Source organism: Micromonospora sp. NPDC023814 (assembly GCF_040639595.1).
Classification (GTDB): Bacteria; Actinomycetota; Actinomycetes; order Mycobacteriales; family Micromonosporaceae; genus Micromonospora.
Window position 1 is genome coordinate 1 of sequence record NZ_JBFAAF010000022.1, and the last position, 56153, is coordinate 56153.

Below are 56153 nucleotides of genomic sequence, written 5' to 3' on the forward strand. Positions count from 1 at the left end.
AGCTCCACGATCGACGGCGTTCCGCACACCCAACCATGATCCAACCCGAACGCCCCAGGTCAAGCCGACCCGCCGACGAGCACCTGACCAGTCACCGCCCGACAAGCCCGCACCGAGCCGTGATCACAATCCCTGGCTGGAGCACTAGCTTGATTTTTAACCCGTGCGGCGTGGCCTCGGGTTATTCGAGTTCTTCGTTTTCTTCGTGCCGCCTTTCGTCTTTGTGCTGGTGACGATGTGGACGTCGTGGCGGGCTGCCGGGTGGTGGTTGGGCAGTCCGGGTGGTCGGCCGGGTCCTGGCCGGGAGGGTTTCGGTGCGCAGGCGGGATTGCCGGGAGCCTGTCGCACAGCTTTCGATCTTCGGCTGTCAAGAGTTCTTGCTGTCTATCGCCTACAGTGGATGATCATGTCGTGCCGTGGGATACAACTTCATCTCCTGCAGCCCGGACGACTCGGCGCCGATTAGGCATGACGTGCGTGGGTGGCTGCCGCCGCAGCATCTGTGCTGGCAGGTCCTGAAGGTCGTCGGTGAGCTCGACCTGTCCGGGTTCCTGCGGGGCTATCGTGCTGATGGCCAAGGCGCGGCGGCGTATCCGCCGCAGGTGTTGCTGGGCTTGGTGCTGTACTGCTACTGCAAAGGCGTGCGCTCGACGCGCAAGATCGAGGCCGCTTGCCTCGACGATGTGGGCTGCCGGATCGCCTCTACCGGTGACGGCCGGAGGTTCTTTCCCTGTCGGATACAGCCTTACCTGGAGATGGCGGATGTCGACTGAGCCCTGGGCTTTCGGGCCGGTGGGAGACCTCGCGTGGCGACACTTCCCGGAGGCCCGGGAGCAGATCGCGGACCTGGTCTGCACCGAGCTGCAACGCGCGATCGACGCCGACCGGATGCCGCAACCGGTAGACCAGTTCGAATAGCCGAGGAGTGAGCTTGATCTTTAACCTTTCTGTTGCTTGTGAGCGGTGATGCTCAGGGCGCGTTTGGCGGTCTTCCCCACGTCGTGGTGGGGTGCGGGCCGGCGGTTGCGGGAGCCTGGCGGTCGTCCTGCGCCGGGTTTGCCGGGTTTTGGGATACTGGCTGGCAGGGCGCCGGCTTTGCTGCGCAGGTGCCGAAACCCTCGCCGGACGCGGGCGGGCGTGAGTCGCTCGGGCGATGTTGGGCGTTCCCAGGGCTGGCGCAGGTCGGCGACGGCGCCTCGGACGAGACGCAGCTGGGTGTAGGCGGCCAACACGAGCCAGGTCCAGCGACATTCCAGAAAAGGACGACCAGAAAGCCAACCGGGCCCGCAAAGGGTCACGCGGTGGCCGCCCGCCCACGTTCCGCCCGCACTGCTACCGGCAGCGCAACACCATCGAACGGCTGATGAACCGGCGCAAGCAGTTCCGCGCCGTGGCCACCAGGTACGACAAGCTCGCCTGCCGCTACCGGACCACCGTGCAGATCGCCGACATCCTCATCTGGCTACGGGCGAAACCGGACCACCCCAAGCCATGATCCAGGAGACACGGCTAGAGCCGCCCACATCGATTATCGGATTACCGGTAATGACATTCCGCTAACTGGTGTGGACAAGGCCGGCAAACCGGACGCACATCATAATGACTGTTCTTGGGTAACAACAAAATGCGATATCGTTGTGACGTGTCCAAAGTGTGCAGCCGATGCGAGAAGACGCGACCGCTCGACAGCTTCATGAAGGCCGGACGCGAGCTGCTCTCGTGCGCCCCGTGCCGCGAGTACGCCCGCGCCAACAACCACAGGAACCGCAGGGCCAATCCGGACAAGGTCCGAGCCGACAACCTCTGGTCCTTCTACCGGATCAGGCCGCAGGAGTACGACGCGCGGCGCGAGGCCCAGGACTACCGGTGCGCCATCTGCGGCAAACACGAGAGCGAACTGAGGGTCAGGTCCCGAGGCCGGCCACGACTTGACGGGACGCCGAACTCCGAGCCGTTCCGCCTCGTCGTGGACCATTGCCACAACTCCCGGCGGGTGCGCGGCCTGCTCTGCGCCGAGTGCAACGCTGGCCTCGGCGCGTTCCAGGACTCGCCCGAGGCGCTCATGGCGGCTGCCCGCTACCTCCTCGCACGGGACGCGCAGCTCATGCCGGAATCGAGCCCTGCGATGGAAGCGTGATCTGGCGGGACGGTACGCGCTGGGTGACGGCGGCCGAGATCGCCGTCGCCCCCGGCCCGACATCACCCCCGGCCGCATCCGCGGCTGGGCCCGCGCATCGACAAGGGGTAGCACCGGACCGCCGACTCGGCGCGAGGACCGTCAGACGCGGGTGCACGCAGACCGCCGTACAGCCATTGCAGTGCGCAGCCCGCCCATGACTGGAAACCCAGCCGACCGCCAGTCCGCGGCGGGGTTCAGGTTACGAGCAGGCGAAGGCCGAGCTCTGCCGCGTCGAGAGCGACGAGGTCGCGGTTGCGTTCGGCCCACCGGCCCGAGACAAGGTCCGCACGGAGGCTGCGCACTGCCCGCTGCTCGGCCTCCGGGCCGACTCTGGCCCATACCGACACACCGCGGCGTACTTGATCGTCCAGGTATGCCTCGGGCCGGCGCCAGTAGGCCTCGAAGAGGCCGTCGGCGCAGTCCCACGGAATGAGCACCGGCTCCATGCGGGCTCCGATCGCGCGGGCCTGCTCGGTCAGCGAGGGTCGGCCGGCGAGAAGGTCTGCGACCTCGGGCAGGTAGTCGCGGGTGAGCCAGAACCGGCGGCGCCATCCGGTGTCACTGGCGTCGTGCGTGAACACCACCACGCGGCGGGCCACGCGCCGCATCTCGCGCAGCCCGGCGATCGGGTCCGGCCAGTGGTGCACGGTGGAAACAGCCATCGCGGCGTCGAAGGACTGGTCCTCGAACGGGAGGCTCTCCGCGGCGGCAGCCACGCACGGCGCTGCGTCTGCGGGGCGCTGCGCCCGCATGAGCGCCGACGGTTCCACTGCGGTGACGTCGCGGTCGCGGGGCTCGTAGGAGCCGGTGCCGGCCCCGACATTCAGTACCGTCCGTGCGTCGCCGAGCGCGGCCCAGATCCTTGCGGCGATCCGCGGCTCGGTGCGCCGCGTCACGGTGTAAGTGGCTCCGATGGTGTCGTACAACTGCCCGCTGGACATGTCGCTGCCTCCCTGGCTGTCACCATCCCACGCCGCGTGTGGGATGGCCTCGCTGCCCTGGATCGAGATCGATGGACGCCACGCCGAATCGCGTCTCACGGAAATGGCGCAAGCGACATCTCGGGTGACATTTCCATGAGAAGGCGACATGTGCAACGGGAACCTACACCTGAAATCTGAGCTGCCGATGGATGACTTGGCGGACGATCTGGCGGATTGCGGCCGGCCGGCGCGGCTCGGACTGTCGGTGCGGAGACTGGCGTCAGGAATGACCTTGCGCGAGTTGGGCGTGCGTTGCCGACCACCCGGTGCGCCCCTCCGTATCCTTGCCCAGGATCGGCACGACAGTCTCGACAGGGTGGTGCGATGGCGGGGCCGAGCCGACGTGACCTGGGTCGGGTGTTCAACGAGGTGCCGGAGCTCTACGACCGGGTCCGGCCGGGATACCCCGACGAGCTGTTCGCGGACCTCGTCGCCGTCACGGGCACGGACGAATGGTCGTCGGTGCTTGAGGTGGGTTGCGGTACCGGTCAGGCAACGCGTTCGCTGGCAGCGCTCGGATGCTCGGTGACCGCCATCGAGCCGGGCGCGGGAATGGCGGCACTCGCTCGCCAACGGGTCGCCACCTTCTCCAACGTGAGAGTCGAGACGTCGACGTTCGAGGAGTGGGCCGATCGCGGTCGACGTTTCGACGTCCTCGTGGCTGCCTCGGCGTGGCACTGGGTCGATCCGTCGATCGGCTGGCGGCGAGCGCACGACGTGCTCTGTCCCGGGGGCTGGATGGCGCTGCTCGGCCACGTCGTCGTCCGCCGGCCTGGGGAGCCGGAGGTGTACGCCGAGACCGCCGATCTGCACGAGCAGATCTCCCCCGGGAACCCCGACTGGGGCCATCCGCCGTTGGAGGACGACGTGCGCACCACCGACGAGGGCTGGGGACTGGTCGACGATTCCGGCGGCCTGTTCGGCCCGACGATCGTGCGCTGGTACCCGACCGTTCAGTGGTTCGACGGGGACGGCTTCGCCGATCTCCTTCGCTCGACGTCGCCGTACCGCAGGCTCGATCGCGACGTCCGTGAGCCTCTGCTCGACGCCATCGCCGAGCGCGTCCGCACGCGGATGGGCGACCGAGCTGCACGCCGTTACCTGAGCGTCCTGCGTGTCGGACGGCGCGTCGAGTGAGCCCGGCGTAGTGGGTGTTGACCGGCACGGCGTTGTCGTCGGCGTCGGCCCGGCGGGCGCCCTGCCGCGGTCAGGGTCGCTTCGGGTGGGCGCGTCCGAGGGCTCCGGCTCTGCCCCACCGTCCGGGGATGTGGAGCAGTTCGATCCGGCCCATGCTCGGGGGCACGGCCGGTCTGGTCACGAGGTGCTCGCCGCGTGGCTCCATGCCGAGCATGGTTCGCAGCAGGAGCAGGGGGGTGCCGGTGGACCATGCCTGTGGGCTGCACGCCGTGGGGTACAGCACGGGATATCTGGTCAGCGTCCGCTCGTAGCCGCCGAACGCCTCGGGCAGTCGTCCGTCGAAGTGTTCCGCGGCGTCGATGATTCCCTCGGCGATGTGCCCGGCCTCCTGGTGGAATCCGTAGCGGCGTAGCCCCCAGGCGATGAAGGAGTTGTCGAACGGCCAGACGGTGCCGACGTGGTAGCCGATCGGGTTGTAACGTCCCTCGCCGGTGGCGAGGGTGCGTACGCCCCAGCCGGAGAACAGGCGGGGTCCGAGCAGGTGTTCGGCGATCTTCGGTGCTCGGGATTCGTCGACGATGCCGCTCCACAGGAGGTGGCCGATGTTGGAGGAGAGGGCGTCGACCTGGCGGCCGTCGCCGTCGAGGGCGAGGGCGTAGTACTCGCCGTCGGAGACCCAGAAGTCGCGGTTGAAGCGTTGCTTGAGTTCGGCTGCCTGTTGTTCGAGGCGGTCGGCGTACGCGGGGTCGTGCCAGAACTCGCGGGCCAGCCGCGCGCCGCGGATCTTGGCGTCGTAGGCGTAGCCCTGCAGTTCACACGTCGCCCGGGGCAGGCTGGGCAGCCGGCCGTCCCGGAACGAGATCGAGTCCCAGGAGTCCTTCCAGCACTGGTTCTCCAGCCCGTTGCGCTCGTTGCGGCGCTGGTACCAGACGTAGCCGTCGCCCATGATGTCGCCGTACTCGTCGATCCAGTTCAGGGCGGCCCTCGCGGAACGCTCGAGATGCCGAACCGTGGCGGAGTCGCCGGTCCACCGCTCGTACTCGTCGAGCAGGATGACGTAGAGAGGTGTCGCGTCGGCGCTACCGAAGTAGGGCGCATGCGGCTGCTCCTCGAACGCGGTCGTCTCCCCGTACCGCATCTCGTGGAGAATCTTCCCCGGCTCCTCCTCCCGGAAGTCGTGCAGGGCAACACCCTGCCTCAGGGCAAGCATGTGTAGCGTCGTGGCGGCGAGGTCGGGCGCGAACGGCAGCGCCTGGATGCTGGTGAGGATGCTGTCCCGGCCGAAGATCGCCATGAACCACGGCAGGCCGGCGGCGGGGATGGCATGTGCGCCGGCGGCCAGCGGCGCGAAACGCAGCGCGGAGAGGTCAGCCAGGCTGCGCCGGTAGGTCATCGCCAACGTGGGGGAGTCGCAGGTGAGGCGGGGTGCCTCCGCGAGCCAGTCGGCCAGGTCCTGTCGTATCTCCGCTCGGGCCCGACCGGGTCTGCCCTCCAGGCTCTCCCGGAGGTCGCGCCCGCCCAGGCCCAGCGCCTGCACGTGCAGGTTGGTGATCCACTGACCGTGCGGTCCGAGCCGAACGTGGTACGTCAGCCCCTGCTCGTCGACTCGGGCCGGCACAGTGGACGAGACCAGGGTTTCCCGGCAGAACTCCTCCCGCTGGTAGCCGAGGCGTAGGCACCCGGCATCGATCCGCGTGTAGTACGTCCCGGACTTGTTCCGCACGTCCTTGATCTCGAAAAGGTCGGCGAAGTCGCTCTCGACGTCGATCCGGATCCGTAGGTCGACGGGCTTGGGTTCATGGTTGATCACCGTCAGCCGTTCGGTGAAGCTTCCACCGATGGAGCGGTCGCGAACGGCCGAAACACCGACGTCGACGAGCGGATTGGGCAGGGCCGGGACGACGACCATTCGGCTCTCGAAGAATTCGACCTCCTCGACGGTGAGCGCGTTGACGCGCTCGTCGTTGATGGACAGGATCCATTTCGACAGGAATCGCGTGTCGAACGAGAAGAAACCGGTCGGGATGGTGGGGGTCGCGTCGATGTCGCCCGTCTCCTCGCTGACCACGAACGTGTTGCCGTCCAGCAGCCGGACGAGGCCGTCGCTCATGCCACACGTCTCCGCTCACGGCCGAGATCCCGGGGGTGACGGGCTCCGGGCGGCGCCGGTAGGAGCCGGCCGAAGAGGCGGAACAGCCGGACGTCACCCTCCGTTCTGATCTCGTTGCGCAACCACGCAGGGTACATCTGTGACTGGCCACCGATGATCCGGTCGAAGGTCGCCCGGCTGCCGTGGAAGACACAGTCGGCCTTGCCCTCGTCCCGAGAAACGCGGACATCGCCCCGTTCGATTGCCACGAACCAGCGGTCGACGCCCTGCTCGTGCGTGAGATCGAACCGCATGGTCGCGGTGGCCTCCTCGACGAGGGTTTCGTGGCCGCGACGGGCGAGCGCCTGGAAGAAGCTCGTGGTGGGGTTCGACACGTCCGCCTCCCTCGAATGGGTGCCGAGCCAGGATGAGCCGCGTACCCACCCTGACCGGCAGCGAGGCATGGCCGCATCACCCGGATCGGGTGATTTCTCCGCGCCACTCGCGGCCGCAGCCCAGGTTGCATCCGATCCGGGTGAGCCAGGCGACGTCGCGCCCGGGTTCCAGGAGCGGTGGGCCGCCGCGGGAAGCGGTCAGGCGCGCGCGCCCCCGAAGCCCAGCAGGACGGCGAGGCCCAGGGCGCTTCGCGGGGCGTACGGCACCCGCCACAGGCCGCCGTGCGCCGCGGCGTACGCCTCGTCCTGCCACGGGTGCGGCAGCGGCGGCCCGCCGGTGCGCAGGGCGTGCACCAGCAGCGCGGCCATCAGCGTGTTGCTGGTGGCCGGCTCGAACACCTCGATGCCGAACCGGTGCGCGCCCGCGTACGCGGCAGCCAGCGCCCGGTTGCGCAGCACCGAGCGGGTGCGGGTGGGCGGCGCCACCGCGAACGACACGGTGGACCCGGCGTCGCGGGCCACCGTTGCCCGCCACCGTTGCAGCCGCTTCGCCAGCGCGTAGTTGGGCCCCTGCTGGGGGACCAGACTGTCGTTGACGCCGGGGTCGACGCCCGGCGGGTAGTTGCGATGCAGGAGCCTGCCCCCGGAGGCGACCCGCAGCGACCGGCGGACGATCCCGCGCGCCGCGTAGCCCCGTTCGGCGTGGCGTACCGCGTCGCCGGGGACGGCGAAGACGTCGGTGGGGGTGGCCAGGAAGGCGAGCGCCACGTCGTCGCGGCGGTCCTGCAGCCGCAGCGTGAGCGCGTCGACGGCCGTGGCGACCCGGACGTTGGTCGCGCCGTCGGCGTAGACGTAGTTGCCGAGCACGAGCCGGCCGTCGATGCCGAGCAGCCAGTCGGCCACCTGCGGGAGGTTGTGCAGCAGGTCGGCGCCGGCGCGGGCGGCCAGCGCCTCGTCGTCGGGGCCGGTGCCGGCGGGCACGGGCAGGTGGAGCCGGCCGCCGCCGCGGCGCGTCGTGTGCAGCAGTCGCCGCCAGATCTCCGGCCGCGGCAGGTCGACGGCGACCACGTCGCCGCCCCAGCGCAGCACGGACGGCAGCGGGCCCATCTCGGCGCCCGCGCCGAGCACCACGATGCGCTGGTCGCGCAGGTCGAGCCAGGCGGGGTTCGCCATGACGGCGCGTACGGCCTCGGCACAGGACGGCTCGACGACGCCGGCGGTGACCCAGGCGTCGAGCCGGCGGCGCAGGTCGTCGCCGCGCAGCCGCTGGCCCCGGTACGGCAGGGACAGCTCGCGCTCGACCTCACCGGTGCCGGCGACCGTCGCGGTGTGCAGCGGTGCGACGTCGGTGGCGGTGGTGAACACCTCGCCGAGGCCGATCTCGGTGCCGTCGGCGCGGACCACGGTCATCCGGCGGTGCAGCGCGGCGAGCCCGTCCCGGGCGATGGTGACCGCGGCGTCGCGGGAGAGCAGTCCGGCCTCGACGAGCCGCCGGAAGTGCCCGAGGTATCCGTGCCGCCAGTTCGTCTCGTGTTCGGCCGAACGCGCGCCGACCGGGTCGACGGCACGCAGCGCGTCGGCGACGACGGCCCGCCCGAGCGCGGAGGTGCTGCGCCCCGCGTCGGTCTTGGGGAACACCACCCCGGTCGGACCCTCCACGGCCACCATCCTTCCGCCCGGCCCGTCGGGGCCCGTCCTCGGTCGTCGGGTGCCACTCTGCCGTACCCGGTTGCGTGGCGCAGGGCGGGCCCGACGCGGGCGTACGAGCCGTGAGTCGCCAGAGCGGGCCCCCGGTCGCCGATCAGCCGCGGTGGCGTACCTCGGTGTCCCAGATCGCGGCCCACGGACGCCGCAGGCCGCGGCAGACCCAGATCGGCCCGCCGTTCTCGTCGTTGTCGACCTCGACCCGCTGGTCCACCCGGCCGGCGAGGGTAACCTCGGCGAACCAACTGCGCAGCCGGTCCGGCCGTGCGAACCCGACCGCGAGCACCACGTCCGCGGTTTCCGGGGGGCGGCCGAAGGCGGCCATGCTGTTGTGGCCGGAGTAGGCGGGCGGCAGGCCGCGCGCCGGGCCGTAGCGGGCCACGGCACCGGCCTCGCCGTAGTTGGCGGTGAGGATGACGGCCCGCTGTCGCTGCTCGGCGGGCAGGCCACGGTGGACGGTGGCGAGCGAGTCGGCGAACGCGGGCCAGCCGATGGTCTCGCCGGCGTCGTAGTTGGCGGCGACGACGAAGCCGGGCAGTCGGTCGGCGGGCAGGACCGGCAGCAGCAGCACCGCGCTGCTGCCGGCGGTCAGCACGGCGCCCCCGGTCAGCAGGGCCCGGCGCGGCAGCACGCGACCTCGGGCGGCCCAGCCGGCGGTGACGACCGCCCCGGCGGCGGTGAGCACCAGCAGCAGCGGGGCGTCGTAGTAGCCCTTGCCGCCGGCGAGCAGCACGATGGCGACCACCACCAGCCAGGCCCACCCGACGGCCCGATAAGCCCGCCAGGCCGGCCGGCGCAGCAGCGTCACCAGCCCGGCGACCCAGATCGGCACCGTGAGGGGGCTGATGATGACGACCTGGAGGACGAGCGCGTCGAGCCGGCCACTGTAGGAGCTGTCGCCGCCGGCGATCGAGGCGGCCACCGACAGCTGCGGGAAGTCGTGTGCCGCCTGCCACGTCACGGTCGGCGCGGCGAGCAGCAGGAAGACGGCGGCGGCAGCGAGCACCCACCGGTCGCGCAGGAGCGGCCGCGGCCCGGCGATCAGGAGCCCGGCCAGCAGGCCCACGGCGAGCAGGGCCGGCAGCAGCTTGTTGAGCATGCCGACGCCGAGCGCGAGCCCGACGCCAAGAGCCCAACGGCTGTCGCCGGTGCGCAGCAGCCGCACCGTGCCCAGCGCGGCGGCCAACCAGACCAGCAGGTCGACGCTGGTGGTGCTGAGCAGGTGACCGCCGGCGAGGACGATGCCGGCGGTCGCGGCGAGAAACGCGGCGTAGGTCTGCGCGCCTCGCCCGGCGCCGAACTCACGGGCGATCGCGGCGACCAGCAGGACCGCCGCGCCGCCGATCACCGCCGACGGGGTGCGCAGCGCCACCAGGCTGCCCGGGGCGATCGTGTCCATCAGCCGGGCCAGCGCCGGGACCAGGGGGCCCTGGTCGACGTAGCCCCAGTCGAGATGCCGGCCGCAGAGCAGGAAGTACAGCTCGTCGCGGTGGTAGCCGTAGCGGCCGGAGAGCAGCAGGAGCACTGCCGTCGTGGCCGCCGCGACCGCCCAGGGGCCGGTGGCCCGAGGCCCACGTGGGGTGGGACGGCCGTCCGCGGGCGTCGCGCGGCGGGGTGCCCGGGCGGCGACGTCAGCGACGGGATCGACCATCCGCACATCATGGCCCCGCAGGGCCGGCCCGCGCTGCCCCGTCGGCGTGGATCCTGCGGGCGTCCGCGCCGGCCTCCCGGGCGGGTCAGGTCCGCGTCGGGACGCGCAGTCGGCCGTCGACCATCTCGGCGACCTCGTCGACGCGGTCGAGGTGCCCCCGGTCGTGGGTGACCAGGACGGTGGCGGTGCCGCGCTGCCGGGTGAGTTCGGTGAGCAGATCGATGATCGCCGCGCCGCGCTCGTGGTCGAGCGCGCTGGTGGGCTCGTCGACGAGCAGCACCGCCGGGTCGTTCATCAGGGCGCGGGCGATGTTGACCCGCTGGCGTTGCCCGCCGGAGAGCTGGTGCGGGCGGCGGTCGGCCTGCCCGGTCAGCCCTACCGCGGCCAGCAACCGGGCGGCGCGGTCGCGCCCGGCGCGGCGGGAGCCGCCGCTGAGGTGGGCGATCACCTGCAACTGTTCGGCGGCGGTCAGCGAGGCGATGAGGTTGGGCTGCTGGAAGACGATTCCGACCTTCGCGCGTCGCAGGGCGGTGGTCTGCCGCCGGCTGAGGCCGGTGGCGTCGGTGCCGGCGATGACGACCCGGCCCGAGTCGGGGGTGATCAGGGTGGCGGCCACCGCCAGCAGGCTGGACTTGCCGGATCCGGACGGGCCGATGACGGCGGTGGTGGTGCCGGCCGGCACGCTCAGGCTGACCCGGTCGAGCGCGGTCAGCCGGGTGTCCCCGTCGGGGTAGGTCAGCGTGACGTCGGACAGGTCGAGGCTCATCGGGCACTCCCCAGGGCGGTCAGCGGGTCGACGGAGGTGATGCGGCGGACGGAGAGGGCGGCGCCGGCCGCGCCGAGCGCGATCGTCACGGCGGCCGGCAGCAGGACGGATCCGGCGGTGAGCGCGAACGGCACGGCGCCGGCCGCCGCGGCGCCGATCGCGACGGCGAGCCCGGTGCCGACGGCCGTGCCGGCGAGCAACAGCGCCAGGGCCTGCCCGAGGGCGTCGCGCAGCAGGTGGCCGGTGGTGGCGCCGAGCGCCTTCAGCACGGCGATGTCGGGGCCGCGCTGGATGGTCCACACGGTGAAGAACGCGCCGATGACCAGGGCGGAGATCGCGAACAGCATGCCGCGCATGAGCTGGAGCGAGCCGTTCTCGGCGGTGTGCGAGCCGATCGCGGACAGCGCTGCCGTACGGGTCACGGTGCGGGTGTCCAGCTGTCGGTCGGCGTCGGCCAGGTTGGCGTCGGGGGCGGTGGTCAGCGCGATGACGGTGGCGGAGTCGGCGGCGGCGCCGGGGGCCAGGTGCTGCCAGTCGGCCAGGTCGGTCCAGATGACCGGGGTGTGGCTGTGGGAGGCGTCGCCGGCCACCGCGGCGACGGTCAGTCGCCGACCGCCGACGACCACGTCCTGGCCCGGCCGGGCGTCCAGGGCCTCGGCCGCACCCTGGGACAGCACGGCCTGCCCGGCGGCGACGGTGCCGGGGGCCAGGTGCGAGTCGGACGTGACGCCGAACGCGGACAGCGCGGCGGTGCGGTCGCCGGCGCTGACCCTGGTGGTCGTGATGCCGAGTGGGGCGGCGCTGCGCACCCCCGGGACGGCCCGCCAGCGCAGCCACTGCTCCCGGGTGACGGTCGACTCGGTGAAGGAGAGCTTCTGCCCGTCGGCCGGAGCGGAGAACACCAGGTGGTCGGCGGGCAGGTCGGTGATGGCCGAGGTGCTGTCCCGGCCCAGCCCGGCGGTCAGGCCGGACAGCAGGACGACCAGCAGCGTCATCAGCGTCACGACCGTTCCCATCAGGGCGAACCGGCCCTTGGCGAACCGCAGATCTCTCCACGCGACGAACACGAGGGCAGCAACCTTCCGTTGGTGGGCGGGGCCGCGGCGGCGGCCCGGCACCAACCCTCGCCCGGTCCACGCGGGTCGGCATCGCGCCGCGGATCGGGCCCGTGGCGTCGAAGTACGCACGTCAGGATCAACCCTTTGGTTGATGGCGTCGGCCGTGCACGCCCTAGCCTGGAGTCATCGTGAACCCGGAATCGCTCACCCGGCCGCTGCGCGTGCTGCGCGTCTGCCTGCACCTGCTGGTCGGGGGTCTGCTCGTGCTGGTCGCCGGACGTGCCCTGGCGGGGCAGGCGCCGGACCGCTCCGCCGTGCTCGCGGCGTCGGCGGCGCTGGCCGTCGGCTACGCCGTCGGTGCCGCGTTGCCGCCGGTCCGCCGGTCCCGTCGCGCGGCGGCGGCGTGGCTGGCGGCGCTGACCGTCGGGTGGCTGGTGCTGCTCGGCCTGACCCCGGACGGGGTGTGGCTCGCGTTCCCCCTGTTCCTGCTGCACCTGCACCTGCTGCCGGTCCGGTGGGGGCTCGTCGCGGTGGCGGCGACGACGGTGGCGGCGGTGGGTGGCGTGGTCGCCCACCAGGGGGGCGTCACGCCGGGCGTGGTGCTCGGGCCGGTCCTCGGCGCCGCCGTCTCCGTCGGCACGGTGCTGGGCTACCAGGCGTTGTACCGGGAGAGCGAACACCGCCGGCGGTTGATCGAGCAGCTGACCGCCACTCGCAGCGAACTGGCCGCCGCCGAGCACGCCGCCGGCGTCCTGGCCGAACGCGAACGCCTGGCCCGCGAGATCCACGACACCCTCGCGCAGGGGCTGTCCAGCATCCAACTGCTGCTGCGCGCCGCCCAGCGGGCCCTGCCGGAGCGGCTCGACGTCGCCGGCGACCACGTCGAGCAGGCCCGCCGGACGGCGCAGGACAACCTGGTGGAGGCCCGACGGTTCGTGCGTGCCCTGGCGCCGCCCGGTCTCGACGGCGGCTCGCTGCCGGCGGCGCTGCGGCGGCTGTGCGCCACGACCGCCGCCCGGTCGGGGCTGGCGGTGGACTGTGACCTCGACGGGACGGCGGTGCGTCTGCCGACCCCGCACGAGGTGGCGCTGCTGCGCATCGCCCAGTCCGCGTTGGCCAACGCCGTGCGCCACGCCGGGGCCACCCGCGTCGAGGTGACGCTGCGGTACCAGGAGGACGGCGTCGTCCTGGCCGTGGTCGACGACGGCAGCGGCTTCGACCCCGGCGCCGTCGCCGGTCGCGGGGACGGCGGGTTCGGGCTGGCGGCGATGCGGGCGCGGGCCGAGGAGCTGGGTGGCACGCTGACCGTGGAGTCGACGCCCGGCCGGGGCACCGCGCTGACCGTCGCCTTCGCCCGCCCGTACGCCGGGGCACCGGCGGGCGCATGAGCGATCCGATCCGGCTGCTGCTGGCCGACGACCACCCGGTCGTCCGGGCCGGCCTGCGCGCCGTCCTCGCCACCGAACCCGACCTCGAGGTGGTCGCCGAGGCCGCCACCGCCGAGCAGGCCGTCGCGCTCGCCGAACGGGACCGGGTGGACGTGGTGCTGATGGACCTGCAGTTCGGTGCGGGCATGCACGGCGCCGAGGCCACCGCCGCCATCACCGCGCGCGCGGGCGGCCCGGTCGTGCTGGTGCTGACCACGTACGACACGGACGCCGACATCCTCGCCGCGGTCGAGGCCGGCGCGTCGGGGTACCTGCTCAAGGACGCCCCGCCCGAGGAACTCGCCGCGGCGGTGCGCGCCGCCGCGGCCGGCAGGTCGGCTCTCGCCCCGGCGGTCGCCCACCGGCTGATGGACCGGATGCGCGCCCCGGGCACCGCGCTGAGCCGACGCGAGACCGAGGTCCTCCAGCTCGTCGCCGACGGGCTGTCCAACCAGCAGATCAGCCGGCGGCTGCACGTCAGCCACGCCACCGTCAAGACGCACCTGGTCCACGTCTACGGCAAGCTCGGGGTCGACTCCCGCACCGCCGCCGTCGCCGCCGCCCGGGCCCGCGGGTTGATCCGCCGCTGACCGGCGGGCGACGTCGGGGGCTGACAGGAGTCGCCGCGCGCCGCGAGGATGACCGGGTGAGAAACGAGCCGATCGGGCTGGCGAGCGCGCTCGCCAGCTTCACCGAGCTGTGGAGCCCGCGCGTCGTCACCCGGGTCAACGACTACGACGTGCGGATCGCGAAGGTCGCCGGCGAGCACGTCTGGCACGCGCACGACGACACCGACGAGTTCTTCCTGGTGCTGCAGGGCGAGCTGCGCATCGCCCTGCGCGACGGCGACGGTGGCGCCGAGCGGGAGGTGGTGCTGCCCCGGGGCGCGGTGCACGTGGTGCCGCGCGGGGTGGAGCACCGCCCGTCGTCGCCGGGTGGCGCGTCGATCCTGATGTTCGAGCCGTCGGGCACCTCCAGCGTCGGGGACCGGCACGACCCGGTCCCCGACCACGTGGACGCCACGACGGGTCACCCGCTGTGACCGTTCACCGCGCGGCGGTCGCGAGGGCGCCGTCGCGCGGCGCCGTGGTGAGTCGTCGTACGCCGGGCACGACGGCGGTGCCGGCGCAGGCGACGAGGACCAGCACGCCCGCAGTGAGCAGCGGCATGCCCTCGCCCCAGGCCCGCGCCGCGATCGGCGCGAGGGCGTAACCCAGCGGCATCGCGCCGAGGGAGACCAGCCAGTCGTACGAGGTGACGCGGGCGAGGACGTGGGGCGGGAACTGCCCCTGCACGACGGTCTCCCACACGGGGTTGAGGTAGCCGAGGGCGGTCAGCGCGACGCCGTAGGCGACGACGACCAGCGGGGCGGGGGCGGCGACGGCGAGCAGGGCCAGCGGCGCGGCGTAGCTGGCGAGGCCGAGGTTGGCCACCAGCACCGGGCGGCGGGGGCGGATCCGGGCGGCGAGCAGCGAGCCGACGAGCATGCCCACCGCGCCGGCCTGGAGCATCAGCACCCAGACGCCCTCGCCGCCGAGGCGTCCCACGGCGACCGCCGGGCCGAGGGTCGTCAGGACGGCGGCGGCGCCGTTCCAGACGCCGTGGCCGAGCAGGCTGGTCCAGAACCAGTCGCGGCTGCGGACCTCCCGCCAGCCGTGGGTCAGGTCGGCGAGGACGCTTCGTTTCGGCATCGGGACGTGGCGGACCCGGACGACCGCGAGCAGCAGCGCGCTGAGCGCGAACGTCGCGGCGTCGAGGACGAACGCCCAGCCGGGGCCGGCGGCCCAGATCAGCGCGCCCGCGAGGGCGGGCCCGGCGAGGCGGCTGGCGTTGGCGGTGACGCCCATCAGCGCGTTGGCCTGTTGCCGTTGCGTCGCGTCGACGGTGCCGGCGACCAGGGGCGAGGCGGTGGGCAGGGCGAACGCGCCGGCGGCGCCGCCGACGGCGGCGGCCACCGCGATCACCCCGAGCGACGCCTGGCCGAGGAGTTCGAGGCCGACGACGAGTTGCGCGAGGCAGCGTACGAGGTCGGCGAGGATCGCGACGCGGCGGGCGTCGAGCCGGTCGGCGAGCACGCCGCCGAGGGGCAGCAGGAGCAGGCGGGGCACCATCGCGCAGGCCAGCACGAGGGCGAGGGCACCGGTCGAGCCGGTCGCGCGGAGCACGGCCAGGGCCAGGGCGGCGGGCACGACGGCGTCGCCGACGGCGGAGACGGTGCGGCCGAGGAAGAGCAGCCGGAACGGGCGTACGCGGAGGGGATGAGTCACCGGACCAAGGTACTTCGACGCCGAACCTTTCGACAACGAATATTTTGGTGGCGACATAGGGTGGGCTCATGACCGACCGCGACCGCGTCGACCGCCACGTCGAGCGCTGGCTGCCGATCCTGCCGACCCTCGACCCCGACGTCGAAGGCGCGGTGACGCGGATGCAGTTCCTCACCCGGCACCTGCGCGAGGTCAAGGAGCGGACCCTCGTCGACCTGGACCTGCAGGGCCACGAGTACGACACCCTGCACGCCCTGGCCGGCCGAGGGGGCCGGGCCGCGCCGTCGGACCTGGCCCGTGACATGGCGATGGCTCCCGCCTCCGTCACCGCCCGCGTCGACACGCTGGTCCGGCGCGGCTTCGTGCACCGGATCCCGTCCACCACCGACCGGCGGCGGGTCGACGTGGAGTTGACCGAGGCGGGCCGGGCCGCCTGGCGGGGGGCCATGGACGTCGGCGGCGCCGAGGAGCACCGGCTGCTGGCCGCCCTCGCCCCGGACGAGCGACGACTGCTGTCCGACCTGCTGCGCCGGGTCGTGCTGCGCGCCGAGGCCCCGGGCGACTGACCGCCGGGCGGAAATGCCGTGGCGGCGGGCGTATACCGGCTGGCAGGGTGACCGGCATGACAGCGCAGGCTCTGGCGGGAGCGCTCGCCGACGACGTACGACGGCGGGTCTTCGCGGCGATCGTGCTGGGCGGCGCCGACGCCCCGGCGGTGGCCGAACGCACCGGGCTGCCCGCCCGGCAGGTGGTCACCGCGGTCCGGCGGCTCGTCGACGCGGGCCTGGTGGCTGACGGCGACGGTGAGCTGCGGGTGGACGCCGACCGGCTGCGGGAGGCCGCCCGCACGCCGGCGGAGCCCCGGCCGGCAGGGGAGCCCGCGGACCGGGTGCTGCGCACGTTCCTGCGCGACGGCGTCCTGGTCGGGTTGCCGGCGCAGCGGGGCCGGCGGCGGGTGCTGCTGGCGCACGTCGCGACGTCCTTCGAGCCGGGGGTGCGCTATCCGGAGCGGGCGGTGGACGAGGTGCTGCGCCGGTGGTGCGAGGGCGGGGGTTCCGACCACGTGACGCTGCGGCGGTACCTGGTCGACGAGCAGTTGCTGGCTCGGGAGCAGGGCGTCTACTGGCGCATCGGCGGCTGATCGTCCGCGCCGCGAACCGTCCGTCCCCGGACCAGCCTTGTTAGCCTCGGCACATGACCTCGTGTGCGCCGGGCGGCACACCCGACCTCATGTTCATGCTCTCCTGGGCCGGTCACGCGTTGATGGCGGAGCATGCCGCGGGCCTGGCCGAACTCGGCATCTCGCCCCGGGCGCACTGCGTGCTGCTCAAGGCCCGGGCGGGTGGGCTGACGCAGCGCCAGCTCGGCGAGTTGTGCGGGATCGACAAGACCACGATGGTCGTCACCCTCGACCAGTTGGAGACGGCCGGGCTGGCGCGGCGGGGCCCGTCGCCCAGCGACCGGCGGGCCCGCCTCGTCGAGGTCACCGAGGAGGGCGAGAGGGTCCTCGACCAGGCGCAGCGGATCGCCGCCCGGATCCAGGACGACGTGCTGGCCGCGCTGCCCGCGGCCGATCGCGCGGTCTTCCTGCGGTCGATCGCGAGCCTGGTCGGCGGACGGCTCAGCGGCACCGGGGCCTGCGGCCCGGGCGGGCACGACGGATGCTAGTTCCGCGATGGTCCCGCCAAGACGATCTGCTATCCGGGTGGTCCTCGCGGTGGTGCTGGCCCTGCTCTCCCTCGCCCCGGTCTTCGCCACCGAGGCCACCGCCGGCGCCAAGGTCGCCCTGGGTGCGATGCGCCTGGCGGTGGCCGCGGTGCTGATCCCGCTGCTGCCGGCCCGCCGCGCCTGACCTGCCCCGTCCGCCGTGGCGGGGCTCCGCCGCCACGCGGATATTCCCTTGCCGGGCCCGTGATGATCGACGGGTGACGACGACAGACTGGACCGTGGCCCCGACCCGTCCCGACCACCCGGAAGCGGCGGTCCTGCTCGAGGCGTACTACGAGGAGATGGTCCGCCGCTACCACGGCCGGCCGGTCCGCCCGGGCGAGGTCGCGGCGGCGATGGCCGACGACCCGAGCCACGACCTGACCGCCCCCACCGGGTTCCTCCTCGTCGCCCACCGTGACGGACGCCCGGCCGCCTGCGCCGGGCTGCGGTTCCGGCCGGACTGGGCGGAGCTGACCCGGGTGTACGTGCGTCCCGCGCACCGCGGTCGCGGCGGCGGCGCGCTCCTGCTCGCCGCCGTGGAGGAGCGGGCCCGCGCCGCCGGCGTCGCCCGGATCCGGCTGGACACCCGCAGCGACCTCGTCGAGGCCCGAGCCCTGTACGCCCGGCACGGCTACCGGGAGATCCCGGCGTACAACGACGGCGTCTACGCCGAGCACTGGTTCGAGAAGGTCCTCCAGTTGACGCCGGCCGCGCCACGCGCTAAATAGAGAAGTGGCAAGTTGAGTCACTAGGACTCAACTTAGGACCTTCGGCCAGGAGAACCGAGGAGGCAGGACCATGTTGATGCGCACCGACCCGTTCCGTGAGATCGACCGGCTCACCGAGCAGTTCTTCGGCACCGCCGCGCGCCCCGCGGTCATGCCGTTGGACGCCTACCGCGACGGTGACTGGTTCTACGCGGCGTTCGACCTGCCCGGCGTCGACCCGGACAGCATCGACTGCACCGTGGAGCGCAACGTGCTGACCGTCCGGGCGGAGCGGCGCCGGCCCACCGGCGACAGCGTCGAGCTCGTCGCCGCCGAACGCCCGATGGGCACCTTCACCCGGCGGCTGTTCCTCGGCGACACCCTCGACACCGACAGGCTCGAGGCCGGCTACGACAACGGCGTGCTGACCCTGCGGATCCCGGTGGCGGAGCGAGCCAAGCCCCGCCGCGTCACCATCACCGCCACGGCCGACGGCAACGGCCGCAAGCAGATCAACGCCTGAGCATCCGCCGGGGGCGGGCGGGACAACCGGCGCGGCCGTCCCGCCCCCGGTCACCTCCCGGGACAGGCCGGGCGGCACGCCGCGAGCGGATAGAGCGCGGCCAGGGCGTGCGCGGTGGCGGTGAGCCGGTCGCGCAGCTCGGCCGGCGCGAGCACCTCCACCTGCGCGCCGAGCTTGAGCAGCTCCACGTGGCCGTGCTTCACCGACTCGATCGGCACCGTCGTGTGCACCCAGCCGGCCGGGTCCGGCTCGGAGGCCGCCGCCCGCGCCGCCCGGCTCATCGCCGGCGGCAGGACGTGCGCCGTCAGCTCCAGCGCGGCCGTCGTCATCCGCACCCGGGCCTCGTCCCGGTACACGCCGCGCTCGTACCGGTCGGCGTGCTCCTGCCAACAGCGGGCCAGGTCGAAGCCGTCCGGGCGGTCGAACCGTTCGTCGAGGACGGTCAGCGCCAGGACCGCCGCGACCCGGTAGGTGCGCACCTGCCCGTCGGCGTCGGCCACCAGGTACCAGCGGCCGGCCTTGAGCACCACGCCCAGCGGGGCCAGCGTCCGGGTCACCTCCCGCGGGGCCTTCCACCGTCGGTAGCGCACCTCGACGCGCCGGTCCTCCCACACCGCCCGGGCCAGCTCGGCCAGGTGCGGCGTGGGTTCGGGCTCCCGGAACCAGGTGGGGGCGTCGAGGTGGAAACGCTGCCGGATCCGGCCGCCCCGGTCGGCCAGCTCCGCCGGCAGGGCGGCGCGCAGCTTCAGCTCGGCGGCAGCGAGCACCGACCCGAGGCCCAGTTCGGCGGCGGGGCCGGGCATGCCGGCCAGGGACAGCGCCTCCGCCTCGCCGGCGGTCAAGCCGGTGAGGCGGGTGCGGTAGCCGTCGACCAGCCGGTAGCCGCCGGCGGGGCCGCGATCGGCGTAGACCGGCACCCCGGCGGCGCCGAGCGACTCCACGTCCCGGTAGACGGTGCGCACCGACACCTCCAGGGCCCCGGCCAGCTCCGAGGCGGTCATCCGGCCCCGGGTCTGCAGGAGCAGCAGCAGGGAGACCAGCCGACTCGCGCGCACCGCCCGACCGTACCGCCCCCGGGCGGGCGACCTTCCTCGACGCCTCGACGTCGTAGCGGAGGCGCCGCGGCAGTTCCGGGGGCACTCTCGCGATGGCCAGCCACGACGCCTGGTTCGCCGAGGCGGTCGGTTTCCACCGGCGCTGGCGGATGGCCGACCGGCGGGTCGTGGAGGCGTCGGCGGCGGGGCCGATCGCGTAGGGCGCGCCTCCTCCCGTTTGCCAGCCGGAGCTGGGAACCTTTTTCACATGCTGTCCCCGAACGCCCCGGCGTGGCCCCGCCAGTCGCCCCCGCCGGCCCTGCCCGTCGGGCCCACCGACTTCACCGAGGCGTGGCTGCGCAACCGGCGGCTGTCCGAGCACACCCGCGACGCGTACCGGCGGGACGTCGCCGGGTGGCTCGCCTGGTGCGCCGCCCGCGAGCTGGACCCGCTGCACGCGAACTTCCTGCACGTCAACGAGTACGCCCGGGGGTTGGAGGCGACGCTGGCCGCGCGCAGCGGCAAGCCGCTCACCCCGGCCACGGTCGCCCGCCGGCTCTCGGCCCTGTCGAGCTGGTACGACTTCCTGGTCAAGCTGCGGGCCGTGGACGCCAACCCGGTCGCCGGCGCCGACCGACCCCGCATCGACCGAGACCACTCCGCCACGGTGGGGCTCAGCCCCGAGGAGGTGGACGCGCTACTCGCCGCCGCCGAGGCCGACACGGGGCCGACGGCCGCCCGCAACCGTGCCGCGATCGCGCTGCTGGCCGACCTCGGGCTGCGCGTCGGGGAGCTGGTCTCGCTCGACCTGACCGATCTGGGCGCCGAGCGGGGCCACCGCAGCGTCCGGTTCGTCGGCAAGGGCGGCAAGTCCCGCCGCCGCGCCCTGACCCCCGGCACCGCGTACGCGGTCGACGCGTACCTGGCCCAGCGGGCCGCCGCCCAGGGCGTGGCGGTGCACGAGCTGACCGGCCCGCTGCTGGCCACCGCGACCGGGGCCCGGCTGGACCGGCACGCCGTGTTCCGGCTGGTACGCCGGCTGGCCCGGGAGGCCGGCATTGCGGCCTGGGCGAAGCTGTCGCCGCACTCGCTGCGGCACGCCTTCGCCACCACCGCCCGGGCCGAGGGCGTCCCGCTGGAGGACGTGCAGGACGCGATGGGCCACGCCGACCCGCGCACCACCCGCCGCTACGACCGGGACCGGCACAACCTCGACCGCGACCCCGCGTACGCCATCTGGGCGGCCCGGGCCCGCCGCCGCGGCTGACACCGACGTCCGCGCGCCCCGGGGGTGCCGCGCGCGGCGTTTCCTTCGCGCGCGGCACCCCCGGGGCGCCTGCCGTGAGCCGCCCTGCGGGTGGCCGCCGCCGGCGGCGGGTCAGCCCTGCGGGCGGGGGCAGATGCAGAACGGCTGCCCGGCCGGGTCGGTCAGCACCATCCAGCGGTCGCCGCCGGGCTGGAAGTCCGGCTTCGTGGCGCCGGCGGCGACGAACTCCTTCTCGGCCCGCGCGAGGTCGTCGACGTACAGGTCGAGGTGGTAGCGCTTGCCGGCGTCCTCGTCCGGCCAGGACGGCGGCCGGTACCCCTCGACCAGGCCGAAGCCCACGGCCACGCCCCCGGCGGTGACCATCGCATACTCCGGCTGGCTGTGGGTGATCTCCCCACCGAGGACGCGCTGCCAGAACGCGGCGTGGGCGACGGGGTCGGGGCTGTCCAGGTTGACCATGGCCAGATCGGCGGTGACTGTCATGCCCGGCAGTCTGCCGCGCGTACCTGACATCCACTGTCAGGTACGCGCCCACCTCGCGGCGGTCTACGGGTCCGCGAGGGCGAGCAGGCGGCTCAGCGCGCCGATGCCCTCCTGGGTGCCGGCCGCGACCAGGACGTCGCCGTGGGCGAGGACGTGCCCGTCCCCGGGTGCCGTGATCGTGCGGCCCGCGCGGAGCACGGCGATGACGGTCACGCCGCCGGTACGCGCGACGGCGTCGGCCAGGGGCCGGCCGTCGTAGGGCGACGCGGCCGTGACCGGCAGCTCGGCGACGCTGATCGCCTCGGGGTGCCGCTCCAGGTGCGTGACGTGGTCGACGGTGGCGACCGGGTGCAGCAGCTCGGCCACCTCCTGCGCCTCCGCGGGGCTGAGCGACAGCGACCGCTCGACGGTGTCCGGATCGCCGGGCGCGTACAGGACGAGGTCGCGCCGCCCGCCGCGGTGGCAGATGACCCCGAGCAGCTGCCCCTCGCTGGTGTGCACGGTGTAGCCGACGCCGATGCCGGGCAGCGGGACACGTTCGATCTGCATCATTGCCTCCTGTCCTGGGATGGTGCGGTGTGCGCCTGGCCGGTCTCGCCGAACCACGTGGCCAGCCGCCCGGCGCGCGCGACGGCCCGCAGGCGCCGTTCGGCGGCGTCTCGTACGGGTGGGGTGGTGAGCACGACGAGCTGGTCCCCGACGCGTAGCCGGGTGTGGTGGTCGGGCACGAAGGTGTCGTCGCCGCGGACGACGAGGGTGGTCGCGGCGGGCGGTGGCAGCCGCAGCTCGGGCAGGTAGACGCCGTGCAGGCGGGAGCCGGCCTCGACGGTGACGTGGATGAGGTCGGCGTCCATGGCGTCCAGCGGCGCCAGTTCGATCTGCAGGTCGGGCCCGACGTCGCGCGACGCGAGGCGGAGCCGGCGCGCCAGCCAGGGCAGGGTGGGCGCCTGGATGACCGTGAACACCACGACGAGCACGAAGACGATGTTGAAGACCTGCTCGCTGCCCGGAGCCCCCGCGACGACCGGGATGGTGGCCAGCACGATCGGCACGGCGCCGCGTAGCCCGGCCCACGACAGGAAGGCCTGTTCGCGCAGCGGGATGCGGAACGCGGCCAGCGAGACCAGCACGGACGCGGGCCGGGCGAGCAGCAGCAGGGCCGTGCCGACCACGATCGCGGGGACGATCGCGGCGGGCAGCTCGCTGGGCGTGGCCAGCAGGCCGAGCATCACGAACAGGCCGATCTGGGCGATCCAGCCCAGCCCCTCGGCGACCGAGTGGGTGGCTCGCCGGTGTGCCAGGCCGGAGTTGCCGAGCACCAGCCCCGCCAGGTAGGCGGCGAGGAACCCGCTGGTCTGGGTCAGGCCGGCGACCGCGAACGCCAGCACTCCGCAGGCGACCGTCGCGATGGGGTACAGGCCGGAGGTCGGCAGGGTCAGCCGCCGCAGCAGCCACACGCCGGCCGCCCCGGTCACCACGCCGATCGCGCCGCCGGCGACCAACTGGTAGGCCATCGTGCCGATCAGAGACAGTGGGGCGACGGTGTCGAGGGTGGCGGCGCTGAAGGTGAGCACCAGGATCAGCGTCGGGGCGTCGTTGAGCCCCGATTCGGCCTCCACCAGGCTTGTCAGTCGTCGGGGCAGCGGCACCGACCGCAGGACGGAGAACACCGCCGCCGCGTCGGTGGACGACACGATCGCCCCCAGCAGCAGCGCCATCTGCCAGTCGACGTCCAGCAGCAGGTACGCCGCCCCCGCGGTGACCGCGACGCTGACGAACACGCCGACGGTGGCCAGCACCGACGCGGGCGCCAGCACGCCGCGTACGTCGCTGAACCTGGTGGTGAGGCCGCCCTCCACCAGGATGACCGCCAGCGCCGCCAGGCCCAGGGCCTGCGCCAGGGCCGCGTCGTCGAAGGGGAAGCCGGCGACGTCCTGGCCCAGCAGCAGGCCGACGCCGAGGTACGCCAGCAGGACCGGCATGCCCAGCCGGGTGGCCAGCCGGGCCGCGCCGACGCTGGCCAGGACCACGCCGGTGCCGACGGCCAGCGTCACGTACAGCTCGCCGAGGTTCACGTCGACCCCCTCGTGCCGGGGGCGGACGCGCCGTCGTGCCCGCCCCCGCGCCCGGCTACGCGGCGAAGTAGCGCAGCCACACGTAACCCCAGGCGATCACCGTGGTCAGCACCGTCGTGACGATGCCGTAGCGGGTGAACTGCCAGAAACTGATCGGCTCGCCGGCGCGGGCCGCGATGCCCAGCACGACGATGTTGGCGCTGGCCGCCACGGCCGTGCCGTTGCCGCCCAGGTCGGCGCCGAGGGCGAAGGACCACCACAGCGCCTCGCCGGTGACGGGATCCGGGGCGCCGGCGACGAGGTTCTCCACGATCGGCGCCATGGTCGCCGTGTAGGGGATGTTGTCGAAGAACGCGCCGAGCACCGCCGAACCGAAGATCAGGCCGGTCGCCGCCGTGAAGAAGTTGTCGCCGACGGCGCCGCTGGCCCATTCCCCGATCAACCCGATCACCCCGGTCTCGGTGAGGCCGGCGACCATCACGAACAGCCCGGTGAAGAAGACCAGCGTCGGCCACTCGACCTCGGCGAGGTAGGCCGACGTGTCCGCCCGGGTCACCAGGACCATCAGCCCGGCGCCGAGCAGCGCGACGACGGCCACGTCGACGTGGATCACCGTGTGCAGCATGAACCCGGCCATCACCAGGCCGAGCACGACCAGGCAGCGGACCAGCATCCTCGGGTCGGTGATGGCGGCGCGGGCGTCCATGTCGCGTACGGCCTCGAACCGTTCGGGGTGGTGCACGAACGAGCGGCGGAACATGACCCGCGCCAGCACCAGGAACGCGAGGAACATCAGCAGCGTGACCGGCGCCATGTGCACCAGGAAGTCGTTGAAGCTCAGCCCGGCCCGGCTACCGATGATGATGTTGGGCGGGTCGCCGATCAGGGTCGAGGCGCCGGCGATGTTGGAGGCGAGCACCTCGGCGATCAGGTACGGCGCGGCGGGGACGCCCAGCCGGCGGCACACCGAGATGGTGACCGGGGCGACCAGCATGACGGTGGTGACGTTGTCCAGGAACGGCGACAGGGCGGCGGTGATCACCATGAGCAGCACCATCAGCCGGAACGGGCGGCCCCGCGAGCGCTGTGCCGCCCAGATCGCCAGGAACTCGAACACCCCGGTCTGTTTGATCACCCCGACGATGATCATCATGCCGAGGAGCAGGAAGATGACGTCCCAGTCGATGCCGGCGTGCTGCTCGTAGAACACGTGCGACCCGGGCACGAGCCCGAGCAGGGCCATCAGGCCGGCGGCGCCCAGCACCACCGCGACCCGGTTGATCTTCTCTGTGGCGATGAACGCGAACGCGACCACGAAGATGGCGGTCGCGGCCAGGGCAGGCCAGACGCTCACGGGCGCCCGCCCGGCGGACCGTTCTCCGTGCTGGTGGGCCGGTGCCCACAGGCAAGGATCGCGGCTTCCGGTGGCACGGGTGCTGACAGCACCAGGTGACGGTTCACGGGGTCCTCCCAGGAGGGGTTCGGCGCAACGGGGCAGCGCACCGGCAGGCGGTGCATCCGGGTGCGCAGGGGTAGGGCCCGAGCGGTCCGGGCCTGTCTTCATGGTCATTCGCCCGGTGCGGGCCGACATCGGGGCTGACACCCATTTGCCGCCGTCGCCCCGGGCGGGCGGCCCTGCCCGGCGCACGTCGCGGCAGGTCGCGGCGGCCAAATGGGTGCGGGCACGCATTTACACCACGGGCGCCGCCGGGCAGGCTGGATCATGAAGAGGCGGACCGCTGCAAAGCGTGACCACCCGCCGCCCGCCGGCCGCGGACAATTGCCGATGTCGGCGCGGGCCGGCGGGGCACCAGGGCCGGGAAGGGAGGCGTCGTCGTGTCGCTGTTCTGGCGGATCTTCCTGCTCAACGCAGCGGTCCTCGTGACCGCCACGTTGCTGCTGCTCGGCCCGGTCACGGTGTCCACCCCGGTGCTGCTCACCGAGGCCGTCGTCCTGACCGTGGGCCTCGCCGCGATGCTGGTCGCCAACGCCGCACTGCTGCGGGTCGGCCTGGCGCCGCTGCGCCGCCTGACCCGGGCCATGACCACCATCGACCTGCTCCAGCCCGAGCCGCGCCCGGTCCCGGCCGGGCAGGCCGGCATCGCGGAGCTGATCCGCGCCTTCAACGCCATGATCGACCGTCTGGAGGCGGAACGGGCGACCAGCGCGGCCGCCGCCCTGTCCGCCCAGGAGGCCGAGCGCCGCCGTATCGCCCAGGAGCTGCACGACGAGGTCGGCCAGACGCTGACCGCGGTCCTGCTCGAACTGAAACAGGTGGCCCGTCACGCGCCCGACCCGGTTCGCGCGCAGCTCGCCCAGGTGCAGGAGACCACCCGCGACAGCCTCGACGAGATCCGCCGCATCGCCCGCCGGCTACGCCCCGGGGTGCTGGAGGAACTCGGCTTGACCAGTGCCCTGAAGGCGCTCGTCACGGAGGTCACCGGGCACACCGAGCTGGCCGTGCGCCAGCACCTCGGCGCGGACCTGCCGGCCCTCGACGGAGAGGCCGAACTGGTGATCTACCGGGTCGCCCAGGAGGCCCTCACCAACACCGTCCGGCACGCCAGGGCCACCACCGTCGAGATGTCCCTGGCCGCTCAGCCGGGCCACGTGCAGCTGCGGATCCGCGACGACGGCCGGGGCATCGGCGACGCGGCCGAGGGCGCCGGCATCCGTGGCATGCGCGAGCGGGCCCTGCTCATCGGCGCCCCGCTCGCCGTGACCCCCGGCCCGGCCGGCGGCACCGAGGTGCGGCTGCGGGTGCCACTGACCGACCGGGACGGCCGGCCGTGACGACCCGCATCCTGCTCGCCGACGACCACGCCCTGGTGCGCCGCGGGGTCCGGCTCATCCTCGACAGCGAACCGGACCTGACGGTCGTGGCCGAGGCCGGCGACGGCGCGGAGGCCGTCGCCCTGGCCCAGGCCGAGCGCCCCGACCTGGCCATCCTCGACATCGCCATGCCCCGGATGACCGGCCTGCAGGCGGCCCGGGAGCTGTCCCGGCAGCAGCCGGACCTGCGCATCCTCATCCTGACGATGTACGACAACGAGCAGTACTTCTTCGAGGCCCTCAAGGTCGGCGCCAACGGCTACGTGCTCAAGTCCGTCGCCGACCGTGACCTGGTGGAGGCCTGTCGCGCCGCCGTACGCGACGAGCCGTTCCTCTATCCCGGCGCGATCAACGCCCTCATCCGCACCTACCTGGAACGCACCGCCCGGGGCGAGAGCCTGCCCGCCCGGGCCATCACCGAACGCGAGGAGGAGATCCTCAAGCTCGTCGCCGAGGGCCACTCGTCGAAGGAGATCGCCCGCCTGCTGTTCATCAGCGTCAAGACCGTCGAACGACACCGGGCCAACCTGCTGCAGAAGCTCGGCCTCCGGGACCGGCTCGAGTTGACCCGCTACGCCATCCGGGCCGGCCTCATCGAGCCGTGAGCCGGCCCGGCGCAGCGGGCCCTTCCGGGTGGGCGCGCCGGCGGGCTCGCGGGGCGCGCGCCGACGATGGACGACGCGGTGCCCGTCCGGACCGGGTCGACTTTTCCTGCGGGCGGCCCCACCGGTTCTCTACGGTCGACGGGTGGGCGCTGAGCAGCCGTGGAGCCGGCCGGCCCGGCGGCGCCGCCCGATGCGCACCGGGCTGGTGTTCGCGGGCGTCGCCGTGCTGCTGTGCTGCGTCGGGGTGGCCGGGCTGGGCGCCTGGAACGTGCAGGTGGTCACGCAGGCCAGCGGCCCGGTGCGGGAGACCGCCGACGGGTTCCTGCGCTCGGTCGCCGCCGGCGACACCGACGGCGCGTACGACCGGCTCTGCGCCGACGCGCGCACCCGGTGGAGCCCGATCGGGTTCACCAGTTGGCTGCGCACGCCGCCGGTGGTCAGCGGCTACGAGATCCTCGACGTGTCGGTGGCGACGCGCGGCGGCCGCCCGCAGGGCACGGTGACGGTGCGGCTGACCCGCGACAGCGGGCTGACCGAGGAGCGGAAGCTGTCGGTGGTGCGGGAGGGCGGCGACTGGCGGGTGTGCGGCGACCCGTACTGACGTGTCAGCGGCGCGGGCCGAGCTCACCGGCCCGGTAGTGCCGCCGGCACAGCACCTGGTAGCGCACCTCGGCGCTGTCCACCGTGTCGCCGATCACGACCTGTTCGCCCTCGCGGACGACCCGCCCGCCGACCACCCGGGCGTTGAGCAGCCCTTCCCGGCCGCACCAGCAGAGCACCTCGACCTGGATGCGGGCCACCTCGTCGGCGAGTTCGAACAGCCGCTGCGCGGCCGGGAACAGGCAGGACCGGAAGTCGGTGGCCAGCCCGAACGCGTACACGTCGACGTCGTAGCTGTCGACCAGCTCGGCCATCTGCTCGATGTGCTCGAGGTTGTAGAAGGAGGCCTCGTCGCAGATGAGGTAGTCGACGCGGACCCCCTCGGCCCACGTGTCGCGCACCAGCGTGCGCAGGTCGAGGTCGTCGGTGACCTCGACGGCCTCGTGGGCCAGCCCGATGCGGGTGGTGACCTGCGGGCCCAGCGAGCGGTCGATGCGGGTGGTGACCAGGCCACGGCGGCCCTGCCGGGCGTGGTTGTGGTTCATCTGCAGCGCCATCGTGGACTTGCCGCAGTCCATCGGTCCCCAGAAGAACTTCAACGCCGCGGCGTGCAGCGGACGCCCGTCCACGCCCCGCGCCGCGGCGCACCCGGCGGGGGAGTCGTCGGGGCCCAGCGGCGGGCGCGCCAGACAGGTCGGGGCGGCGGCGTGGTCGGTCACGGTCGGGCAGCCTAGCTGATCGACGTCCCCCGATCCGGTCGGTGCGGTCCGCGCTGCCTCACAGCACCCGGGGCGGGGTGTTGCCGGCGGCGACGATCGCGCGGCGGATCGGCACGGCCAGCAGCAGCAGGAACCCGACGACGAAGAAGATGAGCAGGGAGACCAGGCCGACCCGGTACGAGGAGGTCAGCTGGAACACCAGGCCGAAGGCCAGCGGGCCGAGCCAACTGGTGCCCTTGTCGCTGATCTCGTAGAAGCCGTAGTACTCGCCCTCCTTGCCGGCGGGGATGAGCTGACTGAACAGCGACCGGCTCAGCGCCTGGCTGCCGCCGAGCACCAGGCCGATGGCCGCGCCGAGAACCATGAACGGCAGCGGCGCCTCGGCGGGCAGCCGGAACGCGCCGAGGATCACCCCGGTCCACAGCACCAGGCTGATCAGGACTGTCTTCCAGGCGCCGATGCGCTTGGCGAGCGCGCCGAGCAGCAGCGCGCCGCCGAAGGCGAGGAACTGCACCAGCAGGATGGTCACGATCAGGGTGCTCTGGCCGAGCTTCAGCTCCTCGGTGCCGTACTGGCTGGCCAGGGCGATGACGGTCTGGATGCCGTCGTTGTAGACCAGGAACGCGAGCAGGAAGAACAGCGTCAGCGGGTACGCCTTGATCTCCCGCAGGGTGCGGCCGAGCTGCCGGAACCCGTCGGTGACCGGGTTGCCGCCGGCCAGCGCGGCGGCGGTGGGGTGTTCGCGCAGCCAGCGCAGCGGAACCAGGGTGAACGCCGCCCACCACAGCCCGGCGGACACGATCGACCAGCGGGCCAGGTCGAGGGTGCGCTGGTGGTTGCCCTCCTCGCCGAGCATGCTGACCGCGACCAGGTTGAGTGCCAGCAGCAGGCCGCCGCCGAGGTAGCCCAGGGCCCAGCCGCGGCTGGAGATGCCGTCGCGGTCGTCGGGGCCGCCGAGCTGCGGCAGGAACGAGTTGTAGACCACGACGCCGGCGCCGAAGGCGATGTTGGCGACGAGGAACAGCAGCCCGCCGAGCAGGTACCGGTCGCCGGTGACGAAGAGCATGCCGACGGTGGCGCCGGCGCCGGTGAAGGCCGCCGCGGCGAGCAACCGCTTCTTGTGCGCCGACCGGTCGGCGACCGCCCCGATGACGGGCAGCACGAACACGGTGAGGAACACCGACAGCGACACCAGGTACGGGAAGTACGAGCCGGCGGCGACCTTGATGCCCAGCGGGTACACGTACCCGGAGCAGGTGTCGGCGCCGAGTTCGCAGCCGGCGGCCAGTTCGGTGACGGTGGTCAGGAACGGGCCGAGGAACACGGTGATCACGGTGGTGGAGAAGGCGGACATCGCCCAGTCGTAGAGGTACCAGCCGGTGCGTTCACGGCGGGTGCTCGCCGGGGCGGGGGTGTCGCCGACCGTGGGGGTGGCGGTCTCGGCCATCGGGGGTCCTTCGGCGCTCAGGCGGCCCAGTGGCCGCGGCTGCGGTAGACGTCGCGCAGCACGCCGACGTGATCGGTCATGATGCCATCCACTCCAAGATCAAGTAACTCGTGCATATCGGCAGGTTCGTCGATCGTCCAAACGTGCACCTGCAGGTCGAGTCGGTGGGCGTAGCGCAGGAACCGGCGGTCCACCACACGCACCCGCCCGTAGCGCACCGGCACCTGGGCGGCCACGACCGACGGGGGCAGCCGCAGCGCCCGGCCGGTCAGCGAGGCCATCCGCAGCCGGGCCACCCCGCGCATGCCGAGGCTGGTGGCGATCCGGCCCCCGGTGCTGGCACGCAGCCGGGCCAGCCGGGCGTCGCTGAACGAGGCGAGCAGCACCCGGTCGCCGGCGTTGGCGCGCGCGAGGGTGGCCACGGTCGGGTCGACGCCGCCGTCGGCCTTGACGTCGACGTTGAACCGGACCTCGGGCCAGGCGTCGAGGACCTCGTCGAGGCGGGGCACCACGGCGGCACCGCCGACGCGTACCGAGGCCAGGTCCGCCCAGCGCAGGTCGGCGATGCGCCCCGGCTCGCCGGTGACCCGCGTCAGGGTGGCGTCGTGGAAGACCACCGCCACGCCGTCGGCGGTGCCGTGCACGTCGGTCTCCACGTACCGGTAGCCGAGCCCGATCGCGCGGGCGAACGCCGCGGCGGTGTTCTCGTCGCCCTCGGCGGCGCCGCCGCGGTGGGCGAAGGCCAGCGGCGCGGGGGCGTCGAGGTAGGGGTGACCGGTCAGCACGCGACGCAGTATGCCGGTCTCCGGTTGCCGCGCGGCGACCAGCCTGTGACCGTTGATCGCCGGTGCGGACCGCTTCCCGGGGCGGACGCCGCGCAAGCCCCACGGGCGTGCGCCGAACCCACGGTCGCGCCGGCCGTTCGGTCACAGGTTGTCACGCCGCCACGAATTACTCAGCGTGCGGGGTGTCAGGTCCGGGCGAGTGCCGCTTCTGCCCCTTTGCTCTGCAGCCCTATGTGCACCACCCCGTTGGCCTGCGGGTTCTCCCGGGGCCTGGTGATGGCCGCTGCCCACGGGTCTCACTCTCGGTAGCTGGCGCATCGATGGGTGCAGAGCAAAGGGCCGACAGGGGTACTCCAGCGGGGAGTGACCGCCTGTGCGCTCAGTGACGATTCGGGTGGCAGGACAGGTCCGCACGACAAGGCGGGCGGCGCGTGGGGGTGGCGGGCGGCGCGTGCTCCGGCTGCGGCCGGGACGAGACTCGGGTTCAGGACGTGGGGCGACGGCGGTGCGAGCGGCTGGTGTCGGCGGGTCGGCCGGGGTCGACGTGGCGGGGCCGATCGGGCTCGTCGGGCCGCAGCGGGACGAGGCCGTCGGTGATGGCGTCGATGATCCGGTCGGTGGCGCGCCGGGCCGCGCCGGGCGTGACGGGCGTGACGTCGCCCAGGTCGACCGGGTCGCCGAAGTGCACCCGGACCACGGGGCGCCGCCACATGGCGCGGGCGACGCCGCGCAGCAGACCCTTCGGGGCGCGGTAGGGCACCACCTCGTGCGACCCCCACTGGGCGATCGGGATCACCGGCGCGGCGCAGGCCAGGGCGAGGCGGGCCGTGCCGGTCTTGCCGCGTTCGGGCCACATGCCGGGGTCCAGGCCGATGCGACCCTCGGGGTAGACCAGGATCACCGAGCCGCCGGCGACGGCCGCGGCGGCGTCGTCGAGGGCCTGGTGTACGGCGCTGGTACCCCGGTCGACGCGGATGTGCCCGGCGCGGCGCATCGCGGTGCCGATGACGGGGGTGCGGAACAGCCCGCCGGTGGCCATGATCCGGGGGGCGACGCCCCGGGCCCGGCAGGCGGCGGCGAGAACGACCGGGTCGAACGGGCTGATGTGGTTCGCGGCCAGGATCAGCGGGCCCCGGCGCAGCGCCTCGGGCACGCCCCCGCTGACCTCGAGGCGGGCCACGAGCGCGACGACGACGCGGGCGAGCAGTTGCGCGGCGCGCCAGATCAGCGGGGGCTGCCACGTCGGGTGGGCGGTGTCCATCAGCCGGCAATGGTCGCACGCACGGACCGGGCGGCGGGGGCGGGGGCGCCGGTTCGGCGACCGCCGGGGCGTTCGGCAGAGGTGATCAGGGTCATTGGTCCCGGGTCGGTTAGGGCCCCCCGCCCCTGCCCATTCCTCTACGACGGGAAGTAGTATTTACTACGTCTCGTAGTATGCACAGCTGGGGGTTTCTGGTGGACGCGTTGGACGTCGCCCGCTGGCAGTTCGGTGTCACCACCGTCTACCACTTTCTCTTCGTACCGCTGACCATCGGCCTGTCCGTGCTGGTGGCGATCCTGCAGACCATGTGGCACCGCACCGGCAACGAGAAGTACCTGAAGCTCACCAAGTTCTACGGCAAGCTCTTCCTGATCAACTTCGCGATGGGTGTGGTCACCGGCATCGTGCAGGAGTTCCAGTTCGGCATGAACTGGAGCGACTACTCCCGCTTCGTCGGCGACATCTTCGGCGCGCCGCTCGCCATCGAGGCGCTGGTCGCGTTCTTCCTGGAGTCGACCTTCATCGGCCTGTGGATCTTCGGCTGGGACCGGCTGCCCAAGCGGCTGCACCTGGCCGCCATCTGGGCCGCCGCGATCGGCACCAACCTGAGCGCGTACTTCATCCTCGCGGCGAACTCGTTCATGCAGAACCCGGTCGGCTACCGGATCAACCCCGACACCGGCCGTGCCGAACTCACCGACTTCCTCGCCGTGCTGACCAACAAGGTCGCCCTGGTCACCTTCCCGCACACCATCGCCGGCGCGTTCCTGGTCGCCGGCTCGCTGCTGGTCGCGGTCGCCATGTGGCACCTGATCCGCAACCGCGACTCGGCCGACACCCCGGCCTACCGGTTCGCCGCCAAGTTCGGTTCCTGGGTCACCCTGGTCGCCACCGCCGGCGTGATCATCACCGGCGACATCCAGGGCAAGATCATGACCGAGGTTCAGCCGATGAAGATGGCCGCCGCCGAGGGCCTCTACACCACCGAGAGCCCCGCCTCGTTCTCCGTGCTCACCGTCGGCAGCCTCGACGGCAGCCGCGAGCTGTTCGCCCTCAAGATCCCGTACCTGCTGTCGTTCCTCGGCACCGGCGACCCCAACGGCACCGTCCAGGGCATCAACGACCTGCAGGCCCAGTACGCCACCCAGTACGGCGCCGGCAACTACGCCCCGATCATCCCGGTCACCTACTGGAGCTTCCGCTTCATGATCGCCTTCGGGTTGGCGGCCGCCGCGATCACGCTGCTGGTGCTCTGGAGCCAGCGCAAGGGCCGCACCCCGACCAGCAAGTGGCTGCTGCGCGCCGGCCTGGCCATGCCGCTGCTGCCGCTGGCCGCGAACTCCTTCGGCTGGATCTTCACCGAGATGGGCCGCCAGCCGTGGATCGTCTTCGGCGAGATGCTCACCCGCGACGGCGTGTCCCGCAGCGTGTCGCTGACCGAGGTGCTCACCTCGTTCACCGCCTTTACCCTGATCTACGCCACCCTCGCCGTGATCGAGGTCAAGCTGCTGCTGCGCTACGCCAAGGCCGGCGTACCCGACCTCGAACCGGCACCGGAGACCGACGACACCGACGACGACGCCGAGCGCCCGCTCGCCTTCGCCTACTGATCACCGGAGCCCACCGTGGAACTCACCACCATCTGGTTTCTGCTCGTCGCGGTCCTGTTCACCGGGTACTTCATCCTGGAGGGCTTCGACTTCGGCGTCGGCATGCTGCTGCCCGTGCTCGGCCGCAACGACCGGGAACGCCGCGTCCTGATCAACACCATCGGCCCGGTCTGGGACGGCAACGAGGTGTGGCTGATCACCGCCGGCGGCGCGATGTTCGCCGCCTTCCCCGAGTGGTACGCCACCCTCTTCTCCGGCTTCTACCTGCCGCTGCTGCTGATCCTGCTGGCCCTGATCGCCCGCGGCGTCGCCTTCGAGTACCGCCACAAGCGCCCCGAGGCGTCCTGGAAGCGGCGCTGGGACACGGCGATCTTCGTCGGCTCGCTCGTGCCGGCGGTGCTGTGGGGCGTGGCGTTCGCCAACATCCTGCGCGGCGTGCCGCTGGACGCCGACCACGAGTACGTCGGCGGCCTGCTCGACCTGCTCCACCCGTACGCCCTGCTGGGCGGCGCGACCACCGCGGCGCTGTTCCTCACCCACGGCGCGGTGTTCGTCGCGCTGAAGACCGTGGGCGACGTCCGCGAGCGCGCCAGCGCGCTCGCGGTACGCCTGGGCGTGGCCACCGCCGTGCTCGCGGTGGCGTTCCTGGCCTGGACGTTGACCATCCGCTCCAGCACGGCCGCCGCCGTGTTCGCCGTCGGCGCGGCGCTGGCCCTGCTCGGCGGTCTCGCCGCCGCCCGGGTACGCCGGGAGGGCTGGGCGTTCACCGGCACCGCCGTGGCGATCGGCCTGGCCGTGGCGACGCTGTTCGCGGCGCTGTTCCCGAACGTGCTGCCGTCCACCCTGGACGCGGCCGGGACGCTGACCGCCACCAACGCCGCCTCCACCCCCTACACCCTGAAGATCATGACCTGGGTGGCGGTGGTGTTCACCCCGATCGTGCTGGCCTACCAGGGCTGGACGTACTGGGTGTTCCGCAAGCGCATCGGAGTGGCCCACATCCCGCAGCACTGACCGGCCCCCGGGACTAGGGTGAGGCGGTGACCGGCGACGCGTGGACCGACCTTCTCGGCAGCGCGACGCCGGTCGTCGCCGCCCCGCTCGCCGGGGGCGCCACCACCTGCGCCCTGGTCCGCGCCGTCGCCACGGCCGGCGGCTTCGCCTTCCTCGCCGCCGGCTACAAGACCCCCGAGGCAGTCGCCGCCGAGCTGGCCGAGCTGCGCGCCACCGGCACACCGTGCGGGGTGAACCTGTTCGTGCCCGGCCCCCGCGACATCGACGAGACCACCTTCCGTCGGTACGCCCACCAGATCGCCGCCGAGGGCGCACCGTACGGGCTCGACCTGGCCGGCGCGCCGCTGGTGCACGACGACGACCACTGGCCGGACAAGATCGACCTGCTGCTGGCCGACCCGGTGCCGGTGGTCAGCTTCACCTTCGGGCTGCCCGACCCGGCGGCGGTGACCGCGCTGCGCCGCGCCGGCACCCGGGTGCTGGTCACGGTGACCTCGGTGGACGAGGCGCTCGCCGCACGCGAGCTGGGCGTCGACGGGCTGGTCGCCCAGGGCACCGAGGCCGGCGGGCACAGCGGCACCCACACCCCGCACCGGCCAGCCCCGCCGACCTCGACCCGACCCCTGGTCCACGACGTGCTCCGGGCCACCGGGCTGCCGGTGGTGGCCGCCGGCGGCGTCGCCGGCCCCGACGACGTCCGTGACCTGGTCGCCGCCGGCGCCACCGCGGTGGCCGTCGGAACGTTGCTGCTACGCACCGACGAGAGCGGGGCCAGCCGCACCCATCGCGACGCCCTGGCCGACCCGGCCCGCACCGGCACCGTGCTCACCCGCGCCTTCACCGGCCGGCCGGCGCGCGGGCTGCGCAACGCCTTCATCGACCGGTACGAGCCCGTCGCGCCGCTCGGCTATCCGGAGCTGCACCACCTGACCCGGGGCATGCGCGCGGCGGCGGCCGCGGCCGGGCACGCGGACCGGGTGCACCTGTGGGCCGGCACCGGCTACCGGCACGCCACCACCGGCCCCGCCGCCGTCGTGGTCGAACGGCTGACCGCGACGCTCTGACCGGGCGGCGCCGGCGGGGCCGTGTCCGGCACGACCCGCGCACCCGGGCCGGGCCGTGGCCGGCGCGGGTCACGCCGCGGCGGGGGTGCCGTTCCCGGTCGCCGCCAGCTCGGCGTGCCCGCTGCGGTCATCACCATCACGTCCACAGGGTGGCGCGAACTCCAGCGCATGGGGGAGACCCTCGCCGGCGTCCAGGACACCCTGCTCTCCCACCGAACGCGACCAGCTCACCCGCCTGCTCGGCAAACTCCTCGCACACCATCGGCAGCGCCACCGACCGGCGAAACGCCGGCGGGACGGACGGCGCCACCGCCACCCGCCCCGCCGGCGCCCACCGCTCAGTGCGCCTCGCGCAACTCCGCCAGCCGCGCCTCGATCTCGGCCAACTCCGCGCGCAGCTTCTCCGCCTGCTGCTCCGCCTCGGCACGCTCCGCCGCCATGATCTGCTCCACCGCCTCGTGCACCCCCGGCACGTCGACCAGCGCCACCATCCGCAGCGCCTCCGCCGGCTTGACCACGTACGGCTTCGCCAGGGACTTGCTGCCCTGCTGCGCCGCGACCGTCCACTCGCCGTCGGCGTACGCCAGCGTGACCGTCAGCCCCGTCGGGCCCTTCGGCTTCGCCGCCTTCACCGGCCGCCGCGCCGGCTTCGCCTCCGCCGTCTCCACCTTCGGCTCCTCCCGCTGCTCCCGCGGCGCCGGCACCGGCGCCCGGTCCAACACGAACTCCGGCTCCGCCGGCACCGGCGCCGGCTCGGGCTCCGGCTGCGGCTCCGCCACCTTGCGGCCCACGCCGCGCGGCGCCACCGCCACGTCAGCGGGGGAGAAGGGCAACTCGTCGCGACCGAACCGGACCACCACGAACTCGTCGGAGGCCGCCGGGTCGGTCAGCTCCACCACCTGCCCCACCTGCCCGGCGATCTGGCCCGCCGACGCGGTGAACACCACCTTCGGTTTCCGCCCTGCCGCCAACGCCTCCCGGATGGTGCGCACGTCCTCGTCGGACAACCCCTGGCCAGCGCCACCCATCAGCAACCTCTTCCCTCGTACACCTGTTCAGACGCCTGCCTTGATACCAGCCGGCCCCGACACGCGCGAGATCACCCCCCCCAGCGCCCGCAGCGCCGCGTCGGCGTGCGCGTTCATGCTATGTCCACTGTGGACCACCCCGATCACCCGCCGGTCCGTGCCGATCACGAACGTCATCGGCCGCGTGCTCAACGCGCCCAGCGGCAGCCGCCGCCGCACCCCGAACCGGTCCGCCACCACGCCGTCCGGGCCGCCCGCCCCCGCCCCCACCCCCACACCCACACCCACCACCGCCCGCGTGTGACCTTCCCCTCCCGCATCAGGCGCGCCGGTCGCGGTAACGTCGGCCCAGCAGCCACGGCAGGGGAGAGGCGCATTGAATCCTGTCACCGTCATCACCGGCGGCAGCCGCGGCATCGGCGCGGCCACCGCCCGCCGCCTCGCCCACGCCGGCCACCACGTCGTGTTCGGCTACCGCCGCGACCGCGACGCCGCCGACAAGGTGCTCGCCGACCTCCACGCCACCGGCGTACGCGGCCTCGCCGTGCCCGCCGACACCCGCGACCCCGAGCGGGTCGCCGCCCTGTTCGACGCCGCCGCCGACCTCGGCCCGATCACCGGCCTGGTCAACAACGCCGGCGTCACCAGCCCCATCGGCGCCTTCGTCGACCTCGACCCGGCCGACCTGCGCCACGTCGTCGACGTCAACCTCGTCGGCTACGTCCTGTGCGCCCAGCAGGCCGCCCGCCGCATGGGTAGCGGCGCCGCCATCGTCAACGTCTCCTCCGCCGCGGCCACCCTCGGCAGCCCCGGCGAGTACGTCCACTACGCCGCCGTCAAGGCCGCCACCGACACCCTCACCACCGGCCTCGCCAAGGAACTCGCCCCCCGCGGCATCCGCGTCAACGCCGTCGCCCCCGGCATCATCCGCACCGACATCCACGCCCTGTCCGGCCAACCCGACCGACCCGACACCGCCGCCGACCGCATCCCCCTCGGCCGCCCCGGCGAACCCGACGAGGTCGCCGCCGCCATCGCCTGGCTCCTCGGCCCCGACGCCACCTACACCACCGGCACCGTCCTACGCGTCGCCGGCGGCCTGTAGCCGTGGGCGTCTTCGGCGACGTCGCCGACCTCTACGACGACGTACGCCCCGACTACCCGACCGAACTCGCCGACCTCATCCGCGCCTACCACGGCCGTACCCCCGACACGGTCGTCGAGATCGGCGCCGGCACCGGCAAGGGCACCGCCGTGCTGCTCCGCCTCGGCGCACCCGTCACCTGCGTCGAACCCGACCCCCGCATGGCCGCCCGGCTCACCGCCCGGTTCCCCCGGGCCCGCGTGGTCACCTCGACCTTCGAACGGTGGCAGCCACCCGCCGGCGGCGCACCCCTGCTGGCCTGCGCGCTGGCCTGGCACTGGCTCGACCCCGCCACCCGCAACCGGCGCGCCCACGACGCGCTCACCCCCGGCGGCACCCTCGCCGTCTTCGGCCACAAGTACGACTACGCCGACCCCGGGCAGTCCCGCGCCCTCGACGGCTTCTTCCGCGCCACCGGCCCCAGCACCGTGGAACGACCCGCCGGCTGGTTCGAGCGCGACATCACCGACAGCCGTCTGTTCACCGACGTCCGGGCCGCCCACCTGCAGCGCGACGTGCCGCTGCCCGCCGAACGCTACCTGCAACTCGTCCGCACCTTCGGCCCGTACCGGATCCTCACCCCCGACGAACAGGCCCGCGGCCTGACCGCGTTGCGCCGCCTCGTCGACGACCTCGGCGCGCCGGTCGTGCTGCGCCTGCGCACCACCCTCGTTCTCGCCCGCCGTCCCCGGCTCGTCGACGCGGGCTCGTGAGCGGAGGCGTCCGGGAAGGGGCGCGGCCACCCGATCGGTAGGAAAGTTTCACCGATTGCCCCGGCCGATACAGATCATTTACGATCGACGCCCATCACTCGACCGGGTGCCCGGACACCACGGGCCCGAACAGGGGAGACCCCCGATGAGCGACGACCTGGAAACACGCCGCCTGCTCGACACGCCCGCCCGGCGCCGCACCCTCCTCACCGCACTGGGCACCGGCGTCGGCATCGGCGTCGTCGGCATGCCGAGCCCCGCCATGGCGGCCGTCGCCGGCTGGAGCAACCCCACCCTCGGCACCCTGACCTCCGGCTACAAGACCCCCAGCCGCCCCACCCACACCGGCTGGGACGTCGCCAACAACCAGGGCACCCCCGTCTACGCCACCGCCGACGGCACGGTCCGCGACATCAAGACCAACTCGTACCCGGGCGACACCACCAGCGGGCCCCTGCCCGGACGCACCGGCAACAGCGTCCACCTCAACCACGCCGACAGCTACTTCTCCTACTACGGCCACCTCCACCGCGTCCTGGTCAGCGTCGGCCAGCGGATCAGCTGCGGACAACTGATCGGCCTCATGGGCAACACCGGCAACTCCAGCGGCCCGCACCTGCACTTCGAGATCCACCGCCCCCGACTGACCTCCACCGACCCCCGGATCTTCCTCGCCAACCGCGGCATCACCCTCGGCGCGACGGCCCCCGTCGGCAGCACCGGCTACCCGAGCGTCAGCCAGGGCGCCTCCGGATGGGTGCCCCGCACCATCCAGTACCTCCTGCGGGCCCGCGGCATCTCCGTCGTCGTCGACGGCGTCTTCGGGCCGGCCTGCACCTCCGCCGTCAAGTCGTTCCAGACCAGCCGCGGCCTCTACGCCGACGGCCTCGTCGGCCCGATCACCTGGACCGCCCTCATCCTGCCCCTGCGGGAAGGCAACTCCGGCGACCTCGTACGCGGCCTCCAGACCGCCCTCAACGCCCGCGGCGCCAACCTCCTCGTCGACGGCTCCTTCGGCTCGGTCACCGCCAACGCCGTACGCGGCTTCCAGAGCCGCAACGGCCTCGTCGCCGACGGCATCGTCGGCCCCGTCACGTGGAGCGTGCTCATCTGACCCCCGACGCCGACGTCACCGGCGGCCGCCGTGCCGGCCCTCACTGAGAACGTCAGTCGCACGGCGCCGCCGGCGTTGTCTCGGCCGCTTCCGGCACGGTCGCCGCGCGGCTGGCTGGCAGCCGTCCACCCAGCGCCGCCACGAGTGCGCCTTCCGGTCGCGCCTGGGGCTGGCACGACGTCCTCCTGAGACGGCACTGCCCGGCCGGAGAGATCACCGGCCGGGCAGCATGCTGGCTCTGGTCAGTTGCCGGTAGACACGTCCTTCAGGCCCTGCAGCATCTCGGCGAAGTCCGCGGTCTCCGCCGCAGGCGGCGTCTCGATGTTCACGGCCTTGCCGTAGTCGGTGTAGTCGACCGTCATGTCGCCCATCTTGCCCATGTCCAAGCTCGCCCGGCGCGGCCGGTACTGCTCGTCGACCCAGAGGTCGATCGTGAGCTCCTTGACGCCCTGCTTGGCGTACTGCTGCTCGACGCCCGACCGCAACTCGGCGTCGAGCTGCCCGAGGTAGGTCGCCACCGGAGCAGTGACGGTGTAGTGCACCGTGCGCGCCCCGTTCACCGTCTCCTCGCCGACGACCGTGACACCCTCGGTGGCGAGCAGCGTCTTGACCTGTTTGGTCGGGTCGATGTCCTCGAACTGCTTGGTGAAGTCCATCCCCGCCTGCTCGCCGGCCGCAGCCAGGTCCAGCTTCATCCAGCGCTTCCCACCGATGCTCGCGCGGTCCTTCGCCGGGATCTCGACATAGACCACGCTGCTGATCATCCGGACGACGGTCGGGGTGCCATCCGGGCCCGCCGTCGTCATCTCGGCCTTGACCGGGTCGCCCAGATCGACCACGCCCTGCACCGAGATCTTCTGGCCGCCCGCCGTGCCCTGCATCGTCACGGTCACCGACTCGCTCTTGCCGGTGGCGTCGATCGTCTTCTGCAACGAACCCTTGAGATCACTGGCGAGCAGCTCCAGCACGCTGGGCTGCACCGGCGCGTCCGAGCCGGGCTTCGAGCCGCAGGCAGTCACCGCGAGTGCCGTGAGCGCGGAGACCGCCAGAACAGTGGTCTTCTTCCAAAGTGACACGTGACAACTTCTTTCCCCGAAGGACTCTGGAGATCTCCCCAGATAGAGCGACGACACGCTATCCCAAGCGGTCAACCCCGAGGCGCCTCCCCGCCGAATCTTGGTGGAAACCGACACGCCGGCAGGGAAGCGACGGCCACAATCAGCCCATACCGCCCACCCGTGGCGTCGGCCGTCGCCCCCGGGCGCCACGCCCGCCTGCCACAACCCGGCACCGACCGCGCCAACCCGGCGACCCGGTGTCGACCGCGACGTACGATCCGCACATGACCAGCAGACCGGACCTGGAGCAGCGCCTGCGCGACCTCGCGCGACTGCGCCGCGTCCGCGACCGGATCGACCGGGAGTACGCGCAACCGCTGGACGTCGAGGCGCTCGCCCGCGGCGTGAACATGTCGGCCGGACACCTCAGCCGCCAGTTCCGGGCCGCGTACGGCGAGTCGCCGTACGCCTATCTGATGACGCGACGCATCGAGCGCGCGATGGCGCTGCTGCGTCGTGGCGACCTCAGCGTCACCGAAGTCTGTTTCGCGGTCGGCTGCTCCTCACTGGGCACCTTCAGCACCCGCTTCACCGAGTTGGTCGGCGTGCCGCCCAGCACCTATCGGGCCCAGGCAGCTTCCGCGAGCGCGGAAATGCCACCGTGCCTCGCGAAACAGGTGACCAGACCGATCAGGAATCGAGAAGCGCAGGTCACGCAGCCGCAACTAGCCTGACCGCCATGAACATCACCATCCACTACGCCTTCCTCCCGCACACCGACGCAGACGCCGCCCTGGCCTTCTACCGCGACACCCTCGGCTTCGAGGTCCGCAACGACGTCGGATACGACGGGATGCGCTGGATCACCGTCGGTCCCGCCAACCAGCCGGGCACCTCCATCGTCCTGCACCCGCCGGCCGCCGACCCCGGCATCACCGACGACGAGCGCCGCACCATCCTCGAACTGATCGCCAAGGGCAGCTACACCGCCATCACCCTGGCCACCGACGACCTCGACGACGTCTTCGAGCGGCTGCAGGCCAGCGGCGCCGACGTCGTCCAGGAGCCGACCACACAGCCGTACGGCGTCCGCGACTGCGCCTTCCGCGACCCCACGGGCAACCTGATCCGCATCAACGAGGTGCGCTGAGCCGTCCGGCGACCGCAGCCGCCACCCGCGCAGCGCGACCGCCGCCGGTCGGTCCGACGCCTCGGCCAGCCGCGCCGCCCCGCCGGAGCCCGCAGCCTCCACGGACCGAAGCGGCGTGGCAGGCTTGACCCCTGCGCCGAGGGCAACCCCGCCAACGTCGACCGGACGGCGTCGCCCCACCCCGGACCGCCACCGCCGACCAGGTAGACAAGGACCGTTGCCGCGACCGCGCCGACAACGAAGAACCAGACACACTGCCCGAAGCTGGCCAGATCGAGCCAAGCCACGCCGACGGAGACCGCGAAGGCGGCCCGCCCCCACAGATGGAGTAACGATGAGCAGGGCCCCGAAAACGGACACGCCGCCGCCCGCGCCGCACGTTGCCGACAACCACGACCTGATCCGCGTACACGGCGCGCGAGTGAACAACCTCAAGGACGTCAGTGTCGAGATCCCGAAGCGCCGGCTCACGGTGTTCACCGGCGTCTCCGGCTCGGGCAAGAGCTCCCTGGTGTTCGACACGATCGCCGCGGAGTCGCAGCGGATGATCAACGAGACCTACAGCGCCTTCGTGCAGGGCTTCATGCCGACACTCGCGCGGCCGGAGGTCGACCGGCTGGAGGGGCTGACGACCGCGATCATCGTCGACCAGGAACGGATGGGCGCCAACCCGCGCTCCACCGTCGGCACCGCCACCGACGCGAACGCGATGCTGCGCATCCTGTTCAGTCGGCTCGCGCAGCCGCACATCGGCCCACCCAACGCGTACTCCTTCAACGTCCCCTCGGTGAAGGCCAGCGGCGCGATCACCGTCGAGCGTGGCGCCGGCAAGACGAAGACCGAGAAGGCGACCTTCACCCGTCTCGGCGGCATGTGCCCGCGCTGCGAGGGCATGGGCTCGGTCAACGACATCGACGTGACCCAGCTGTACGACGACAGCAAGTCCCTCAACGAGGGCGCTATCACCGTTCCCGGCTACAGCATGGACGGCTGGTACGGCCGCATCTTCCGCGACGGCGGCATGTTCGACCCCGACAAGCCGATCCGCAAGTACACGAAGAAGGAGCTGGACGACCTTCTCCACAAGGAACCCACCAAGATCAAGGTCGACGGGATCAACCTGACGTACCTGGGGCTGATCCCGCAGGTCCAGAAGTCCTACCTGTCCAAGGACGTCGACGCGCTGCAGCCGCACGTCCGTGCCTTCGTGGAGCGGGCAGTGACGTTCACGACCTGCCCCGAATGCGACGGCACCCGGCTCAGCAAGGAGGCCCAGTCGTCGAAGATCAAGGGGAAGAACATCGCCGACCTCTGCGCGATGCAGATCAGCGACCTGGCCGAATGGATCAGGGACCTCGACGAGCCGTCGGTGCTCCCGCTGCTCACCGGGCTGCAACACCTCCTCGACTCGTTCACGGAGATCGGGTTGGGATACCTCTCCCTCGACCGGCCGGCCGGCACCCTGTCCGGGGGAGAGGCCCAACGCACCAAGATGATTCGCCACCTCGGCTCGTCGCTCACCGACGTCACCTACGTCTTCGACGAGCCCACCATCGGCCTGCACCCCCACGACATCCAGCGGATGAACGACCTGCTGCTGCAGCTACGCAACAAGGGCAACACCGTGCTGGTCGTGGAGCACAAGCCGGAAGTGATCGCGATCGCCGACCACGTCGTCGACCTGGGCCCGCGTGCCGGCACCGAGGGCGGCGAGGTGGTGTTCGAGGGCACCGTCGAAGGGCTGCGGGCCAGCGACACACTCACCGGGCGGCACCTGGACGACCGGGCCACCCTCAAGGAGTCGGTGCGTCCGTCCTCCGGCGCGCTGGAGATCCGCGGCGCGTCGACGCACAACCTCCAGGACGTGGACGTCGACATCCCGCTCGGGGTGCTCTGCGTGTTCACGGGCGTCGCCGGCTCCGGCAAGAGCTCGCTGATCCACGGCTCGGTCGCCGGCCGCGACGGCGTGGTCGTGATCGACCAGGGCGCGATCCGCGGCTCGCGACGGAGCAACCCGGCGACGTACACCGGACTGCTCGAGCCGATCCGCAAGGCGTTCGCGAAGGCCAACGGCGTGAAGCCGGCCCTGTTCAGCTCCAACTCCGAGGGCGCCTGCCCAGCCTGCAACGGCGCCGGCGTCATCTACACCGACCTGGGCGTCATGGCCACCGTCGAATCCACCTGCGAGGAGTGCGAGGGCAAGCGGTTCCAGGCGTCGGTGCTGGAGTACACGCTGGGCGGCCGGAACATCGCCGAGGTGCTCGCGATGTCGGTGACCGAGGCCGAGGAGTTCTTCTCCGACGGCGAGGCGCGCACCCCGGCCGCACACAAGATCCTCGACCGGCTCGCGGACGTCGGGCTCGGCTACCTCACCCTCGGCCAGCCGCTCACCACGCTGTCCGGCGGCGAGCGGCAGCGGCTCAAGCTGGCCACGCAGATGGCGGAGAAGGGCGACGTCTACGTCCTCGACGAGCCGACCACCGGTCTGCACCTCGCCGACGTCGAGCAACTGCTCGGCCTGCTCGACCGGCTCGTCGACGCCGGCAAGTCGGTCATCGTCGTCGAGCACCACCAGGCGGTCATGGCGCACGCCGACTGGATCATCGATCTCGGCCCCGGCGCCGGCCACGACGGTGGCCGGATCGTCTTCGAGGGCACACCCGCCGCCCTCGTCGCCGCCCGCACCACGCTCACCGGCGAGCACCTGGCGGCCTATGTCGGCAGCTGACCGAGGCCTCCCGGAACGCGTGAGACGAGGGGAGCGGTGCCCACCTCCACATCGATCCACTTCTCGCGGCATCGGTAGCGCCGGGAGGCTGGTAGCCGGCCCAGGCCCAGCCTCACGAGGATGTTGCGGACCGGGGAGTTGTCGGTGTGTGCGGCGTTCGGGCGCACTCGTAGAACGTCTGCCGGCTGATGCCCGTAGTACCGCCCGCGACGTCGCCCGCAACTTCCTCGGCGTGACGCAGGCCGCGCCAACGCGCGGCGGCGCCTTGGCGCGGCCTGCTGACCACGACTCGACTTACCGAGAACGCCCAGGATGAAACGAGAACAACAACGAGGCCACTCGCCGGTGCCACCTCGTTCGATAATGTACATTATGTCAAGTTGACTGCGTGTCGCCCCTCCCCGGACACCCCGCCCGCACGGCACTGGGGCAACCTCACGGACGCGCGGCAGGGCGCCGGCCGAGGAAGGCGACGAGGCGGTCGCCCGGGGCCGCGACGGCCGGGACCGGCACGGGCGGACCGAACCGGGACTGGCGGGCCTGCTCGCCGACCAGCGACGCGGACAACACGAGAAGCGCGGTGGCCAGCCCGGCGGGGATCTCCCGGTCCGCGCCGCAGGCGGTGGCGATGTCCCGCCCGTGCGCCGCGAACTCGATCGCGGCGCCGCGCGCGGCACCGCCCGCCCACGCGGCCTGGGCGGGGTGCGCCTCGTCGTGCGCCGCCGTACGCACGGCGTCGAGCAGGCGCTGGGTGCGCTCCCGCGCGACGGCCACGAGGTCGGCCTCGCCCGCTCTCGGTGACGCCGGAAGGATCAGTTCTCCCGTGGCGGCGAAGTCGGTGAGGGCGTCGGCGGCGTCGGCGAGATGCAGCAGCAGGGTCCGCAGGTCCCAGCCGGTGCACGGGGTCGGCCGGTCGAGGTCGGCGTCGCCGACGGCCGACAGTGCTCCGAGCGCGTAGTCGGCGGACCGCTGGAACAGCGCGACACTGTCGGCGAGCGGGGTCGGGGGTGATGCGGTCACGAGGGTCTCCTTCGGCAACGGGTGGCGGGGCACGGGATGTTTCAGGCGTCCGTCGACATCTCCCAGGGTGCCGAGGAAAGGGCCTCGCCGGTCTCGAGCAGCGACTTGAGATTCGCGAGGATGGCGGGCCATCCCTGCGAGATCCCGGTGTGCATCTCCTGGTCGGTGAGATTCTCGTGGGTCACGGTGAGGCGGACGAAGTCATGCTGCGGCTCGACGAGGAACGTGACGACCGACGGGCCTGCGGGCGGCTCGTCACCCGGCGCCGCGAAGGTGATCACCAGGCGTGCCGGCGGCTCCGCCTCGACAACCCGGCCGACGACGTCGACCTCGCCTGACCCGTCGGCGCGCCGGTGCTCCCAGGTGGACCCCGGCTGCCAGTCGGAGACGTTGGCGTGCCCCCAGTAGGCGGCCGTCAGGTCCGCGTCCGTCAGGGCCTGCCACACCTGTTCGGCGCTGGCGCGGATGTACGTGACGTAGACGTAGGTCGGCGGGGCCGTGGGTGCGTGGGTCATGGCGTGCTCCTCTGCCTGGTTCCTGATGGCACTGATTGCTTGTAGGCGGCGCCTCTCGAAGCCCGAGATCCAGCGCTCCTCGATCTCGTGGATCGGCGTCGGGTTCAGGTAGTGCAGCCGCTCGCGTCCGCGCCGTACGACGGTGACGAGATTGGCCCGGACGAGGACGTCGAGGTGCTGGGTCGCCGACTGGCGTGCCATGTCGAGGCGCTCGCAGAGCTCCCGCAGCGTCTGCCCGTTGTGTTCCCGCAGGCGGTCGAGCAGAAGCCGTCGGGTGGGGTCGGCCAGTGCCTTGAAGACCGGGTCCATCTCTCCCGCCTCTGCGCTCACCTCGCCGATTATGCAGGTGGCTGCCTGCATAATCCACCCCCTTCCATCGATCGGCGCGGCGAGCGGGCCCACGAGCGCGCCACGCGGAGGACCAGGCCCCCGTCAGCCGGGATCCTGTGGGAGGCCGGCGAGCCGCCGCAGGTGCGCCTCCACCAGCACGACCCGCGCCGCCACCGGGGCGGGCGGGATGGCGATGAGTTCGTGGCCGTGCTCCCGGTAGACCTGCTCGTGGACGCGGCCGAACGCCAGCGACTCGGCGTAGTCGATCCGGCGGGCGGCGGTGCGGGTCACGAAGCCGAGCGGCTCGACGAGGAACACCGGACGCTGGTAGGACCCCTCCCGGAGTACCCGCTCCACCTCGTCGGCGAGCGTCGGCCCGACGGGGCAGCCCAGGTGCCGCGCGAGCGCCAGGGTGCACAGCGGAGACCTGTCGTGGACCTGCACCGGCCCCCGCGACCCGGCTGCCTCCCGCCGTTCGCGCTGCAGCCGCGCCACGGCGTCGACGAAGCCCGCCCCGCGCCACGGTTCGTCATCGCCGCGCGCCTGCCCCGCGGCGATGACGTCGGTGGCCGCCTCGGCGACGACGCTCCACCCGCGACGTCGTAGCGCGTCGGCGAGCGTCGTCTTTCCCGCCCCGGGCGCGCCGGTGAGCACGTACCGTTGCACGCTCTCCCCCTCTTCCCGCCGTTGCGGGCGAACACGAAATTCATGCATAATAGTGCTTATGCATGACATACAGGATGAATCGGTACTACGATTGATCGAGGAGTTCGTGACCGCCCGCGCCACCCGTAAGCCCTCCCTCCACACGCTGGAGGCTTACCGGCGGGACCTGCGGACCGTCGCCGCGTTGGCGGCCGAGGAGACCGCCCCTCCCCTCCCCCTCGCCGAGTTGCCGCTCACCGCCCTCACTCCCCGGGTCATGCGGGCGGCCTTCGCCCGCTTCGCCGCTCCCCGGGCGGCCGCCTCGGTGCACCGGGCCTGGTCCACCTGGAACAACTTCTTCTCCTTCCTCGTCGCCGACGGCGTCGTCGCCGGCAACCCGATGCCGGCGGTCGGGCGGCCCCGGGCGCCACTCCCCCAGCCCAAGCCCCTGCGCGGGGCGGACACCCCGGAGCAACTGCTGGCCTCGGTGGCGCGGCAGGAGGGCCGGCAGCGCGATCCGTGGCCGGAGCGGGACGTGGCGGTGCTGGCGTTGGCGCTGTGCGCGGGGCTGCGGCTGTCGGAACTGCTGGCGTTGCGGGTGGGTTCGCTGGCGGGTCGCCCGGGTGAGCGGCGCGTCGACGTCGCCGGCAAGGGCGGGCGTCCACGCGTGGTGCCGGTCGAGCCGGAGCTGGACCGGGTGCTGGTGGTCTACCTGGACAGCCGCGCCCGCCGGTTCGGGTCGCGGACGGTGCGGCCGGACGCGCCGCTGCTGGTGGACCGCCGGGGTGAGCCGCTGCGCCGGGGCGGACTGCAGTATCTGGTGGAGTCCTGCTACCGGCGGGCCGGCATCACCGACCGGGTGCCGCGCGGGGCGCGGTTGCACGCGTTGCGGCACACGTTCGCGACGCGGTTGGCCGAGGACGGGGCGAGCGCGGCGGAGATCATGCGGCTGCTGGGGCACGCGTCGCTGGCGTCGTCGCAGACCTACATCGAGGTGACGGCCGGGCAGCAGCGCGAGGCGGTGCGGTCCAACCGTACCAACCGGGCGTTGGCGGCGCTGGCCCCGGCCGAGCCGGGGGTGCGGTCGTGAGGGCGGATGTGGCGCGCGCGGTGGCGGCGGCGTGGGTGCGGGCGTACGCGGCGCGGGAGCCGGGTGTGGAGGGCGCGGTGCTCAGCGGGTCGGTGCTGGGTATGGCGGCGGGCGAGGTGGTGCCGCCGTGGTCGGACGTGGACGTGCTGGTGGTGCGGTCGGAGCCGGCGGAGAAGTTGGGGAAGTTCCGCTGGGGTGGGGTGCTGCTGGAGGTCACGTTCGTGACGTGGGAGGACCTGGGGTCGCCGGAGGACGTGTTGGGCTCGTTCGTGTTCGCGGGGTGTTTCCGGGGCGACGGGGTGCTGCTGGATCCGACGGGGCGGCTGGCGTGGTTGCGGGCGCGGGTGTCGGCGGGGTTCGCCGACGCGGTGTGGGTGCGGCGGCGGTGTGCGGGGGTGCGGGCGCGGATCGAGGCCGGGTTGCGGGGTGTGGACGACTCGGGGGCGTTGCACGAGCAGGTGACGGGGTGGTTGTTCCCGACGTCGTTGACGGCGGTGTTGCCGCTGGTGGCGGGGTTGGTGGAGCCGACGGTGCGGCGGCGGTACGTGGTGGCGCGGGAGGTGCTGGCGGCGTACGGCCTGGTGGACCGGTATGTGGCGGTGCTGGACCTGTTGGACGGTGGTGGGGTGTCGGCGGACCGGGTGGCGGGGCATCTGGCGGGGTTGGCGCGCACGTTCGACGTGGCGGCGGAGGTGGCGCGGACGCGGTTCTTCTTCAGCGCGGACATCACGCCGGCGGCGCGGGTGGTGGCGGTGGACGGCAGTGCGGCGTTGGTGGCGGCGGGGTGGCACCGGGAGGCGATGTTCTGGATCGTGGCGACGTACGCGCGGTGTCATGCGGTGCTGGCGGTGGACGCGCCGGAGCGGGGGGTGGAGTTGGCGCCGGCGTTCGAGGCGGCGGTGGCGGATCTGGGGGTGTCGTCGGCGGCGGATCGGCGGCGGCGGGCGGACGAGGTGTTGGCGTTCCTGCCGGGGTGGTGGGCGACGGTGGAGCAGATCGTGGGCCGGTGAGCGCCGCGGGGCGGGTCAGCGGGTGGCGCTGCGGTGTCGGTCGTCCTGGCCGGGGCGGGGGTGGTCGCCGCCCTCGATGGTGGCGAGCAGGCTCAGTGCGGCGGCGGAGCGGGGGTCGGCGGCGAGGTGGGCGATGAGGCGTTGCCCGGTGTCGTCGGCGGTGTGGAGGACCTCGAAGGCGACGTCGACGTCGCCGACGACGGGGTGGTGCAGGTGTTTGCGTCCGGTGCTGCAGCCGTGGACGGGATGGCTGGCCCAGAGGGCGGCGAACTCGTCGCTGCGGACGCAGAGGTCGCCGACGAGTTCGTTGAGGGCGGGGTCGTCGACGTGGCGGCCGGCGACCAGGCGCAGGGATGCGACGGCGCGGCAGGCTTCCTCGTGCCAGTCGCGGTGGAGTTCGCGGGTGTGCGGGTCGAGGAAGAGCATGCGGGTGAGGTTGGGTCGATCGGCGGGTCGGGCGGGTGCGGTGGGGTCGAGGTGGCCGGCGAGCAGGGCGTGCCCGAGCGGGTTCCAGGCGAGTACGTCGGTGCGTCGTCCCATGACCACGGCGGGGACGGTCGGCATGGCGTCGAGGAGGCGGACGGTGGTGCCGCGGGCGTGTTCGGGGCGGGGTGGGCGGCGGCGGCGGGCCCGGGTGGGGCGGGCGAGGTCGGTCAGGTGGGCGCGTTCGTCGGTGGTGAGCCGCAGCGCGCGGGCGAGGGCGTCGATGACGGCGTCGGAGGCGTTGGTGCTCTGGCCCTGCTCGAGGCGCATGTAGTAGGTGGGGCTGATGCCGGCGAGTTGGGCGAGTTCTTCGCGTCGTAGTCCGGGGACGCGGCGGAGGCCGTAGGAGGTGATGCCGACGTCCTCGGGGGTGAGTCGGGCTCGGCGGGACCGGAGGAATGCGGGGAGGTCGCCGGAGGGTCGCCCTGTGTTCATGCCTGCATTGTTGCCGGCGGCGTGGTGGCCCGGCCAGGGGCGTGTCTGGCCCTGGGAGTGCTAGGCGGCGTGGTGCTGCGTGGGTCAGGGGTCTGGCTGGCTTCCGGGTGGGCGGCGAGCGTGTCCGGGTGACGGGCGGCATGGGGCCGGCCCGGGAAGAGGGAAGCCTGGTCATGGTGGATGTCGAGGCGGCGTCGGTCGCCGATGCGGTGCGGGTCGAGGAGGGTGGGGCGGGCCGTCAGCGGCTCGCGCTGCTGGTGTTGTTGACGGCGAGTTTCACGTTGGCGGTCGATTTCTCGATCCTGAACGTGGCGTTGCCGGCGATCGGTCGGGACGTGGGCCTGTCGTTGGGGGCGCTGCAGTGGGTGGTGACGGCGTTCGCGTTGTGCGCGGCGGGGTTCACGCTGCTGTTCGGGCGGGTTGCGGACCTGTTCGGTCGGCGTCGGCTGTTCCTGGTGGGGGTGGCGGCGCTCGGGGTGTCGTCGCTGGTCGGTGGGCTGGCGGACGACGCGCGGGTGTTGCTGGCGGCGCGGGTGGTGCAGGGTTTGGCGACGGCGGCGGTGACTCCGGCGGCGCTGTCGCTGTTGACGACGTCGTTTCCGGAGGGGCCGGCGCGTGAGCGGGCGCTCGGGCTCAACGGTGCGCTGATGGCTGCCGGGTTCACCGCCGGTGCCGTCCTCGGCGGTGTGCTGACGGATCTGTGGAGCTGGCGGTGGACGTTCTTCATCAACGTCGTGGTCGCGGCGGCGGTGTTGGCGGTCGCGCCGGTGGTGCTCGCGGAGAGCCGGCCGCGGCGGCGCCCGCGGTTGGACGTGCCGGGTGCGGTGGCGGTGACCGGTGGTCTTCTGGCGCTGGTGTACGGGCTCACCGAGGCCGGGCGGCGGTCGTGGGGTGATCCGCGGGCGTGGGGGTCGCTGCTGGCGGCGGTGGTGTTGCTGGCGGTGTTCTGGATGGTGGAGCGGCGGGTGGCGGAGCCGCTCGTCCCGGTGCGTGTCCTGACCCGACGCGGTGTGGGTTGGGGGAACGTGGCGGGGATGCTCGCGTTCGCGACGGAGACGTCGCTGGTGTTCCTGCTCACCCTGTACCTGCAGGACGTGCTGGGCTATTCGCCGCTCGCGGCGGGGTTGTCGTTCGCGGTGCTGGGGGGCGGGACCGTGTTGGGGGGAATGGTGGCGCCTCGGTTGCTCGCCCGGATCGGCGGCAAGCGGGCCATCGTCGTGGGGTTCGTGGTGCAGGCCGCGGCGACGTTGCCGTTGGCGTTCCTCGGTGCCGACCGGGTGTGGCTGGTGGTGTTGCTGGCGGCGACGTTCGTCGGTGGGGTGGCGAATCTGGTGGCGATCGTCGGGTTCATGGTCACGGCCACCTCGGGGCTGCCGCCGGAGGAGCAGGGTCTGGCGACCGGGCTGGCGACGATGAGTCAGCAGGTCGGGATCACTCTTGGTGTGCCGGTGATGTCGTCGGTGGTGACGGCGGTCGCCGCGGGCGGCGCCGGTGCGTCGGGGGTGGTGCTGCAGGGGGTCGGGGTCGCGGTTGGGGTGAACGCCCTCGCCTGCGTGGGGGCGGCGGTCCTCGCCGGGTTCGTCCTTCCGTCGGCGCGGGAGGGGGCGTGACCGGCGGGCAGGTGCGGGCGTTCGCCGGTCACGGCGGGGTCACCGAGCTGGTGGGTGCGGCCCGCGGGGAGCGGGACGAGCGTCCCGCTCCCCCGGCGTCCTGATCCGGGAACCGGGGTGCCGGCGCCGGGTGCGGCCCGAGGGGTGCTCGGGTGGTGGACGGGGGTCACGGCGTCCGGTCCACCCGGGGTCCGGCGTGTCCGGCCCGGCGTCGAGGGCGTTCGCCGCCGGGCCGGACGACGTCAGGCGTGGCCGGTGGCGCGGCGGGCGGCGTCGAGGGCGTTACGGAAGAGCATGGCGACGGTGGTGGGGCCTACTCCCCCGACGCGGGGGGCGATGGCGCCGGCGACGTCGACGCAGGTCTCGTCGACGTCGGGCAGCAGGCGGCGTCCTTCGTAGCGGACGCCGCCGCCGATGACGGTGGCGCCGGGGCGGACGTGTTCGGGCTGGATGATGCCGGGGACGCCGGCGGCGGCGATGAGGATGTCGGCGCGGCGGGTGTGGGTGGCCCAGTCGGGGACGCCGGTGTGGACGACGGTGACGGCGGCGTTGGCGGTGGGGCGTTTCTGGGTGAGCAGCAGGGCGAGGGGGCGGCCGAGGGTGGCGCCGCGGCCGAGGATGACGACGTCGCGGCCGGCGACGGGGATGTCGTGGAAGGCGAGCAGGGCTTCGATGCCGGCGGGGGTGCAGGGCAGCGGGCCGGGCAGGCCGAGGGCGAGTCGTCCCATGTTGAGCGGGTGCATGCCGTCGACGTCGAGGTCGGGGTCCATGGTCTGCAGGGCCCGGTCGTAGTCGAGGTGGCCGGGGATGGGGTGTTGGATGAGCAGGCCGTGGACGTCGGGTGCGGTGTTGAAGTCGGCGATGGCGCGGTGCAGGTCGGCCTGGGTGGCGGTGGCGGGCAGGTGGATGTGGGGTGAGTCGAAGCCGAGTTCGGCGGCCTGGCGCTGTTTGATGCGGATGTAGCCGGCGCTGGCGTCGTCGTCGCCGACGAGGATGGTGGCGAGGCTGGGGGTGATGCCGGCGGCGCGTAGGGCGGTGACGCCGGCGGCGACGTCGGTGAGGATGCGCTCGGCGACGGGGGCGCCGGGCAGGAGTCGGGCGGTGGGCATGGTGCTCCTGTCGTCAGCGGAGGCCCAGGCGGTCGACCTCTGCTCGTGGAGCTCCCCGATGGTTGTTGCCATCCCCTGGCCGCCAGTCGCGTCGGGTTCAGCTTGCCACAGGCGGTCAGCCGAGGTCGACCAGGAGGGGGCGGTGGTCGGAGATGGCGGACAGGGGGGTGTGGACGGCGGTGACGGGCGGGAGCCGGTCGATGCCGTGGCGGTCGGCGAGGATGTGGTCGAGTTGCACGCGGGGTTGCCCGGCGGGGTAGGTGGGGCGGCGGCCCAGGGGGCGCCAGCCGGTGAGGAGTCGGGCGGGGCCGGCGGGGAGGTTCAGGTCGCCGAGGAGGATGCGGGGCGCGGGCAGGGTGCGTAGGGCGCGGACGGTCTGGCGGAGTTGGTGGGCGTTCCAGCCGGGGACGAAGGACAGGTGGGTGGCGGCGACGGTGAGGTGGCCGTGTGGGGTGTCGAGGACGGCGGCGAGGACGACGCGGGGTTCGTCGTGCAGGAGGGTGAGTCCGCCGCCGGGCCCGGGGACGTAGACGGGTGAGCGTACGGGGGCGGGGCGCAGGCGGGTGACCTGCCAGCTGCGGACGTGGTGGCGGGTGACGAGGCCGACGCCGTAGCAGGGTTCGCCGTGTCCGTCGTCGTCGTGGCGCAGGGGGCGGAACTGTTCGCCGGGGGTGCCGACGACGGCGGCGGCGAAGCGGTGTTCGTCGGCGCCGAGGGCGCGGGCGGCGATGGCGGTGAGGTCGAGTTTGCCGCTGCGGCTCTGGTCGCGGTCGACTTCCTGCAGGGCGAGGACGTCGGCGTCGAGGGCGGTGACGGCGGCGGTGAGCCGGTCGGGGTCGACGAGGCCGTCGGTGAGGGACCGGCCGTGCAGCAGGTTGAAGGTGGCCAGGCGCACGTTTGCACCCTACGTGGCCGTGGGAGGGTTGCCGGGTGTTGAAGGTGCTGTGGTGTTCGGTGGTGCTGTTCGTGGCGGTGGGTGCGGTGGGTGTGTGGTTGCGTTGGCGGCGGGGTCGGTGACGGTGGTGCGGGCCGGCGGGGCCGGGGTGCCCGGTCGAGTTTTTTGGCGGATGAGCCAGGCCGAGGCGTGACGCCGCGGCGGTGAATCGATGTCCTGGGACGGCGTGGTGCCGCGGTCATGGAGCGGACACGGACCCGTAACCGATGGGAGTCTCCTTCCGTGCCTGTGCCTGCCGACCCGACGGTCCTCCATCCGATGCCTGAGCAGCCGCGGGTGGTGCTGCTCAGGCCGCTGGTGAAGTCCCCGCTGATCGAGGTCGGGGAGTACACCTACTACGACGACCCGGACGATGCGACCACGTTCGAGACGCGCAACGTGCTCTACCACTACGGGCCGGAGAAGCTGATTATCGGCAAGTTCTGTGCGCTGGGCACGGGAGTGCGGTTCATCTTGACATCCTCCCGGCCCTGAAGGCCGGGATTCCCACGGTCACCCGTGAGGTTTCCTGTTTCATCGCCGACTGCCTTTCCGGGAGGTTTCCCTTGAGGTCTTACACCAGCTCCGCAGGCGTTTCACCTCTCCGCCAGCCCGGCGGCGAGGATGTTTCTAGCAGCGTTGATGTCCCGGTCGTGCTCCACCCCACAACCGGGGCACGTCCAGACGCGGGTGTTGAGGGCGAGGGTGGTGTTGATCCGCCCGCACGTCGAACAGGTCTTGGACGACGGGTACCACCGGTCGACGGGGATCACCTCACGCCCGTACCACTGGGCTTTGTATTCCAGCATGTCGCGGAACTGGGACCAGGCCGCGTCGGAGATGACGCGGGCCAGGCGACGGTTGCGGAGCATGTTACGCACGCTGAGGTCTTCGATCACGACCGTTTGGTTCTCACGGACGAGTCGAGTGGTCAGCTTGTGCAGATGGTCCCGCCGCCGGTCGGCGATACGGCCATGAATCCGGGCCACAGTGAGCCGGGCCTTCGTCCGGTTCGCGGAGCCCTTCTGTTTGCGGGCCAGGTTCCGCTGGGCCTTGGCCAGCTTGCGCCGGTCGGCCTGCCCGTAACGCGGGTTGGCCACCTTGCCGTGCCCGTCGCTCACCCCGGGGATCGGGCGGGACAGGGTGAGCAGGCTGGTGATGCCCGCGTCCACCCCGACCTTCGCCGTAACGGGCGGCAGTGGCGCCACGGTCGGGTCCTCCACCAACAGAGATACGAACCAACGGCCGGCGGCGTCTCGGGACACCGTGACCGTGGAGGGTTCCGCCCCTACGGGCAAGGGCCGGGACCACACGATGTCCAGCGGGGTATCCATCTTGGCCAGGGTGAGTCGGCCGTCACGCCAGCGGAAGGCCGACCGAGTGAACTCGGCCGACGTCCGCGACTTGCGCTTGGACTTGAACCGCGGGTACCGGGCCCGCTTGTCCCAGAACGCCACGTACGCGGCCTGAAGGTGACGCAGCGTCTGCTGAAGCGGCACCGAGGACACCTCGTTGAGGAACGCCAACTCCTCGGTGCGTTTCCACTCGGTCAGCCACGCCGAGGACTGCACATAGGTGGTGCGCTGACGGTCAACCGCCCACGCCCGGGTACGGGCCTCCAACGCCCGGTTGTACACCAGACGCACACACCCGAACGTGCGATTCAACTGCCCGGCCTGTTCCGGGGACGGGTAGAAGCGGTACTTGTATGCCCGCTTCACCACCTCACCCATGCCTCACATCCTAGCCACCGTCCATGTAAGACAACATTCGAGGGGAGGGAGCGACGTATCCTCCCGGCCCTGAACGGCTGGGTTTCCACGCCGCAATTCCGATGAACGGTGCCAACCACCGGATGGACGGCCCCTCGACCTTCCCTCTCCCGACCATGGGCGGCTCGTGGTCAGAACACTTCGACCTGCTCACCGGGCTGCCGAGCCGAGGGGACACCGTCGTCGGCAACGATGTCTGGTTCGGTTACGGCACGATGGTCATGCCCGGCGTACGGATCGGGCGCGGCGCGATCGTCGGCTCGGGCGCCGTGGTTACCAGCGACGTGCCCGACTACGGCATCGTCGGCGGCAACCCGGCCCGCCTCATCCGCGCCCGCTACAACGACCAGGACGTTGCCCGGCTGCTGGCGGTGGCCTGGTGGGACTGGCCCGTGGAGCACATCACCGCGCACGTGCCGACGATCATGTCGGGCAGCATCGCCGATCTGGAGGTCGCCGCCCCGGACACTGCGCGCGGTTGACGCGCGGGCAGGAGATCCTGTGCGGGCGCATCGTCCTGCGTGGGACGTCTCCAATCGCACCGTAACCGCATGCGGCCTGTCCGTGGCATCCGGCCACGGAGCCTGCACAGAAACACGTTTGGCGGATCACGGCGGCCGCTGCTAGTTTTCCGGAGGCCGTGCGAGAGACCGAGGAGGTGGTACCCGTGAACGTTTCGACATGGGTGCTCCCCTCTGGGGTCACGGTCGGGCGATAGGTCGTCCGGGAGCGCCGTTCACGAGCACTTCCGAAAGGCACGACCATGCGATTCACTTCTGAACAGCGCCTCGATGACGGCGTCCTCGAACGTGAGTTCACCCTCGGCGAGATCCCCGGCATCCTGTGGACGCCCACATCCGCGTCCGCACCGGT

General features: G+C 72.7%; 57 protein-coding genes, 4 pseudogenes and 1 riboswitch (1 of these 62 running past the window's edge). Of the genes and pseudogenes, 33 read left to right on the forward strand and 28 right to left on the reverse strand.

All coding sequences use genetic code 11. The features are described 5' to 3' along the window. Window positions 1-416: 416 nt before the first annotated feature. Together AB0G14_RS14270 and AB0G14_RS14275 are read left to right on the forward strand one after the other, a co-directional pair. A complete protein-coding gene (locus AB0G14_RS14270) occupies window positions 417-773 on the forward strand; it encodes a transposase (protein ID WP_357697270.1) in 357 nt (118 codons plus the stop codon). Next, window positions 763-918, forward strand: coding sequence for a hypothetical protein (locus AB0G14_RS14275; protein ID WP_357697272.1), 156 nt, complete (start codon window positions 763-765; stop codon window positions 916-918). Before AB0G14_RS14270 ends, AB0G14_RS14275 begins: the two co-directional genes overlap by 11 nt. Before the next feature lie 20 nt (window positions 919-938). Here the strand turns inward: AB0G14_RS14275 and AB0G14_RS14280 are convergent. Continuing rightward, window positions 939-1247 (reverse strand): annotated as a pseudogene (locus tag AB0G14_RS14280) (transposase); the annotation flags it as partial. A 116-nt stretch (window positions 1248-1363) separates the two neighbouring features. On the opposite strand from AB0G14_RS14280, the gene AB0G14_RS14285 reads away from it, so the two are divergent. Together AB0G14_RS14285 and AB0G14_RS14290 are read left to right on the forward strand one after the other, a co-directional pair. Continuing rightward, a complete protein-coding gene (locus AB0G14_RS14285) occupies window positions 1364-1495 on the forward strand; it encodes a hypothetical protein (protein ID WP_357697274.1) in 132 nt (43 codons plus the stop codon). A gap of 147 nt (window positions 1496-1642) precedes the next feature. After that, a complete protein-coding gene (locus AB0G14_RS14290) occupies window positions 1643-2137 on the forward strand; it encodes an endonuclease VII domain-containing protein (RefSeq protein ID WP_357697276.1) in 495 nt (164 codons plus the stop codon). A gap of 236 nt (window positions 2138-2373) precedes the next feature. On the opposite strand, the pseudogene AB0G14_RS14295 reads toward AB0G14_RS14290, so the two are convergent. Continuing rightward, window positions 2374-3108, reverse strand: a pseudogene (locus AB0G14_RS14295) (class I SAM-dependent methyltransferase); the annotation flags it as partial. A gap of 411 nt (window positions 3109-3519) precedes the next feature. On the opposite strand from AB0G14_RS14295, the gene AB0G14_RS14300 reads away from it, so the two are divergent. Next, on the forward strand, window positions 3520-4299 hold the full coding sequence (locus AB0G14_RS14300) for a class I SAM-dependent methyltransferase (protein WP_357697278.1): 780 nt from the start codon (window positions 3520-3522) through the stop codon (window positions 4297-4299). Window positions 4300-4369: 70 nt separating this feature from the next. Here the strand turns inward: AB0G14_RS14300 and AB0G14_RS14305 are convergent, their stop codons facing one another. The 6 genes from AB0G14_RS14305 to AB0G14_RS14330 form a co-directional block, all read right to left on the reverse strand. Beyond that, entirely contained in the window at window positions 4370-6409 is a 2040-nt protein-coding gene (locus AB0G14_RS14305) for a glycogen debranching N-terminal domain-containing protein (protein WP_357697280.1), read from the reverse strand. Then, entirely contained in the window at window positions 6406-6783 is a 378-nt protein-coding gene (locus tag AB0G14_RS14310; protein WP_357697282.1) for an SCP2 sterol-binding domain-containing protein, read from the reverse strand. The genes AB0G14_RS14305 and AB0G14_RS14310 overlap by 4 nt, the downstream gene beginning before the upstream one ends. 198 nt (window positions 6784-6981) lie before the next feature. Next, a complete protein-coding gene (locus AB0G14_RS14315; protein WP_357697284.1) occupies window positions 6982-8442 on the reverse strand; it encodes a hypothetical protein in 1461 nt (486 codons plus the stop codon). A gap of 142 nt (window positions 8443-8584) precedes the next feature. Then, window positions 8585-10138: a glycosyltransferase family 39 protein gene (locus AB0G14_RS14320; protein ID WP_357697286.1), complete on the reverse strand. Its 1554-nt coding sequence runs from the start codon at window positions 10136-10138 to the stop codon at window positions 8585-8587. 85 nt (window positions 10139-10223) lie between these two features. Then, entirely contained in the window at window positions 10224-10904 is a 681-nt protein-coding gene (locus AB0G14_RS14325; protein WP_357697288.1) for an ABC transporter ATP-binding protein, read from the reverse strand. Continuing rightward, entirely contained in the window at window positions 10901-11971 is a 1071-nt protein-coding gene (locus tag AB0G14_RS14330; RefSeq protein WP_357697290.1) for an ABC transporter permease, read from the reverse strand. The genes AB0G14_RS14325 and AB0G14_RS14330 overlap by 4 nt, the downstream gene beginning before the upstream one ends. A 179-nt stretch (window positions 11972-12150) precedes the next feature. On the opposite strand from AB0G14_RS14330, the gene AB0G14_RS14335 reads away from it, so the two are divergent. From AB0G14_RS14335 to AB0G14_RS14345, 3 genes are read left to right on the forward strand one after another with little or no spacing between them, the layout of a single operon-like run. After that, a complete protein-coding gene (locus tag AB0G14_RS14335; RefSeq protein ID WP_357697292.1) occupies window positions 12151-13350 on the forward strand; it encodes a sensor histidine kinase in 1200 nt (399 codons plus the stop codon). Then, entirely contained in the window at window positions 13347-13979 is a 633-nt protein-coding gene (locus AB0G14_RS14340) for a response regulator transcription factor (RefSeq protein ID WP_350705532.1), read from the forward strand. Before AB0G14_RS14335 ends, AB0G14_RS14340 begins: the two co-directional genes overlap by 4 nt. 56 nt (window positions 13980-14035) lie before the next feature. Continuing rightward, the gene (locus tag AB0G14_RS14345; RefSeq protein ID WP_357697294.1) at window positions 14036-14431 is read left to right on the forward strand and encodes a cupin domain-containing protein; all 396 of its coding nucleotides are present in this window, start codon (window positions 14036-14038) and stop codon (window positions 14429-14431) included. A gap of 4 nt (window positions 14432-14435) precedes the next feature. Here AB0G14_RS14345 and AB0G14_RS14350 read toward each other — a convergent pair whose 3' ends face one another. Next, the gene (locus AB0G14_RS14350; RefSeq protein WP_357697296.1) at window positions 14436-15656 is read right to left on the reverse strand and encodes an MFS transporter; all 1221 of its coding nucleotides are present in this window, start codon (window positions 15654-15656) and stop codon (window positions 14436-14438) included. A 68-nt stretch (window positions 15657-15724) separates the two neighbouring features. On the opposite strand from AB0G14_RS14350, the gene AB0G14_RS14355 reads away from it, so the two are divergent. From AB0G14_RS14355 to AB0G14_RS14380, 6 genes are all read left to right on the forward strand, one after another. Next, window positions 15725-16222: a MarR family transcriptional regulator gene (locus tag AB0G14_RS14355; protein WP_357697298.1), complete on the forward strand. Its 498-nt coding sequence runs from the start codon at window positions 15725-15727 to the stop codon at window positions 16220-16222. 56 nt (window positions 16223-16278) lie between these two features. Beyond that, window positions 16279-16797, forward strand: a complete 519-nt coding sequence (locus tag AB0G14_RS14360; RefSeq protein ID WP_357697300.1) for a DUF2087 domain-containing protein — start codon at window positions 16279-16281, stop codon at window positions 16795-16797. A 53-nt stretch (window positions 16798-16850) separates the two neighbouring features. Beyond that, on the forward strand, window positions 16851-17324 hold the full coding sequence (locus tag AB0G14_RS14365; RefSeq protein WP_357697302.1) for a MarR family transcriptional regulator: 474 nt from the start codon (window positions 16851-16853) through the stop codon (window positions 17322-17324). A 37-nt stretch (window positions 17325-17361) separates the two neighbouring features. Next, window positions 17362-17508: a DUF6069 family protein gene (locus AB0G14_RS14370; RefSeq protein ID WP_357697304.1), complete on the forward strand. Its 147-nt coding sequence runs from the start codon at window positions 17362-17364 to the stop codon at window positions 17506-17508. A gap of 73 nt (window positions 17509-17581) precedes the next feature. Then, window positions 17582-18094, forward strand: a complete 513-nt coding sequence (locus AB0G14_RS14375; protein ID WP_357697306.1) for a GNAT family N-acetyltransferase — start codon at window positions 17582-17584, stop codon at window positions 18092-18094. 70 nt (window positions 18095-18164) lie between these two features. Continuing rightward, window positions 18165-18596 (forward strand): Hsp20/alpha crystallin family protein, encoded by a 432-nt coding sequence (locus tag AB0G14_RS14380; RefSeq protein ID WP_357697308.1) that lies wholly within the window; start codon window positions 18165-18167, stop codon window positions 18594-18596. Between the two features lie 50 nt (window positions 18597-18646). Here AB0G14_RS14380 and AB0G14_RS14385 read toward each other — a convergent pair whose 3' ends face one another. Continuing rightward, window positions 18647-19651, reverse strand: a complete 1005-nt coding sequence (locus AB0G14_RS14385) for a WYL domain-containing protein (RefSeq protein ID WP_357697310.1) — start codon at window positions 19649-19651, stop codon at window positions 18647-18649. Window positions 19652-19898: 247 nt separating this feature from the next. Here AB0G14_RS14385 and AB0G14_RS14390 point away from each other — a divergent pair, with 247 nt between their 5' ends. Further along, window positions 19899-20897 carry a tyrosine-type recombinase/integrase gene (locus AB0G14_RS14390; protein WP_357697312.1) on the forward strand — a complete coding sequence of 333 codons (999 nt, stop codon included), beginning with the start codon at window positions 19899-19901 and terminating at the stop codon, window positions 20895-20897. A 111-nt stretch (window positions 20898-21008) separates the two neighbouring features. Here AB0G14_RS14390 and AB0G14_RS14395 read toward each other — a convergent pair whose 3' ends face one another. The 4 genes from AB0G14_RS14395 to AB0G14_RS14410 form a co-directional block, all read right to left on the reverse strand. Further along, window positions 21009-21380 (reverse strand): VOC family protein, encoded by a 372-nt coding sequence (locus AB0G14_RS14395; protein WP_357697314.1) that lies wholly within the window; start codon window positions 21378-21380, stop codon window positions 21009-21011. A 63-nt stretch (window positions 21381-21443) separates the two neighbouring features. Continuing rightward, window positions 21444-21929: a TrkA C-terminal domain-containing protein gene (locus AB0G14_RS14400; RefSeq protein WP_357697316.1), complete on the reverse strand. Its 486-nt coding sequence runs from the start codon at window positions 21927-21929 to the stop codon at window positions 21444-21446. Continuing rightward, a complete protein-coding gene (locus AB0G14_RS14405) occupies window positions 21929-23455 on the reverse strand; it encodes a potassium/proton antiporter (protein WP_357697318.1) in 1527 nt (508 codons plus the stop codon). Before AB0G14_RS14405 ends, AB0G14_RS14400 begins: the two co-directional genes overlap by 1 nt. A gap of 55 nt (window positions 23456-23510) precedes the next feature. Next, window positions 23511-24809 (reverse strand): ArsB/NhaD family transporter, encoded by a 1299-nt coding sequence (locus tag AB0G14_RS14410; protein ID WP_357697320.1) that lies wholly within the window; start codon window positions 24807-24809, stop codon window positions 23511-23513. 482 nt (window positions 24810-25291) lie between these two features. Between AB0G14_RS14410 and AB0G14_RS14415 the strand changes: the two genes are divergently transcribed. The 3 genes from AB0G14_RS14415 (at window position 25292) to AB0G14_RS14425 (ending at window position 27493) form a co-directional block, all read left to right on the forward strand. After that, window positions 25292-26248: a HAMP domain-containing sensor histidine kinase gene (locus AB0G14_RS14415; protein ID WP_357697322.1), complete on the forward strand. Its 957-nt coding sequence runs from the start codon at window positions 25292-25294 to the stop codon at window positions 26246-26248. Then, window positions 26245-26892, forward strand: coding sequence for a response regulator transcription factor (locus tag AB0G14_RS14420; protein WP_350705562.1), 648 nt, complete (start codon window positions 26245-26247; stop codon window positions 26890-26892). The genes AB0G14_RS14415 and AB0G14_RS14420 overlap by 4 nt, the downstream gene beginning before the upstream one ends. Window positions 26893-27034: 142 nt before the next feature. Then, window positions 27035-27493, forward strand: coding sequence for a hypothetical protein (locus AB0G14_RS14425; protein ID WP_357697325.1), 459 nt, complete (start codon window positions 27035-27037; stop codon window positions 27491-27493). Window positions 27494-27497: 4 nt separating this feature from the next. Here the strand turns inward: AB0G14_RS14425 and AB0G14_RS14430 are convergent, their stop codons facing one another. The 4 genes from AB0G14_RS14430 to AB0G14_RS14445 form a co-directional block, all read right to left on the reverse strand. Then, on the reverse strand, window positions 27498-28211 hold the full coding sequence (locus tag AB0G14_RS14430; RefSeq protein ID WP_357697327.1) for a thymidine kinase: 714 nt from the start codon (window positions 28209-28211) through the stop codon (window positions 27498-27500). A gap of 58 nt (window positions 28212-28269) precedes the next feature. Continuing rightward, complete coding sequence (locus AB0G14_RS14435) at window positions 28270-29658, reverse strand: MFS transporter (protein ID WP_357697329.1); 1389 nt, start codon at window positions 29656-29658, stop codon at window positions 28270-28272. 17 nt (window positions 29659-29675) lie between these two features. Continuing rightward, window positions 29676-30443 carry a glycerophosphodiester phosphodiesterase gene (locus tag AB0G14_RS14440; protein WP_357697331.1) on the reverse strand — a complete coding sequence of 256 codons (768 nt, stop codon included), beginning with the start codon at window positions 30441-30443 and terminating at the stop codon, window positions 29676-29678. Between the two features lie 484 nt (window positions 30444-30927). After that, on the reverse strand, window positions 30928-31704 hold the full coding sequence (locus AB0G14_RS14445) for a lysophospholipid acyltransferase family protein (RefSeq protein WP_357697333.1): 777 nt from the start codon (window positions 31702-31704) through the stop codon (window positions 30928-30930). Window positions 31705-31898: 194 nt separating this feature from the next. Here AB0G14_RS14445 and AB0G14_RS14450 point away from each other — a divergent pair, with 194 nt between their 5' ends. The 3 genes from AB0G14_RS14450 to AB0G14_RS14460 are packed head-to-tail and all read left to right on the forward strand — an operon-like array spanning window position 31899 to window position 35392. Then, window positions 31899-33314, forward strand: coding sequence for a cytochrome ubiquinol oxidase subunit I (locus tag AB0G14_RS14450; protein ID WP_357697459.1), 1416 nt, complete (start codon window positions 31899-31901; stop codon window positions 33312-33314). A 15-nt stretch (window positions 33315-33329) separates the two neighbouring features. Then, window positions 33330-34328: a cytochrome d ubiquinol oxidase subunit II gene (gene cydB / locus AB0G14_RS14455; RefSeq protein WP_357697335.1), complete on the forward strand. Its 999-nt coding sequence runs from the start codon at window positions 33330-33332 to the stop codon at window positions 34326-34328. A gap of 26 nt (window positions 34329-34354) precedes the next feature. Beyond that, window positions 34355-35392: a nitronate monooxygenase gene (locus AB0G14_RS14460; RefSeq protein WP_357697337.1), complete on the forward strand. Its 1038-nt coding sequence runs from the start codon at window positions 34355-34357 to the stop codon at window positions 35390-35392. Window positions 35393-35730: 338 nt separating this feature from the next. Here the strand turns inward: AB0G14_RS14460 and AB0G14_RS14465 are convergent, their stop codons facing one another. After that, window positions 35731-36420 carry a hypothetical protein gene (locus AB0G14_RS14465; RefSeq protein WP_357697340.1) on the reverse strand — a complete coding sequence of 230 codons (690 nt, stop codon included), beginning with the start codon at window positions 36418-36420 and terminating at the stop codon, window positions 35731-35733. 27 nt (window positions 36421-36447) lie between these two features. Then, window positions 36448-36702: a hypothetical protein gene (locus AB0G14_RS14470; protein WP_357697342.1), complete on the reverse strand. Its 255-nt coding sequence runs from the start codon at window positions 36700-36702 to the stop codon at window positions 36448-36450. Window positions 36703-36796: 94 nt separating this feature from the next. Between AB0G14_RS14470 and AB0G14_RS14475 the strand changes: the two genes are divergently transcribed. The 3 genes from AB0G14_RS14475 to AB0G14_RS14485 all read left to right on the forward strand — a co-directional run bounded on the left by AB0G14_RS14475 (window position 36797) and on the right by AB0G14_RS14485 (window position 39391). Beyond that, window positions 36797-37525, forward strand: a complete 729-nt coding sequence (locus tag AB0G14_RS14475; protein WP_357697344.1) for an SDR family oxidoreductase — start codon at window positions 36797-36799, stop codon at window positions 37523-37525. Window positions 37526-37527: 2 nt separating this feature from the next. After that, window positions 37528-38277, forward strand: coding sequence for a methyltransferase domain-containing protein (locus AB0G14_RS14480; RefSeq protein ID WP_357697346.1), 750 nt, complete (start codon window positions 37528-37530; stop codon window positions 38275-38277). A gap of 145 nt (window positions 38278-38422) precedes the next feature. Further along, window positions 38423-39391 carry a peptidoglycan-binding protein gene (locus AB0G14_RS14485; RefSeq protein WP_357697348.1) on the forward strand — a complete coding sequence of 323 codons (969 nt, stop codon included), beginning with the start codon at window positions 38423-38425 and terminating at the stop codon, window positions 39389-39391. A gap of 242 nt (window positions 39392-39633) precedes the next feature. Here the strand turns inward: AB0G14_RS14485 and AB0G14_RS14490 are convergent, their stop codons facing one another. Then, a complete protein-coding gene (locus AB0G14_RS14490; protein WP_357697461.1) occupies window positions 39634-40467 on the reverse strand; it encodes an LppX_LprAFG lipoprotein in 834 nt (277 codons plus the stop codon). Window positions 40468-40733: 266 nt separating this feature from the next. Between AB0G14_RS14490 and AB0G14_RS14495 the strand changes: the two genes are divergently transcribed. The 3 genes from AB0G14_RS14495 to AB0G14_RS14505 all read left to right on the forward strand — a co-directional run bounded on the left by AB0G14_RS14495 (window position 40734) and on the right by AB0G14_RS14505 (window position 44327). After that, window positions 40734-41183: a helix-turn-helix transcriptional regulator gene (locus AB0G14_RS14495; protein ID WP_357697350.1), complete on the forward strand. Its 450-nt coding sequence runs from the start codon at window positions 40734-40736 to the stop codon at window positions 41181-41183. A gap of 5 nt (window positions 41184-41188) precedes the next feature. Continuing rightward, window positions 41189-41599, forward strand: a complete 411-nt coding sequence (locus tag AB0G14_RS14500) for a VOC family protein (protein ID WP_357697352.1) — start codon at window positions 41189-41191, stop codon at window positions 41597-41599. Window positions 41600-41933: 334 nt separating this feature from the next. Continuing rightward, window positions 41934-44327, forward strand: coding sequence for an excinuclease ABC subunit UvrA (locus tag AB0G14_RS14505; RefSeq protein WP_357697354.1), 2394 nt, complete (start codon window positions 41934-41936; stop codon window positions 44325-44327). 435 nt (window positions 44328-44762) lie between these two features. Here the strand turns inward: AB0G14_RS14505 and AB0G14_RS14510 are convergent, their stop codons facing one another. The 3 genes from AB0G14_RS14510 to AB0G14_RS14520 all read right to left on the reverse strand — a co-directional run bounded on the left by AB0G14_RS14510 (window position 44763) and on the right by AB0G14_RS14520 (window position 46858). Then, window positions 44763-45347, reverse strand: a complete 585-nt coding sequence (locus tag AB0G14_RS14510; RefSeq protein WP_357697356.1) for a TIGR03086 family metal-binding protein — start codon at window positions 45345-45347, stop codon at window positions 44763-44765. Window positions 45348-45388: 41 nt separating this feature from the next. Beyond that, window positions 45389-46192, reverse strand: coding sequence for a metalloregulator ArsR/SmtB family transcription factor (locus tag AB0G14_RS14515; RefSeq protein WP_357697358.1), 804 nt, complete (start codon window positions 46190-46192; stop codon window positions 45389-45391). 102 nt (window positions 46193-46294) lie between these two features. After that, the gene (locus AB0G14_RS14520; protein WP_357697360.1) at window positions 46295-46858 is read right to left on the reverse strand and encodes an AAA family ATPase; all 564 of its coding nucleotides are present in this window, start codon (window positions 46856-46858) and stop codon (window positions 46295-46297) included. A gap of 58 nt (window positions 46859-46916) precedes the next feature. Between AB0G14_RS14520 and AB0G14_RS14525 the strand changes: the two genes are divergently transcribed. Further along, a complete protein-coding gene (locus AB0G14_RS14525; protein ID WP_357697362.1) occupies window positions 46917-47927 on the forward strand; it encodes a tyrosine-type recombinase/integrase in 1011 nt (336 codons plus the stop codon). Beyond that, window positions 47924-48937, forward strand: a complete 1014-nt coding sequence (locus AB0G14_RS14530) for a hypothetical protein (protein WP_357697364.1) — start codon at window positions 47924-47926, stop codon at window positions 48935-48937. Before AB0G14_RS14525 ends, AB0G14_RS14530 begins: the two co-directional genes overlap by 4 nt. Before the next feature lie 15 nt (window positions 48938-48952). Here the strand turns inward: AB0G14_RS14530 and AB0G14_RS14535 are convergent, their stop codons facing one another. Further along, window positions 48953-49855 (reverse strand): helix-turn-helix transcriptional regulator, encoded by a 903-nt coding sequence (locus tag AB0G14_RS14535; protein ID WP_357697366.1) that lies wholly within the window; start codon window positions 49853-49855, stop codon window positions 48953-48955. A 128-nt stretch (window positions 49856-49983) separates the two neighbouring features. Here AB0G14_RS14535 and AB0G14_RS14540 point away from each other — a divergent pair, with 128 nt between their 5' ends. Beyond that, the gene (locus tag AB0G14_RS14540) at window positions 49984-51465 is read left to right on the forward strand and encodes an MFS transporter (protein WP_357697368.1); all 1482 of its coding nucleotides are present in this window, start codon (window positions 49984-49986) and stop codon (window positions 51463-51465) included. A 242-nt stretch (window positions 51466-51707) separates the two neighbouring features. On the opposite strand, the gene AB0G14_RS14545 is transcribed toward AB0G14_RS14540, so the two are convergent. Beyond that, entirely contained in the window at window positions 51708-52574 is an 867-nt protein-coding gene (locus AB0G14_RS14545; protein WP_357697370.1) for a tetrahydrofolate dehydrogenase/cyclohydrolase catalytic domain-containing protein, read from the reverse strand. 15 nt (window positions 52575-52589) lie between these two features. Then, window positions 52590-52674, reverse strand: a riboswitch (ZMP/ZTP riboswitch). A 15-nt stretch (window positions 52675-52689) separates the two neighbouring features. Beyond that, window positions 52690-53469 (reverse strand): endonuclease/exonuclease/phosphatase family protein, encoded by a 780-nt coding sequence (locus AB0G14_RS14550; RefSeq protein ID WP_357697372.1) that lies wholly within the window; start codon window positions 53467-53469, stop codon window positions 52690-52692. A 318-nt stretch (window positions 53470-53787) separates the two neighbouring features. Between AB0G14_RS14550 and AB0G14_RS14555 the strand changes: the two are divergent. After that, window positions 53788-53985: pseudogene (locus AB0G14_RS14555) on the forward strand (antibiotic acetyltransferase); the annotation flags it as partial. Window positions 53986-54104: 119 nt separating this feature from the next. Here the strand turns inward: AB0G14_RS14555 and AB0G14_RS14560 are convergent. Further along, window positions 54105-55241, reverse strand: coding sequence for an RNA-guided endonuclease TnpB family protein (locus AB0G14_RS14560; protein ID WP_357697374.1), 1137 nt, complete (start codon window positions 55239-55241; stop codon window positions 54105-54107). 101 nt (window positions 55242-55342) lie between these two features. Here AB0G14_RS14560 and AB0G14_RS14565 point away from each other — a divergent pair. Beyond that, window positions 55343-55762 (forward strand): annotated as a pseudogene (locus AB0G14_RS14565) (CatB-related O-acetyltransferase); the annotation flags it as partial. A gap of 281 nt (window positions 55763-56043) precedes the next feature. Continuing rightward, window positions 56044-56153: the start of an alpha/beta hydrolase gene (locus AB0G14_RS14570; protein WP_357697376.1), read on the forward strand. 673 nt of this gene lie beyond the right edge of the window; 110 of the gene's 783 nt are visible here — the first part of the coding sequence; the start codon lies at window positions 56044-56046; its stop codon lies off the right edge, out of view.

Bases quoted from the DNA above. Each gene is read 5' to 3' on its own strand.
- AB0G14_RS14400 (WP_357697316.1), bottom strand. From the start codon at position 21,929: ATGCAGATCGAACGTGTCCCGCTGCCCGGCATCGGCGTCGGCTACACC.
- AB0G14_RS14325 (WP_357697288.1), bottom strand. From the start codon at position 10,904: ATGAGCCTCGACCTGTCCGACGTCACGCTGACCTACCCCGACGGGGAC.
- AB0G14_RS14445 (WP_357697333.1), bottom strand. From the start codon at position 31,704: ATGGACACCGCCCACCCGACGTGGCAGCCCCCGCTGATCTGGCGCGCC.
- AB0G14_RS14340 (WP_350705532.1), top strand. From the start codon at position 13,347: ATGAGCGATCCGATCCGGCTGCTGCTGGCCGACGACCACCCGGTCGTC.
- AB0G14_RS14485 (WP_357697348.1), top strand. From the start codon at position 38,423: ATGAGCGACGACCTGGAAACACGCCGCCTGCTCGACACGCCCGCCCGG.
- AB0G14_RS14320 (WP_357697286.1), bottom strand. From the start codon at position 10,138: ATGGTCGATCCCGTCGCTGACGTCGCCGCCCGGGCACCCCGCCGCGCG.
- AB0G14_RS14505 (WP_357697354.1), top strand. From the start codon at position 41,934: ATGAGCAGGGCCCCGAAAACGGACACGCCGCCGCCCGCGCCGCACGTT.
- AB0G14_RS14275 (WP_357697272.1), top strand. From the start codon at position 763: ATGTCGACTGAGCCCTGGGCTTTCGGGCCGGTGGGAGACCTCGCGTGG.
- AB0G14_RS14495 (WP_357697350.1), top strand. From the start codon at position 40,734: ATGACCAGCAGACCGGACCTGGAGCAGCGCCTGCGCGACCTCGCGCGA.
- AB0G14_RS14305 (WP_357697280.1), bottom strand. From the start codon at position 6,409: ATGAGCGACGGCCTCGTCCGGCTGCTGGACGGCAACACGTTCGTGGTC.
- AB0G14_RS14535 (WP_357697366.1), bottom strand. From the start codon at position 49,855: ATGAACACAGGGCGACCCTCCGGCGACCTCCCCGCATTCCTCCGGTCC.
- AB0G14_RS14355 (WP_357697298.1), top strand. From the start codon at position 15,725: ATGACCGACCGCGACCGCGTCGACCGCCACGTCGAGCGCTGGCTGCCG.
- AB0G14_RS14545 (WP_357697370.1), bottom strand. From the start codon at position 52,574: ATGCCCACCGCCCGACTCCTGCCCGGCGCCCCCGTCGCCGAGCGCATC.
- AB0G14_RS14395 (WP_357697314.1), bottom strand. From the start codon at position 21,380: ATGACAGTCACCGCCGATCTGGCCATGGTCAACCTGGACAGCCCCGAC.
- AB0G14_RS14365 (WP_357697302.1), top strand. From the start codon at position 16,851: ATGACCTCGTGTGCGCCGGGCGGCACACCCGACCTCATGTTCATGCTC.
- AB0G14_RS14525 (WP_357697362.1), top strand. From the start codon at position 46,917: ATGCATGACATACAGGATGAATCGGTACTACGATTGATCGAGGAGTTC.
- AB0G14_RS14560 (WP_357697374.1), bottom strand. From the start codon at position 55,241: ATGGGTGAGGTGGTGAAGCGGGCATACAAGTACCGCTTCTACCCGTCC.
- AB0G14_RS14500 (WP_357697352.1), top strand. From the start codon at position 41,189: ATGAACATCACCATCCACTACGCCTTCCTCCCGCACACCGACGCAGAC.
- AB0G14_RS14465 (WP_357697340.1), bottom strand. From the start codon at position 36,420: ATGGGTGGCGCTGGCCAGGGGTTGTCCGACGAGGACGTGCGCACCATC.
- AB0G14_RS14435 (WP_357697329.1), bottom strand. From the start codon at position 29,658: ATGGCCGAGACCGCCACCCCCACGGTCGGCGACACCCCCGCCCCGGCG.
- AB0G14_RS14390 (WP_357697312.1), top strand. From the start codon at position 19,899: ATGCTGTCCCCGAACGCCCCGGCGTGGCCCCGCCAGTCGCCCCCGCCG.
- AB0G14_RS14360 (WP_357697300.1), top strand. From the start codon at position 16,279: ATGACAGCGCAGGCTCTGGCGGGAGCGCTCGCCGACGACGTACGACGG.
- AB0G14_RS14380 (WP_357697308.1), top strand. From the start codon at position 18,165: ATGTTGATGCGCACCGACCCGTTCCGTGAGATCGACCGGCTCACCGAG.
- AB0G14_RS14285 (WP_357697274.1), top strand. From the start codon at position 1,364: ATGAACCGGCGCAAGCAGTTCCGCGCCGTGGCCACCAGGTACGACAAG.